The following is a 57,671-nucleotide window of genomic DNA, read 5'->3' on the forward strand; positions in this document are numbered from 1 at the left end:
AACCCCTTTTTTAAAAACGCTTACATCTTTTGCTTACGCCATAATTATACATCTAAAACTCTATATTATCAATATTTCAAAGAGAATCTTAAGAAGTAAGAACAATATTTTTTTTGTGTTATCAAGACTCAAACAGTTTGTGAAATTCAAACTGAATCCAGTTACCTTATCTGCTATAATGTGGGTAGATATATAAGAATTCTACAAAAAAAGGCCACATTTACCGGACAATCTGGTAAATGTGGCCTTTATATTTTGTGATTTATTTGTGAGAATTTCATATGAACCAACCATGGTCAAGTCAGCATAAGAACCACATGCTCACCAGTTAGTTCGATGTAGTGCCATCGGTTTCCACAGTTGCACTTGTCCCAGTATCATCGGTGTTCGCATCAGTAGCTGTAGAATTTGATGTATCCGGTAAAGTATCATCTATAATTGGTGCCACGTAAGGCGCGACATATGTCGGCTCTACATAAACTGGCTCCTCGTACACTGTCTCTTCGCTGACAGACTCTTCGATTACAGGCACAAGCACTTCCGGCACGACTAAAGTGGGTGCAATCGGTGTGTAGGCTGGCTTATCGCCTTCCACGTACAACCCAGCAGTCGTATTGATCATTTTGGTCCGCAGACTATTCGCGAACATTTCACCGTACAGCTGTTGTCCAGATTCATTCAATTCCAAACCGGCTGCATCCATAAAGTTGGCCAGCGTTTCATTTCGGTTCGCCACCTCAGCAAAAAAATCAGCATGCAGGTCGTATAACGGAACAGCGAAAGCAGCGTTTTCTTCAATCAGATTATTGGTATAGTTCCGATAATCCAAGGCGCGTGAATTCCAATCAGCCACTTTAGCTGCTGCCGGAGGCGGCGTCACCAATACAATCAGTGCATCAGGCAAGGCTGCTCTGATTTCATCATAAATCGCGTAGATATTTTGCGTCGAATCGGCCAAACTGATATCCACCACTTGGTCGATTTTGGTCGGAATGGTGTAAAAAATCACATCTGGACTGCTTGCGACCATTTCCTGAACATACTGGCTGCTCAGATAAACCGAGCTGCCGTCTGAAGGATGGCTGAAGAACGAAGTAGTCAGATTCTCGAGTGGAAAATCGGCTTGGATGCCAGTGATGGCAGCCTTGGCCCAGACCGCGTCGGCTGCGACGTCCCCGAAGAAGGTGACGTTGACTTCCTTCGTGTGGTGATGAACATATTGCAGATAATCGACAACCGATGCATTGCTTCTGTTCTCAGAAAAAGCGGCCAAAAACTGCGCATAGGCCTCGGATGTGTCACTTTCAGCGATTACCGACTCTTGTGAGGAGACCACTTCAGAAACAGTTTCCGTCTGTTTCCCCCCTTCATTCAATAAGTCTTCTTTTTTACCTGACGCGTATTTATATCCAAAAATAACAATTGCAATAGTAAGGATACCCATGATGGAAACAAGTAATATTTCCTTTTTTTTCATTCTGACTCCTCCAATATTTAATAATTTTCCAAATATTGACTCTTTACTACAGATATATTTATCATAATATAACAGTTGTGTTATTGCACGGTATTTTTTTGTAAGAGGGGATATTTTCGATAAAAAACCAGCCGATCTATAAGCTCGACTGGTTTTTTATAATTTGGATTCATCACGAGTTTTGCTGATTATGCGACAGCTGACAATACCGCTCATACCATAAGTCGACGTATTCTTTGGAAAATGGACCCTTTTCTTCGTTGATCCAGCTCACCAATATCTTTACGTTTTCTTTCAGGATATGATCGATCTCTTTTGGGTAATTCATGCGATTGCGATGCAATTCATACTCATCTACATCAAGCAAACGTTTTTCACCATCAGGAAAAACTTTAATATCCAGGTCATAATCGATGTACTTCAATGCTTCCTGGTCAATCGCATACGGCGATGCCAGATTGCAATAGTAGGAGACACCCTTTTGGCGGATCATGGTGACGATGTTGAACCAATAATGTTTATGGTAATACAACAATGCAGGCTCTCTGGTGACCCAGCGACGCCCATCTGCTTCCGTTACTAAGGTGTGATCATTACAGCCGATTATGGATTGGTCACTAGTTTTTAATACCATGGTGTCACGCCACGTTCGATGCAGGCTGCCGTCATGCTTATAACTCTTTATGGTGATGAATTCTCCCTCCCGAGGATTATGCATCACGGTGCCCAACTTTCTACAACTATTTGAGTCCTCGCCGGAAATCATTTCGACGGAACTCTCAACTTTCAGTTCATTGAATAGTATATCATAGAATGGAAATAGATTGCGAAATTTTAGCCATTACAGACCAAATTCTTTTCGGGTCTGTTGCTGGAATTGTTGCCACATTTTTTGCTGCGGCACCGGGAAGGCGTAATCGGCAAAATCTCCTTCACTGACCCATCTGCATTGAGCTGGTAATTCGCTGTCGGCGTTCGTCAGCACGCGCCCGTAATAACCAGTGATATGCCATTTGATGTGACTGAATACATGGTTGACCGATCCAGTTTCCGCCTTCAGCCAGATAGGCTTCAAGCCGTACTTTTCGTATACATTCGCTGAAAGCTGGGCCTCGATCTGGTTAAAGGAAGGCAGCTTTTTGTCGGCCTTCTTTGCTTCTTCGGTCAGCTTCGGGAAATCCTCTGCGACCAGCAATTCAGTCTGGATGCTGGCAGGTTCAATCGTTGCTTCCACCGATCCGGGAATCATATTGAGATCCAGCTGGATTAACGGAAACGTCCAAAAATCAGCTAGAAGGCCGCTGTTCGGGCGCTTCTCCAAAAGGAACTGCTTCTCCTTGTTCTGCAGGATGACACCCTGCAGATTCATGGGCACCGGCCTTTTCGCTTTGCTCTTTACTGGATAAAGGTGCATCGTTCCGTTTTTGTAGGCGGCATTGAATGCCTTGATTGGGCTGATTTCAGGCTGCGGATTAAGCGGCGAACAGATGCTCGAGCCCAAATCCATCAATGCTTGGTTAAAATCGCCCGGCCTCTCTGGATCGATCAGTTCACGCACGACCGCTTCAAAAATTTTCCGGCTGGCCGGTTTGGCGATATCGGCATCGATTTCGAACAACCGGCTCATGACGCGCATGACGTTTCCGTCAACTGCCGGCTCCGGTATCTGGAAAGCAATGCTGGAAACGGCGCCGGCTGTATAGGGACCGATTCCCTTCAACTTCGCGATTTCTTGGGGATCTTCCGGGAAAATACCACCGTACTCAGCGACGATCTGTTGCGCTGCCTTCTGCATATTCTTGACACGGGAATAATAACCGAGCCCCTCCCAAGCTTTCAGAATCGCATCTTCAGGTGCAGCCGCCAACGTTGCGATATCGGGAAATTTATCCAGGAAATTGTGATAATATGGGATTACCGTGTCCACCCGTGTCTGCTGCAGCATGATTTCCGATACCCAGATGCTATAGGGATTGCTCGTCCGACGCCAGGGTAGGTCACGTTTCTCTTTGTCATACCAATCCAACAGAGCCTCGCGGAAAGCTTGGATTTTCTCAGCCGGCCACATTTCAATGCCTGCTGCATTAAATATTTTTTCGTGTTCCAAATTTGTCATTATTCAGCTTCCTGTTCCTTTTCTTCGATATAGGCGGAGATCAGTTCTCCAGGGTAACCTTTTTGGTAAAGTCCGGATCTCACTTTTTGATGCAGCTCACGGCCTTTTGCTTTTCGCTCATACCGGCGCCAAAGTTTGTCGCCTTGCATCCGCAGTGCGGACATTTCATCCTCTTCCTCTTTTTCCGTTTCAATCGCTCCCATTACTTCCAGGACGATATCGGAAGGATAGCCCTTTTGATGTAGATAGAGGCGGATTTTTGAAGCTGCTTCATGCGAAGAGACCCGGCTTTGTTTGCGGAGTTGCTTCTCAGCGATCGTTTGGGCATTTTCAAGCTGCAGTTCACGCGGATATTGTTTCAGAGAAAAGGCAACATCTTCTTCCGACAAGCCTTTTCCTTTCAGTTCGTTGGCGATGAGCTGCGGTCCCTTCAGGTTCAGGTTCGCCGCCGTACGCGTATAACTTTCGCCATAGCTGCGGTCATTGACGTAATTCTGATCCACCAACCGCGTTAGCGCACGTTCGATTGCGTCCGGGCTGATTTCTTCTTCATTCAGCTTTTTGCGGACTTCTTTCTCGCTGCGCAGACTGTAGGACAGATAATTGACGGCTGTCGTGTAAGCCATATAATCGTAATTTTCCTTCTCAATCTCGGCACTGCGCTCTTTCGTGAGCGTCATGCCTTTATGCAAGCCCACCTTTATGAGTACGGCTTCCGATATCGGAAAGGAGTACTCTCCGTCGATAAAGACATTGAAGCGGTCCTTGCGTTTTTTCTGGACAGTTATTTTTGTTACGACAGGCAATTTTTCAGCCTGTTCTTCGGTATGATCCATTATTTACTTCCTTTCGGCGAATCTCTCTTGTTATTATACATGCAAAACACAAAAGGAACAAAACGTATGTTCGAATTATTTCTCGGATCGCCAGCGGGCCGAACAGATTTTGCCGCTATGGCAAGTAAAGACGAATAACTCTCAACTATCCCATCTAATGAGACTCTGCCCGCCAAAAAAACCAACGGCTACCCCATAATGAGGCAGCCGTTGGTGTCCTTATCAGTTATAGAGCTGGTTTCGTTTTATCCGTCTCTTCATAATCAGGTTCGATATCTTCCGCATCTTCGCCGGTTTCAGCAACAACCGTGTCGCCTCCGAACGGGTCTTTGGAAAATTGTTCCTTCTCCTTAACCACTTCAGGCAAGGAATCGTCTTTGTCGAACTGCATTTCAGGCAATTGGTGACTCTCTTCCGCCATTGCAGGATCCGCTACCTTTTCCGCTTCGACTGGCTGTCCGGTGATATCGTCGATCAAATCAGCGGGCTGAGTCGGTGACTCAGCTGCAACTTCGGTGGCTTCTGCGCTGTCCGCGGGTGTCCAATCCGGTTTGGTCGCAGTGACAGTAGTGATTTCCGCTTCGATCGGTTGGCCGGTGATGTCGTCGGTCACATCAGCGGGCTGAGTCGGCTGTGCAGTTGCAACTTCGGTCTCTTCCAGTTTTTTGGTGGCTTCAATGGAATGGGCCGGCACATCGCCGACTTCTTCGCTGTCTGCAGGTGTCCAATCCGGTTTCGAGGCAGTGACTGGTGCCACAGGGACAATTTTTTCGTCAGGCAAAATGCCATCACGCACAAGAAATTCGGCATGCTCATCATTGACCGGAGCCGCATCGTCAATCAAAAGCAGCAATTCCCCATCATCCAATGCATCCTCAAAGCGCTCATACGTATCCTCATCAATGCCGTAGCGTTCAAAAATTGTTTCTTCCTCTTCTTCATCCAAATCCACGGTAAAGAATTTTACGATTTTATCCCATAATGAATCTTCCTCGCGATCCTCACCGGTTATAATGACCTGCACCGCAGTCTCTTGCGTAATGTAATTGCTCTTGCCGTTGCGGGTGATGACCAACAATTGCTCCGGCGCATAACCTTCATGCTTGATCAGATGCGTGATTTCATCGATAACCATTTCCTGATTGGCAAAGGTGCCTTCGATTCTCTTGTCCATTTCGATTCCTCCCATGACTGATGATTTGTTCTTTGCATTCATTGTAAAATACTTCCACCGGAATCACAAATAATAGCCATTTTTCTCAACCGGTAAATCAGCATTCAAAACAATTGGCTAGCGGACTGCGTTCCTGAGATGGGGCAAATCGGAGTAAAGATTTGCCCTAAGCAGGTGCAACGCTTCATACGTCACCGGATTATCACGCAATGAGGGATGTTTCAAAGCTGTCTCGGCAAAGGAAAACTGAAAAATCCGGATATAATCTTCCATCGAAATCATTGAAATGCGATCTGTGTGGCCATGAAAAGCATTTCCCAGCAGATTGTTCTCGTGTTCCTCTTTCCTCCCATCGACATAATCGAAATTTCTTAAAACGTTGCGCAAAAGGTACTCTTGGCGATGGACGGTTTGGCAGGATTGTTTGACCTTATCTGCGAAAAATTGTGGGCGCACCGGGAGCTGGAAAATATGCTGATTGACGCAATGGACCTCCACCCCTTTTTCCCCTTTCAGCGCTCGATAATGCTGCACTTTCGAAAGATTGATCCAGGAACTTTGCTTGCGGGTCGGACCGCTCAACGGCAAAAAAGAATACTTCCCAAAAATATATGGGACGCAATGGGTATCTTTACCGTTGACGCGTGTGGAGATACCCCGAATGAAGTCATAGCTGAAACCGATCAAATCAAAAAGCGAGCGCATCACATTATTGCTGCTTTCGCGCGTTTTGATGAGGCGACCGTCGTTGAAAAAAATGAGCGTCCTGAAATCGGTACGGTGCAATTGCGGGTCCAGGCTTAGCAAGAATAGGAAGCTGTTGTCCAGTACAAACCGGTCCAAATCCCATGCCTGCTCCAAATATATCTGGATACTTTCTGGATCGAGCAGGACAAAGAATGGTCCCGGCGCATCTTTTGTCTGGCTGCTATGCGTAAACGACTCCTCCAACGAGTTGCGCAGATGCGAAATGATGGTATCTAATGTTGCCGGATCAAGTATTTTGCCCACATCTTTGAATGCCACCGAATCGTTCCTGGAATGCCCAGCAAGTATTTCTGCCGTGCCCATCCCGGCAACGGGCCTGCTGGATTTTCCGATTGATTGTTGGACCACTTTTTGATGCGACCCTTTCCCAGATTTGCAAACTGTTTTCTTTTCCATAAAATCCCCCCAAATAGGAATGTCTAATAAAAATATATACTACTTTTCGCCAGAATGATATACAAACGCTTACATTATTATTTCTTTTCGCTACAAAAAAAGCCTCAATTGTGATTTGAATCACTTTCGTCACGTTTATTGCCGCATTTGCCGTTTTGACCCCGATGGCCCCTGACCGCTAATATAGGCATCAGCAAGCTTGCCGGGCTGTGATGAGCATGCACAGGGACATCCCCTGCATCACGCCACCCACTACATTACGGAGGCAACGCCATGAATATGAAAAAAAGAATCTGCACCAATGAAGCCGCTACCCTATTGAGTGACCAGTACGCGGGTGTCATCCATCATTGTCTGAAAAAAATCAATCGATATCCGGATCACAATGATTACGATGACTTCTACCAATTAGGCCTGATCACCCTTTTTGACACGTACGAAACCTGCCTGAAAGATGCTCTCGCAAGCGAGAACATCTTTCTGTTCGTCAGCTATGCCAAACAAAAAATACACTGGACTTTCCTGGACCAAATCCGCAAGGACCGGAAAAAAGAAAGCCGCGAAGCCTACCTTTGTGAAGAAGAGCTGGAAGAAATCCCCAATGCAGTTTCATTTGAAGACCAGTTGGAGCAAGAAGATCTGCTACAACGCCTTTGCGCCTGTCTGACGGCAGAGGAAAACGCCTATCTGCGGGACGCGCTGGAAGGACTGAACATTACCGAAATCGCCAAGAAACAACAGCTTTCGCGCAAAACGATCTACAAAAGAAGACGCCAGATTCAAAGCAAAGCCAGCCCTTTTCTGAAGGTCTGACAGACGGGGGTTACACATTGCCTATACCCTTTCGTCGTTATAGGTGTAAGCAGTCATGACACTTACCAGAAAAGAAAACGGAGGAATGCCAAATGGTGAAACAATACGAAGAAGGAAACATCGAGCTTTATTTCAATGATTTTGCAAACGAGAAGGAAGTCAAACAGTCATTCGCGAACCTGAAACCAGGCGTCACTGCTGAACAGGTCCAATCCTTCCAATCAGCTGTATCCGGTCTCGTAGACTTGCCCGCAGCTTATGCAGTCGTCGTCGAAAAGAACCGCTACTCCATCGCCTAAGCCAACCGAAAGCAACTTGATAGTCACTACCCATTAGACATCTAGGAGGAAATGAACATGACGACAACAGTAACCTTGGAATTGAAATTTTTGACAGCCGACGGAAAAACCCGCAACTTGAGTGTCAAGAATCCAAAAAGCGGCTTGAAATCGGCTGAACTGCAACCGGCAATGGACGCCATCATCGGCCTGAACGCATTCGAAGTGAAAGGCATCAACCCCTTCACAGCAGTGAACAGCGCCCGCTACGTGGAACGCACCATCACCGACCTGATCGCCGAAGCCGAATAAAAATTAGAAAAGCAGCACAAGCCGCTTGGACTGCTGAACAGCTTAAGTATTCATCAACAATAAACAGCCGCCCGGATGCGATTCCGGGCGGCTGTTTTAGAAATTAGAGGAGAAATGTTATGAACTACACAATCGAAAAACGGATCTTTTCCATCTATCAGAATCCGCTCACCGCTAGCAACCTGATCATCGCCCACGAGTCCGGCAACCCGAACAACGTTGGCAAAAACAGCCTCGAGAACGAAGTCAGCTACATGCAACGCAACTGGCAAAATGCCTTTGTATCCCACTGGGTCGGCGGAGGCGGGAAAATAATTCAAATCGCCAACACAGGCAAAGTACAATGGGGTGTCGGCCCGAAAGCCAACGGTTATGCCTATGCCCAAGTCGAGCTGGCACGGACGAACAGCCGCTCCATTTTTGAACAAGACTACAAAGCCTATGTTTGGCTACTGCAAAAATTGGCGTTGGAAGTAGGCATCCCCTGCACACTGAACAACGGAGCGAGCGTGCATGACAGAGGCATCAAAACCCATTCCTGGGTTTCGAAAAATATCGGCGGAACCAACCATACCGATCCGGATGGTTATCTAGCTAGCTGGGGTGTATCGCAGTCCCGGTTCCGTCAGGACATCGAGGCTGGCCTTTCCGCGTTGCCCCCCCTTGCGAGCGCGCCCGGCACGTTCCTGCTGCACCGCGTCGTGAAAGGCGACACGCTATGGGGGCTGTCGCGCAAGTATGGCACGACGCCAGCGACACTGAAACAGTTGAATCAGTTGTGGGGTGATCTGATTCTGATTGGCCAGCAGCTGAAGGTGCGCCAATACTGAATGATACCGGAATATACGTAAGTGACGCGGATCCCCACTGCCGCTGTTGCCGGTGACTGCGAACCACGCTCCCTGCTCCGGTGAGGGAGGCTTCGCCGGAGGTGAGCCTACATTTTGACTCCCTGCTCCGATGAGGCTGGCTTCGTCGAAGCTGAGCCCGATTATTACCGGTGTCCTCCCGCGAACAGGACCCTCGCCGGAGCTGCGCATACCGATTCCGACGCTAAAAAAAAGGCCCGCCCCGAATCATATACCGGGGCGGGCCATTTTTGTGTTCCCATCAATAATTAGCGCGTTCGTAGTTGAATTTACCGATATCCAGATCCAAAAACTCTCTGATGATGGCATATTGGACCTTAAGCGGCTCCTCTTTGACCTCATCGCACAAGTTTTGGCAGCTCCTGAAAAATGTGGCCGCCTCATCCGTTGTTTCGAACAGATATTCCTCCGCCACTGCATCGTCTTCAACAAAATGAATGACGACCCCTTTCTTGTCCTCCGTGAAATCCATCCCTAGTACCGGTGTCATGAACATATACAATCGATCCCTTCTCGTCTTGTTAAGTGGCCTTTGCTGCTTGATAAGACCTACACTGGTACTATCCGCAAAAATTCGCGCCAGCTTTTTTTATTTTAAAAAAATTTTTTAAATTATTTTCGCAGATGTTTGTTCAGTTCCTCCACCAGCAAAAATACGGTCGTGGACGGGTTATCCCGGGCTGGAGAAGGCGAGCGCTGACTGTAGAGTTTTTTGGCGTTCTGGATGGCGGCTGGCTGCCTTGATAATAGTACGTTGTACATGTGCGGATGGTTTTTTTTGTAGAAAAAACCGAGCCGTTTCGACAGCATATCAGGATAATGGAAACGCGAAATCGATTTTTTGATCAGCTCGAAATGCAGCAGATACCAAATTTCGAAAGCTTCATTGCTGTAGGCAGCGCGGAACCCTTCCCGGTAATGCGTTTCGCAGAAAAAGACGGCTTCATTGAAGATGTCCCGGTCAAAGGAATCCTTGTCGAATACCAGCCAAATTTCATCGTATTCGTCAGGCCGGGTATCGACAACTTCGCGCGCATGGTTGACCAAGGACATCGTGTTCATCGCCGTCCCGACGATTTCGACTTGCGCCGAGATGACGTGAAAACTGCGGAAATAGTTTGGTTCGGTCTTGGTGCCTTCGCAAATGATCAGGAAAGTTTTCTCCGGCCGTTTCGTTCCGACCGGGCGTTCGAATTTTTTCTTATGGCCCCTTCTTCTATTTTCCATTGTCGACCCACCAATCCACCGGCCGCGGGAACGGGATCGCCCCGTATTTGCCGTTCAGATAATTGCGGTAAAATTCAAAACTGTTCTTCCTTTCTTCGTCATCAAAACGATATTCCACCAAGGAAGTCAGGTGGCTGGCGCTGTAGCTGTCTTTCTCCACGAACCAAACCTGGTCCCTGCGGAAAAGACTGCTGGACAGATTTGTGATGTCGTGCGTCGAATAGATCATCTGAGCGCCTTTGTCGTTGACCGCACCGGAAAAAAGTTCCAGCACGTAGCGCGTCATCAAAGTATGGAATTGCGTGTCCATCTCATCGACCATCAACAGGCCACCCTTTTCGAGCGCCTCGATGATTGGGCCGGCCAATGCCAACAGTTTGACTGTCCCGGCTGATTCGGTATCCTGGAATCGAAAATTTTCGCAATGCGGCTCTGCTTCCCCTGCTTCATTGCGCCGGGTCTTAACGACGAAAAATGCCAGTTCTGATCGGCCATTGCGCGGATTGCTCAGTTCGTGGACAACGATGTCCTGGATGGACGGATCGGCCACCCGGATCAAGGCCACGAGGTTATGTTTGTATTTGGAAAGGTGCATCTTCGCCATCGAAATGGACAATCCGATTTTCGACGTATCCAGGATGATCCGCATCTCCGTGAACCACTCGAGAAACAGTTTCAACTCCAGATGTTCGGTTGATTCAGGTGCGGAAAGCAGGGAGGATAAGGCTAACCGCGTATCTTCCAAAATGATGTGGCGGAACAGTTCGGCCCATTCCCCGCCGACGATTTTTCCTGTCGCATTCCGGAAAAACAGATCTTTCTGCTCGTCGCCCTCCAGATAAAGGAATTCTTCGGTCACCCGTTTGCGATTGACGAAAAAACCATAGCGATAAAGTTTCCCGTTCAAAAGGAAACTGGCTTCCAACATCGTGTCTTTTTTCTCGGTGCGCGCATCCAGATGGAACGGTTCGATGTGGTCCAGCCATTCCGTGGACGTGTAATTCTGCAACAATACGCCTTCCTGGATCATCTTCATTGCCTTCAGCAGATTGCTTTTCCCACTGGCGTTCGCCCCATAGATCGTCGCCAATTTCGTTACGGCGATATTGTCCTTGCCATAGACGGACTCCGGGTGTTCACCGATCGGGCTGGCGACCATCGAAAAAGTAGCCTCATCCTTAAAGGAAAAAAAGTTCTCCATCACAATTTCTACGAGCATTTCCGCACCTCCTATACCAAAAAGTATAGCACCCCAACGGCGTTTCTTCTAAGAATAACCGTCAAGAATGCAAAAGCGGAGAATGTTAATGCAAACGGATACTACGTTGCGGTTTTGTATGGGATGCGGGAATATTTGTATATTAAAAAAACCACCAAAAAATCAAAAAAAGGCCCACTCCCATTCAAGAGCCGCCTTCTCCTATATCGATGAAATTATACAACCCTAACCAGTAACCGACCGTCTTGAAAATCTCGTATTGCGCCAATCGCCTGCCGAGTTGCGTCTCGATCCAAGGAAAACCGTACGGACCGCCGGCAGAAACATATGTGAACTTCAAATGCTTCCCTTTCGCAGCTTTCTCGAAGCTGTATTTGACCCGGTTCATGTGGTAATCGCTCGAAACAACGATGGCTGTGTCGAAACCATTTTCCTCCATCAATGCGATGCTGTAGACGGCATTGGTCCAAGTGCTGGTCGCCTGGTAATCTGCCAATATGGCATCATCCATCATCCCTAGCTCGCCGTAAGGCTGCAGATGCAGCAGTTCGGCATCCACAATCAGAGGCGACACGATGATCTTGCCGGAATCTGAATAGCCTTGCTCCATCAGTTCGGAAGCCTTTATCCCCCGCTCCGGCGCGCCTTCCGGGACGATGATGATATCAGAAACGACCGGTTCCTCATTGATTTCCAGATTGGCGAGGATGTAGAAGCTGATTGCCAAGGAGACAGCAGTCACAATCAAAAATACATTCAGCAGCAGCATCGTTAGTCTGGTCGATTCGTCCGTCTTCAGGAGACTGCGCTCCTTGTCGAATGGATACTTTTCCATTTTCCGCTATCCACATCCTTTCCCCACGCTTTTATCACTCTATTTTATCCGAAATGTGAAAATAAGCCATTGCTTTTTGTTTTTTTTATTCTGAGGTGATCGTCATCCGATACTTGCAAGCGCTATCGTGCTATGATTAAACCAGCAAGGCATAAGGAGGAGAACGACATGAAACTAATGAACAAAGTCGCTGTTGTAACCGGAGGCGCTTCGGGTATGGGCGAAGCCATCTGTCGCCTTTTCGCAAAAGAAGGCGCAAAAGTGGTCGTTGCCGATTATAACTTCGAAGGTGCTCAAAAAGTCGCAAATGAAATCAACACTGAAACCCCTGATGCTGCCACTGCCGTCAAAACCGACGTCTCCATCGAAACCGACAGCAATGCTATGATTGACACTGCCATCACCCTCTTCGGAAAATTGAATATCCTCGTCAACAATGCCGGGATCATGGACGGATTCGAACCGGTCGGCGAAGTCACGAATGATCGTTGGGACAAGGTATTCGCCGTCAACGTCAATGGACCGATGTATGCCAGCCGCAAAGCCATCTCCTATTTCCTGGAACAGGGGAGCGGCAATATCATCAACATCGCTTCGATTGGCGGTCTGCAAGGCGGACGGGCCGGTGTAGCCTATGTCGCTTCCAAACATGCTATCATCGGTCTGACGAAAAACACTGCCTTCATGTACGCGAAGAAAGGCATCCGCTGCAACGCAATCGCACCGGGTGCTGTCGCTACCAATATCGCTCAATCGATGGGCGATGTCAGTAAATTCGGCCAGGAAACGACGGGGGCCGGCATGGCCATCAATCCGGCTTTCGGAATACCCGACCAGATCGCTTCCGTCGCGCTCTTTCTGGCTTCTGACGACTCCAGCTTTGTCAACGGTTCCGTCGTGACCGCGGACGGCGGCTGGACAAGCTACTAAAGTATACTTACGGTTACGGAAAAAACGAATGCTGCTGCCTCCTTTTTCGGAACAGCCGCATTCGTTTTTCTTATGTACTTGATGCCTGCTGGATAAACGGAGTGGCTCCTCCGGTGAAGGAGTCCTTTGACGGAGGAGCCGGCGCGATTCAATCGCCTGCTCCGGCGAAAACCAGCTCACCGGAGTAGGCGTTCTGATTTAGCCCCATCTCCGGCTAACCAAGCTGTCACAGGAGGACCGACTATGTAGCATTCCTTCGCCGTTATCCGTTTTTGTCCTCCAGCCAGATTTTCCGGGAAATGAAATTCCAAGCCATCACGAACACGGTGGCGGCGATTTTGGCCACCAGATAGTATAATTCCACTTTATCCACGAACAGCCACATCAGAACTTGGTTCAAGCCTAAGCCAATGACGCTGAGCGTGACAAAGAGCAGTAATTCCTGGCGCTTCTCGGCTTCAACGAAGCGGCTCGTGAATACGTAACGCATACTCGCAGCATAATTGAACAATGTCGCAGCCACGAACGCCAGAGCGGCAGCCGTCAAATAATGCAGGCCGATGAAATCAGCCAAAATATACAGGATCAGAAAATCCAGCACCGTCGCCACGACACCGACGAGTCCGAATTTTACCACTTGAGCCATCAGTTTAGTCATCGTCCTGCCCCTCTCTGCTATCAGTCGGCAAGGCAACATCCGTTTCCTTTAGGATGTAGAGCGGACGGCGTTTCGTCTCCATGAAGGTTTTTCCCAAGTACTTCCCGAGGATCCCCAAACAGAACAGCTGTAAGCCGCCCATCCCCAAGATGATGACGATGAGCGAAGTCCAGCCGGAGGTTGCGTTACCGAAAACTAACGTCCGCACGGTCAGGATCAAAGCTGCCAAAATTGCAACGGCGAACGACAGGAAACCCGTGAAGGCCGCGATTGCCAACGGTGCCTCGGAAAAGGCAACGATCCCATCCAACGAATATTTGAACAGACTCCAGAATGACCAAGTCGTCTTACCAGCGACTCGTTCTTGATTTTCGTAGGAAAGATACTTCGTCTCGAAGCCGACCCAACTGAAGATCCCTTTCGAAAAACGGTTGTATTCAGTCATTTCCAAGACCGCGTCGACCATCTGCCGCGTCATCAAGCGGTAATCCCGGGAGCCATCCACGATTTCGGTAGCGGAGATGCGGTTGATAAGATGATAGAACTGACGCGCGAAAAAGGACCGGATTGGCGGTTCGCCTTTGCGGTCAAGGCGTTTCGTGCCGATGCAATCATATTCGCCTGTGCGGATCAAGGCAACCATTTCCACCAGCATAGCCGGCGGATCCTGAAGATCCGCATCCATCACGACAATGTAATCCCCGGTCGCGTGGCGCAGCCCCGCAACCATCGCCGCCTCTTTACCGAAGTTCCGCGAAAAAGAAAGGTAATGCACGCGCTCATCCAGCGCGGCCAACCGCTTCAGTTCCACCAGCGTAGCATCCTTCGATCCGTCATTAACAAAAATCAGTTCGAATGCGGCATCCGGCAGTTGGTCGCTGACCGCGTCAATCTCTTTATAAAAAATCGGCACCATCTCTTCCTCATTATGGCAAGGAACGATGATGGAAATGATATCTTTTGACATGTGTCCACCCCTGCATGTTCTTTCAGAATTCTGATCTTTCCTTTATCCTATCATACTTGACGAAGGTTGGCCGTCTATTTCTTGAAATGTTTCAGCAAACCGAGGCACCTGGTTTCGACGTGCTTCTGCCATAAGTACGCCACAGGCAAAGCGAACAGCGGCGACAGCAACAAGGCCGTTTCCGGCTGAATGACCTGGCCCAGGAACGTCACGAACAGGACGATTGACGTCGTGTGCGTCAGGTACAGGCTGAAGGACAGCTTTCCCAAGAGCAGCAGCGGTTTCGATTTGAAGAACGCCGTCAAACGTGGCGACTCCAAGCACAACAAAAGGAACAAAATGATGCCCAGCCCCGTCAGCAACAGGGTATGCCGCACCCGGAACGACAAACCAAGCGCCGCCAGAATCCACTGGCTCGGGATCAAAAATGGAATCGCCCAGGCCGAAACGATTCGGAAACGGCGGTGCTCCTGCACAAAGGCCCTGATGACCGGAAGATGCTTCGCCAGCACCGCTCCCATCACAAAAAAGATTGCATAATAATTGGTCCGGTTGAGCGACTCCGACAGTTGTGCCAACAAGACCGTGTCGCTCCGCATGCCCCAGTTCGTCAATGCCTCAATCCCCAACTGCATGACAGCATAATATCCGAGGACTTTCCTTGTCCGATTACGGTGAAGTGCCACTGCAAAAAAAGGCAGGATGAAGGACAAGCGCCATTCCTGGACCATGCTCCAGAAGGCGCCGCTAAGGATGTTCAGATTGTAGTCATACCCGAGAAAATACAGCAGCATCTCCAACGCGTTCGGCAGCCTTTTCCATTTCACATTGAACGAACCGCTCAAGTCAATCGTATCATGTTTCCATGCTCCGAACAGCGCAATCAAGATGCTTGTCACCGCGATAACAAGCACATAAGGCAGCATCAGGCGGATCCAACGTTTGATGATGAACGGCTTGAAGTCCAGCTTCCGGCCACTCAGATAGGGCCGCGCCAGGACGAAACCACCAATGATGTAGAAAACCAAAACCGCTTCATTACCGCCCCAGATTATTTTTAAGGGCGTCTGCGCCGCCATCCGCCAAAAGGAATTGGCAAAGATCTTGTATTCATTGGCACTGTAACCATAAACTGTCCAGACCGCCATGTGGAAAATCATGACAATGACGGAGGCCAATCCCCGCATGCCATCAAAGATTTCAATCCGTTGGCTTTGGCCGGATTTTTGCATAAACATTCACTCCCATTGTTTCGAGACTATCGCAATATTCCTTCCTATGGTAGTTCAAATGTGACGAAATTTCAAATTGTATAATTTTATAAGCATTACGACTATTTATTTCGAAGCCGAGATGTTATACTGTACTTACATGCGGTAAGTGAACTGAAAACCGCATCAAATATACAATTAGTGGAGGAACACACATGAACGTTTTAGTAGTAAAAGGAAATAATAGACCAGCAGAAGAAGCAATTTCTTCAAAAATGTACGAAACTTTTTTGGCAGCAGCCAAAGAAAATAAAGATTTGAATGTAACAACTTACAACGTCTTTTCAGAAGACATGCCTTACTTGGGCCAAGACCTTTTCGGCGCATACGGCAAAATGGCAGTCGGCGAAGAATTGACTGACATTGAAACACGCCTTTTGGCAGCAAAACAAAAAGTCATGGATGCCGTGACTGCAGCTGACGTGATCGTTTTCGCATTCCCATTATGGAACCTGACGATCCCTGCTAAATTACAAACATTCATCGACTACATCTTTGCAGCCGGCTTCACTTTCAAATATGACGAAACTGGTACGATGGTTGCTTTGATGCCTGAGAAGAAAGTCATCCTTCTGAACGCACGCGGCGGCATCTACTCCACTCCTGAAATGGCTCCATTGGACATGGGCGTCAACTACATGCGCAACGCATTCGGCGGCGTATTCGGAATGGAAATCATCGGCGAAGTCATCATCGAAGGACACGCAGCAGCTCCTGATCAAGCAGCAGCAATCATCGAAGAAGGCTTGGCGAAAGTTGAAGCTTTGGCTAAATCTTTATAATAAAATTAAAGCAGACGTGCCCAGTAATCGGACTGGTGCGCGTCTTTTTGTTGCTTCTCAATCACAATCCTGACTATAAAGATGCAAAATCATTTCATTTATTGTTGACAGTCCTCGCACAACTATGCAATAATACAAACCGTAATCATTTCGATTTACTATCATTTATTTTTCAGGAGGACAAAATGAAGAAAAAACATAGAACGTTCCGATGGATGATCGGCAGCCTGCTCGTTTTGAGCTTGGCGGCTTGCCAGTCCGATCCGGAAATCGAAGAAACTACAGAATCGAGTACTACTGCCGAAATCACGTTAGAGCCCGTCAACCTGCAGGACCAAGCGACAGTTGACGCCGCCAACGGCGTCTTTGAGGACAGCCAAGTCGCCGACCGCGCTCTGAGCGACTGGGAAGGCGAATGGCAATCGGTCTACCCTTACCTGCTGAACGGCACTTTGGACAGCGTCTTCGCGGAAAAAGCCGAAGAAACCGGCGAAAAGACCGCAGAAGAATACAAGCAATACTACACGGTCGGCTACGAATCAACCTTTACCAGCCTTACGATTTCCGGCGATTCCATCACGTTCTACGAAGGCAATACCGCACGCACCGGTACTTACTCTTATAGCGGTTATCAGATTCTGACCTACGAATCCGGCAAAAAAGGCGTCCGCTACTTGTTTGAACGGACGGATGATACCCAAAATACACCGAAGTATGTCCAGTTCAGTGACCATATCATCGAACCCACCGCTTCCGCGCACTTCCACATTTATCTAGGAGATGATAGCCACGCAGCGCTCCTTGAGGAGATGGATAACTGGCCGACTTTTTACCCAGCCGGGATGGACGGGGATGAAATCGTTGAAGAGATGCTGCATCACTGATCTGATAGTGGTTCACCGGTAGCTGTACTCCGGTGAACGACGGCTTCACCGGAATTGAGTGCTGATTTTTATTATATCCTCCGGTTAGCTTTCGCTCTCCGGAGGAGAAACTAGATTTAGCTGCTCTTTTCCGGTTAACGGTCCCTTAACCGAAGCTGGCTCCGAATTCCTGCATTTCCAAAAGAAAACTCCGGCACACGCTCGCCGGAGTTTTTTTCATTGAAGAATTAGAGGCAACGTTTATCCACCCAGCCAAGTGTTTGTCCGTTGGCGGTCACCAAGGCGTAGCAGCCGTCTGCTGTTTCCTGGATGACCTGTACCGGCGTGTTCAGATAGTAGTTCGTCAAAGATAGCAACGTGAAACCCGCAGTCCCCCATGGCAGGCTGTCGATCGAATAGCCGCTGGAACGGATAGTTGCGCTATAATTGGACGCCTTCGTGCTGAGCGCCGTCAACGCGCGATGATCGACCCAACCGATTGTCTGTCCGCTTTTTTGAATCAATTTGTAAGTCCCATCTGTCGTTTCCGCTATGACTTTCACCAAATTACCCAGATAGCTGTTCGTATTGCCGACCTGTTTGTATCCAACTGTGCCCCATGGCAAACTGTCGATCGAGTAGCCCAAGCCAGATACGCCCACATAATAGTCGACCTGTTTCGCGTTGCTGAAAGCCCGCTTGTCGATCCAGCCAAGGAACTTCCCGTCCACACCGATTTCCGCGTAGGTGCCATCCGCCGATTCCCGGTAGACGGTCGCCATTTTGCCGAAATAAGCTGAGGCATCCGCGACTTTCACGAATCCCGCCACCCCCCATGGAAGGCTGTCGATTGAATAGATGCCATTCATGATGGGCATGCTGTAGCTGGCTGTTTTGGTCGCGAACGTTTGCAGTCCCTTGCTGTCGATCCAGCCCAGTTCTTTCCCGTTGAAGGAAATAAAGGCATAGTTGCCGTCTGCGGTAATCCGCGATACATGCACTTCTTTGCCTAGGTAGTTGGATGAGGAAGCAACATAGGCAAAGCCGGCTTCCCCCCACGGCAGGCTATCGATCGAATAATTACTTTTCGAGACGACCACATTGTAATTGGCCGTAGCCGAATTGAAATACTCGAATGCTTTGTAGTCCACCCAACCGATTGATGCGCCGTTGTTGTAGGATATGCAGAAATAGGCCCCACTTGCGGACTTTCCAATCACTTTGACGGATTTTCCGATAAGGTCATTGCTCCAAGCAAGCGTACGGTAGCCGGTCGTTCCCCAAGGCAGGCTATCAATCGAATAGCCACTTTTCCGGATGGTGGCGTCATAGCTCTGAAAAGATGCGTTAAAAGCTTTCTTGCTGATCCAGCCCATATACGCGCCATTTATTTTGATTTCCGCGTAGGAGCCATCAGCCGTTTCCCGCACGACGGTCGCCACATTACCGACATAGGAAGCAGCATCCGCAATCTTTCTGGAACCGGGCTCACCGTAAGGCAAGCTGTCGATCGAATAGGAGCCGTTCATGATTGGCAGGCTGTAACTGACCGAAACGGTGCTGAAAGTCCTCAGCGCGGCGCTGTCCATCCAGCCCACTTCCTTGCCGCCGATTGAAATATAGGCATATTTCCCGTCCGCCGTCTTCTTCGTTACATGGACTTCTTTTCCATAATAGTCGGTGGAAGACGCGATATATTTGTAGCCTGTCGTCCCCCAAGGCAGGCTGTCGATCGAATAGCCGTAGCCGGAAACAAGCGCATTGTAGTCAACGGAAACGGTCTTGAGCGCAGAGGCTGCAGCCTGATCGAACTTCGTCAATCCGTATGCGCTGATGATGGCATTCAATTTCGTGTTGTAGGAAGAATCTGTCGCATAGCGCCCCGTCAAATAAAGGGTGGCATCTTTGTAGCTGGTCGTATTTTCGATCCAGGTGCCCTTGTAGAAATTCGCATCCCAACTGACTCCGTTGCGCAATTTCAGCGCATAATCGACCATCGATTCATAATAGGACGGATAGAGCCTGAAGAAAGCATCGATCCAGATCACCGATCCGTCGCTCTCTTCCTCCCATGTGCGCATCACAATGGAATTCCCTTGATAAGAGCCTTTGATCCCGAAGAGATTGTTCCCTACCGTGCCCAGTTTGCTGGTACCGTATGCCGTTTCCAGCGAAGCTTGCGCAACCATAACGGATGAATACAGATTATACTCCTTGCCGATTCCGGTCGCATAACTGCCCAAATATTCGACGAACTCGGCTGAATTCGCGAAAGTCCGTGTCTCTTTATCGACGCTGGAATAGACATTCGTTCCGTTGACGCTTAATAATTGCCCAACATAGATCAGGTTGGCGTTTGTAAGATAATTCCAGCGGATCAGACTGTTTATGTCCGTAGAATAGTGGACTGCGATCGATTTCAGAGTATCTCCGGATTGGACGTAGTAATACCAAGAGCCTTTCGCTTCCTGAACGCTAGCCGGCCCAGTAGTCAAAGCTGCACTGGAGACGCTCATCGGTGACAATGTCGCTGAGGCTGCCACTTCCTCAGTCGGAGCAGCGGTCTCTGTCGTTGCACCTGTCTCTGTAGATGAAGCAGCGTCTGCTGGTGGTGCTTCCTCAATGATTACTCCATCAACCGTCGTAGGCTCAGTTGCCGCGGTTGGAGTTTCCTCAGAGGTTTCTGTGAGGGCGGGGAGAATGGTCCACTCGGTTTCTTCCAGTATTTTTGTCTTGCTCTGATCGCTGTATACAATCACTTTAATGACTTGCTCTGCTGCGATGTCGGTTACCGGCAGACGGAATGCCCCGGCCCCATCGACGGAAGTTTCCATCAAACTGATACCCTCACTCAGAAAAACGATGTAACTGTTAGGCGTGGCCGTACCGCTGATTTCTTCAGCATCTGCGTATATTGGATCCAGAACCATTTTTTTGATAGTAGCTACACTCTCCTGCAAAGCAGGCATGGCTGTTGTTGCGCTACTGACGGTTGCTTCAGTTTTTGCAGCCGGGATCACCTCCGGAGTAACCGCTTGCATTTCTTCTTCTTGTGGCGCCTCTTCAGTGGAGATTGCTGTCCCTGTTCCACCATCAGGTTGTTGCGCCGGTATGGCTAAGCTTGCCGAATCCACCGGCACTGATTCTATAATGATATTCTGTTCATCGGCAGAAGCATATTTGTTACCGAAAAAAAGACTGGATGCTGCCACACTCGATAAAGCAAGACAAGTGCGTAAGTATTTATTTTGAACAATCATAGTACCCCTCCATCACATCGTAATATTTCTTAAGATTCCATTAAATATTGCCTCTTCATTATACCATCATTGAAATGGAACGAGCCAATATTTTTTGATTATTTCCATTCTCAAGAAGCGTTTCGATTGAAAGATTTCTTGAATGACTCAATAACCCAACTGAATCGCCAAATCTGTAAGGAGGGTGTCATCACGGACTTCCAAGGGTTCACGCAACGTATCTTCGAGTACCAAGCCTAATCAATACTGAATTGATATAATAAAATACGCGCAATCGACTCGGCCGTTTTCTGCTTTGTTGATTGCGCGTTTCTTTTGGGTAGGTATGCTGTTAATGAAAAAAGAAGCCTGAAGAAACATCTCTCCACAGAGGATTCTTCAGACCTTTACTTTTATACTGTGTTTTGGCTATTCTTCAGAATTCGGCTATTCGAAATAAGCTACGATACCAACAGTGATAGCTTTCGCCAAAGTTGTCTGGTAGCTGCTCGTGGTCAGCTTCGCCAACTCGGTCGGCGAACTCATGTAACCCAGTTCCAGCAATACCGCAGGAATAGCCGTTTCTCGAAGAACTGCGAATGTATTCCGACGCACGCCGCGATCGATCGCCCATGTATTGTCTATCAAGGAATCCTGGATCGCTGAAGCCAATTGCGCACTCTCCAGAATGCGCGTTGGATCATTGTGCATTTCTTCGTTGATGATCGGCGGGTAATCTGAGTCGTATTGATAGTAGTACGTTTCGATTCCGGTGACAGTGGCATTTCCTGGCATCGCATTGTGATGGATGCTGACAAAAATATCCGCTCCCGATGCATTCGCCTCTTCTGAGCGCTCCAGCAAACCAACATAGGTATCTGTTGTGCGCGACATGATGACCGTGAATCCCAACGCTTCCAGATTTGTTTTCACCTTATTCGAGACAGCCAGGTTGATGGTCTTTTCCATCACGCTACTGTAAGTCGCTCCTGCCTCCCAGCCACCATGTCCGGGATCAAGGAACACTGTGTGGTTCAACACAGCAACCGTCAAGGCGTCCTTAGCAATCCAACCCAGCACCTTTCCATTAAGAGAAGCCAATGCCCAAAGGACGCCATCCGCAGTCAACTTTTCTTGGCTGACTGTCACGCCACTACCAAGGTAACTGGAAGTATAGCCGACCGTTTGGTAGCCTTCCATCCCCCATGGCAATGTGTTGATGCCGTCCGTCCCGCGTGTGATCGTCGCTTTATAGAACGTGTCAGTCGTAGTGATGACTTTATTGAAGAGAGCTTCTTTTGCAATCCAACCGAGTTCCTTTCCATTGATGGAAATCAGAGCCCAGGTCACGCCGTTATCCGTCACTTGCTCTTTTGAGACAGTGACTTTTTGTCCCAAATAAGTATATCCGTAGCCAATTGTTTTGTAGCCTTTCATTCCCCATGGCAATGTGTTGATGCCATCGGTTCCTCGAAAAATAGTTGCTTGATAGGAAACGGTCTTCGAAGATACGACTTGGACATAAGTCGGTTCGGTCAAGGCAGCTTTCGAAATCCAGCCAATCTGGTTTCCATCAATGGAAATTAAGGCCCATGTCACTCCATTGTCAGCCACTTTTTCTTGGATGACGGTCACTTGTTTGCCCAGATAGTTCGAGCTGGTGCCGATGGTTTGATACCCTCTTGTTCCCCAAGGCTGCGTGTTGATGCCGTCCCCAACGCGCGTTACCGTAGCCGGATAATTCACGTCTGTCGTCATAAGAATCTGCACATATATGACCGGTTTCAAAGCATCCTTGGCGATCCAGCCCAATTGGATACCATCCAATGCGATCAGAGCCCAAGTAACGCCGTTGTCGGCTACTTTTTCTTGGCTGACGGTCACTTGCTTGTTCGCATAAGTGCTGCTATTGCCGACTGTCTGGTAGCCTTTCGTGCCCCATGGCTGCGAATTGATCGCATCAGAGTTGCGGATGATTGTCGCTTCATAATCCACATTGGTCGTAGACAAAATCTGTACATAGGTCGGCTCTGTCAATGAATCCTTGGCGATCCAGCCTAATTGGGTGCCGTTGAACGAAATCAGCGCCCATGTCACACCATTCTCCACAACTTTCTCCTGGCTGACGATCACGCTTTTGCCCAGGTAATCCGCACTCTGTCCCAAAGTTTTGAACCCGCGGGTCCCCCATGGTGCTGTGTTGATTGCATCCGTTCCGCGCGTAATCGTTGCCGGATAATCCACAGTTGTGGTTGATAAAACCGACAAATAGGTCGGCTCTGTCAATGCATCCTTGGTGATCCAGCCCAATCGTGTGCCATTTAACGAAATCAAGGCCCACGTCACGCCATTCTCCACAATTTTCTCTTGGCTGACGGTCACGCTTTTTCCTAAGTAATCCGCACTCTGTCCCAAAGTCTTAAAGCCGTATGTCCCCCACGGCTCTGCATTGATTGCATCCGTTCCACGTGTGATCGTTGCCGGATAATCCACAGTAGTTGTCGAAAGAACAGCCAGATAGGTCGCTTCCGTCAAAGCATCTTTAGCAATCCAACCGATTGCCTTTCCATCCAAAGAAATCAGCGCCCAGGTCACACCGTTATCGGCCAACTTTTCCTGGCTGACCGTGATGGTTTTCCCGAGATAACTCGAACTGGATCCAATCGTCTTGTACCCTTGCGTTCCCCAAGGAAGCGTGTTGATCCCGTCGGTGCCGTGCGTTACCGTAGCTTCGTAATCCACAGTCGTCGTCGATAGAATCTGGACGTATGCCGTTTCTGAAACCACAGTTACGCCATCTATATCAGTGGCCTTAGCTACCGGAATGTTGGACGTGCCTAAAGCCAAAAGCACAACCCCTACCATAGAAGCCATGCGCCAATCCAAAGCATTATTATGAAACATTCTCTTCATTTTACCCCTCCAATCAGATAATGAATCCATTCAATTATTTTGAATAATACAAGGCTATCTTACCATTTTTCATTCTGGATGACACCTTGTTTTTCGAACAGATATTTCAATCGTCAAAAAGCAAAACAGCCTCTCCGATTTCCCTAGCCAAACAGGGAAAGAAGAGAGACTGTTTTTAATTCAAAAGCGTATCGTACGGAATGAAGTAGGCATAATCCCCTGACAAGATGAAGATCAACAAAAAGATGATGACCGTGAATCCTAAACAGAAAATAAGATTGACCATTTTATTCTTCGTAAAATTAAGGATGAAATACGGTGCCACGAACATTTCATAGGTCGCAAATGGTGAACTCAGACGTCCACCTACTGTCGCCAGATTTCCGAAAGCGATCAGAATCAATGAAGCTAAGAAGTAGAGATTATGATACGTCCGGTATTTTTCATCCTTGCGGATATTCGTGAACAGCAATGTCGCGAAGAAAATCAGCAGCTGCATCATCAGGACCGGATTTAGCAACCACTGCCCACCCGTATAGGCCGGGTTCGTGAAATACGGTGCGTAGCGGTCTGGGACCGCCCACATGTAAAGCTGCGGAATCTGCACAACAATTCCTGCGGCAACCGCCAAAGCGAACAGCACCATCACCTGCAGCCGGCTGCCGTCATAGAGATAGTTCTCGTAGACGTAGCCGACGATGAAGATGAGCGCGGTGATATGGAACAGCGATGCAATCCCCACCACGAGCAGAAAACGGAATAGCTGTTTCTGCTTCAGGTACTTCACCGAATAGAGCAGGATGATGCTCGCAATCGAACCGCGGATCTGCCCCATATCCCTCGCCAAAAAGAAGCGGGAAAAATAGTAGAACAGGATCAAGGACGGATATGGGACATTTTTATAAAGATAATTGACCAACAACCCCATGCTCAGGAACGCGAAGAAGAGAATGAATGCGTAATAGTTCAAACCCAACTTAAGGAATAGATAGTTCAATAACAGGTAACCTGGTTCGGCATCGATGCTGCCGTTGAAGACATCCGATAAGCCTGTCAAATCATAGAAAAAGTAATAATAAGAAACGAAATCGTATCCTGAGTAATAGCGCAACCCGGCCAGGATAGCCAAGAGGCCGCCACCGATCAGGACGATTTTTTTGTTGTCATAGAACACTTCAGCAATGCTGAGCAGCAGCAAGATGATGAACGTAAAGACGTAGAGCGCCATCCTTTATTCCTCCTCCAATGCTAGACTAAGATGATTTTGATTGGAGTCGCATAATTTTCCAATAGCGTGCGTTGATTCTTGTACCAATCCTTCGTCGTGCCGTTCTTACGGGAAACGATGATGACTTCATCGAAACTCAACAGTGGGTCTGCCGAAAGGATGGATTGCGCGAATACGTATGGTTTCCCTTCTATCTGCTCCAAGCGTTTGTGCACAGTCGGCGCCACCGGTTCCTCGGAAAGGATCAGTTTGCGGGTCGCAGCCGGATGTTGGATACCGTGCGCTAAAGCCGCTTCCTGTTCTGCAGCAGCCGTATGGGACAGGTCTAACACCGTATCATCATCGCTCATGCGATAGTTGAACACATCCGTGATCTCCTTCTTGAAGAACAGACGTAAAAATCCCAACAGCATGCCCAACAACAGGCCGCCAATGAACAAACCAACACCCATTACAAGATACAGCAACAAGCTAGTACTTCCTGTTTCATTTGTCTTCTCCGGACCTTTTTCCAATTGGACAACATGCGGTTCGGACAATAGGTAGATGCTCTTGTTTTCGAAGAAGGGGATCGTTCCCTCTTGCATTGCTTTATAGAGGACTGTTGCGATGGCTTCATTCTTTGCCTCATTTCCGGTCCCTACAGTGATGTGTAACTCACTCGTATCATAATCCGTGTCTACATCAATCATGTAATTTGCCGGAATGTCGCCTTCTTCCATCGCTTCGATTTCATCAGTTGCAACGATTGGCTCCACCGAATCAATCGCCTCATAGACATTTGGCGATAACAGCACTGCTTCCAACAGATTAAAATTCGTGAAAGCATAGCCTTCCGTATTTTCTACATAGAAATCGAAACGTACGGCATCTTCCAAGAGCGCTTTGTATTCAGTGTCCGTGATCAGCTGCAGTTCTAATCCAGTGGCCGGATCAATTTTCTTGATTTCTTCGACTTTATCATCACTGAACAGCGTGTAGGCGATTGCCAGTATGTACAGTAGGACAAGTGCTAAAGCAGTCCCGAAGATCGTCTTTTTATTATCCTGCAAAAATTCTTTTGTTTCTTTTAGGGTGGGTAAATGCATCATGCAGAGGCCTCCTTCGCGTCGTAGATTTTTTCCAGCGCTTTTGCGGTCTTCCGCATGTCAAAAGCTTCCATTTCCGGTTTTGGACTGTTGCCTTTCGGCTCGCCCATGACTTCGGCTTCCCAACGGTCCAAGTCCGCATCCAGCGGCACAAACCGGACATTTTCGGATAATACCGTGTCCTCCGACACTTCCGTCGACATCACCATCTTGACGTTGGCGGCCTGCGCTTCCACCGCCACGATCGGCAAACCTTCATACAACGAAGGCAACAGGAAGACATCCATCGCTTTCAGCAGTTCGGCGATATTTTCGCGCTCCCCCATGAAGAGCACATGGTCGGATACACCCAGATCCTTGGCTAAGCCATGGATCTCTGCTTCGAGGCTTCCGGCCCCAACCGACAACAGATACGTGTTCGGGTGTTTCTTCAGGATGTGCTGGAAAATCTTCAGCAACAGCCGGTGATTTTTTTGTTCTTCGAAACGGCCGATATGACCGATCACGAAGGTGTCTTCCGGAATGCCCAACTGCACATGCATCTCTTCCTTCGTCACCGGCACGTTGCGGTAACGGTCGAGGTCGATACCGTTCGGAAGCATAACGAATGGCTGCTCGTTGCCGAAGAGGCCGATACCGGCTTCATCTGAACAGCCGATGAAATCAGTCGCATATTTCATCATCAGATTGTTGAAAATCGGGCGCACGACGCTGTACGGGAATCGGTTACCTTTACCGTCGGAAGTCGCATGGCTGTGGGCGATGCGTTTTTTGACGCCGGCTTTGGCAGCCAGCCATAGGTTCAGGCCGCCGCCGAAGAAGATTTCGTTGTGGACGATATCGACTTGGTTCTCCTGCAGCAGTTTGCTGACGGTTTTGATGTAGCGGAGCGGGTGCTTATTGGGGTTTGGCACCACGAAAATTTTGCCTCCCAATGCGGCGATTTCATCATGATAAGGACGCACGTCAGCAAATTCCTCATAGATGACGAAATCAAATTGGAACTTGGAGCGGTCGATATTGCGGTAGGCGTTCATCATGAAGGTTTCCGCCCCGCCCTTGCCCATTCTGCCCTGGAAATGCAGGACACGTTTAGGTTGAGTCATTAGTGTAGTTCTCCCATCTGTCTAGAAATTTCCTTTGAGTTTTTCAATCAATTTCGGCGAAGCATTGCTCAGCAAATGCATCATGCCGGAAGCGATATAGTTCAGGTGGACCGATTTGCTCCGGAACAGGAACTGCATGATTTTCCGGATCGGCGTATCGGTCAGGCTGTGCACCGTTGCATACTGTACGCGCGGATGCTGCAGGATTTTTTGGATATAGGCCCTTTTGCCTGCCCAATCCAACGGGCAGCTTGCGCCGTGCAACGGGATGATGCAGGACATCGTGCCTTTCAGGAATAGTGCGCTGAAACCGCCCAGATCCTTGTCGGTCAGGTCCAGCAATTCATTGTAGAATTCCAGGAACGTCTCGAATTTATTGTCGAAATACTTGTTCGTCAAGCTGCTCTTGCCTTCGAAAGCGTATTGGTAAAGCACTTCGCTGGTCGTCACAACTTTTTTTGCATGGCGGTAGTAGGCGATGTTGAACAGACGGTCCTCACAGCTACTGTAGCTCGGAAAGGCGATCTGATGCTTGCGGATGATGTCCAGACGGTAAAGCTTGTTCCAAATGACATACATCAGTTGCTTGTTCATCAAAGGATACAGATTCTCTAGGAACACCGCATTCGAGGCGTAGACCTTATCTTCGGCGATGACCTGCTTTTCCGAAACGATCTCCTGATTGTCCAGCACCCGCAGATTGTAGGAAGCCACGATTAGGTCCGGTGCCTCGCTTTTGATGATCGCTTGGTAGCGTTCCAACGTATGGCGCTCGATTTCGTCGTCCGCATCCATCAAAAAAAGATAGGTCCCCTTTGTGCGCGCAATCCCTTGATTGCGCGCATTTCCCGGCCCGTTGTTCGGGATGGTTATGAAAGAGAAGCGGCTGTCTTCGGCAGCAACTGCCTGCAAAACGTCCGCTGTCGCGTCCTTCGAACCGTCGTTCACGATGATGACCTCAAAATCGCTGACCGTCTGTGCAGCGATGCTTTTCAAAGTGGCACGGATGGTGTCGGCGCAGTTGTAGGCCGGGATCACAATGCTGAAAAAAGGTTTGTTTTCCATTAGTTTTCCTTCCTGACGTTGGGCATGACGGAGCACCCGGAGCGGCTTAATTTGGGTCTGGGCATATATATGGCTCCTCCTATCACTGCAACGCGTTATGCTTTGTTCTTTAATTCCTTAGCCAGTTCTTTCAGATAAGGGCGCATCTTGTCGGCCGTGTCCTTGTTCTCCAGACCGAATTCGATGTTCGCAATCAATAGGCCGTATTTGTCGCCTACATCGTAGCGCTTGCCGGTATATTCATAAGCGACCAGCGGATGGATCGCGTTCAATGATTCGATGGCATCGGTCAGTTGGATTTCATTGCCGGCATCGGGTTCTTGGTCGCGCAGAATGTCGAATATTTCCGGTGTCAGCAAATACCTGCCGATGATGGCAAGGTTGCTCGGCGCTTCTTCCGGAGCAGGTTTCTCGATGAAGTGGTTGACGCTGTAGATATGTTCGCCGACTTTCTCCTTGATGTCGATGATTCCGTATCGATTCGTCATGTCTTCAGGGATGCGCATCGTCGCCACGACTCCGCCCTTCGTTTCGTCGTAGGTGTCCATTAACGCTTTTGCCAACGGGACTTCGCTCGGCATGATGTCATCGCCCAAAAGTACGACAAAAGGTTCGTTGCCGATGAAAGCTTCCGCCTGCAGAATCGCATCGCCCAGTCCATTCGGGTAGGCCTGGCGCACATAGTGAATGTGCGGAATGTTCGTCTGCTGAACCAATTCCAGCATAGCGGTCTTGCCTTTTGCCTTCAAGTTTTCTTCCAAGGCGATGTTTACGTCAAAATGATCCTCGATCGGACTCTTGCCCTTCCCAGAGATGATGATGATTTCTTCGATGCCGGCAGCCATGGCTTCTTCCACCACATATTGGATGCTTGGTGTATCCACGATCGGCATCATTTCCTTTGCCATCGCTTTCGTTGCCGGCAAGAATCGCGTTCCTAAACCTGCTGCAGGTATTACAGCTTTGCGTACTTTTGTCATGGGGACTCCCTCTTTCCTGTTTAGTCTGTTCCATTATAACAAAGATGCCGCCAAAAAAGAATCAACATAAGACAGAAAAAGGGCCACGGCACGCATCCAATCGGATGAGCGATGCCGCGGCCCAAGTTCATTCAGCGCAAAAACTACGCTTCGTAGCCATTCGGATTACTCTTTTGCCAATTCCAGGAATCACGGCACATGTCAGCCAATGTCTTCTGGGCTGTCCAGCCTAGTTCTTCTTTTGCCTTTGTCGCATCCGCGTAGCAAGTCCCGACGTCGCCAGGGCGTCTGTCGATGATTGTGTAAGGAATCTCGACTCCAGTGGCCTTCTGGAAATTATAGGTCAAGTCCAGCACACTGTAGCCGATGCCGGTACCGAGGTTGTAAATGCCGACGCCGTTCGACTCCTTGATTTTATCCAAAGCCTTGATGTGGCCCAACGCCAAGTCGACGACATGGATGTAGTCGCGTACGCCTGTGCCATCAGGAGTGTCGTAATCGTCCCCGAAGATGCTCAAGCGCGGCAATTTTCCGACCGCCACTTGCGTGATGTACGGCATCAGGTTGTTCGGGATGCCGGTCGGATCTTCACCAATCAAGCCCGACTCATGCGCGCCAATCGGATTGAAGTAACGCAAGAGTGCGATGCTCCACTCGGAATCGGCGAACGCCACATCCTGGAGGATCTGTTCGATCATCACTTTCGTATAGCCGTAAGGATTCGTTGCACTCGTAGGCAGGTCCTCTGTCAACGGCGACACGTTGTTCATACCGTATACCGTAGCCGAAGAGCTGAAGACAATCTTCTTCACGCCGTGGCTGCGCATTACGTCGCACAATACCAACGAGCTTGTGATGTTGTTGTGGTAGTATTCGATCGGTTTCGCTACAGATTCGCCTACCGCTTTATAGCCTGCAAAATGGATGACCGAGTCGATGTTTTCTTTTGCGAATACGTCATCTAGCGCTTCACGATCCAATACGTCCACTTCATAGAAGGTCGGTGCTTTGCCGGTGATCGTTTTGATTCGGTTCAACACTTCCGGTTTGCTGTTCGAATAGTTGTCGACGATGACCACTTCTTGGCCGGCTTTTAACAATTCCACTACGGTATGGCTGCCGATATATCCGGCTCCACCTGTTACTAATACTGACATATAATCCCTCTTTCCAATTGGCTATTATTGTTTATTTTCTTTTTCATTATTGCCGTGGATGATTTGTTTTCTTATTCTTCCGATGCTTGGGAACTGTCGAAATCGGGCGTTTCTGTAATCAATCCGGCGCTGGTCATCTGGCCAAAACCAAAGGATGAATCAGCATCCGAAAGGTTCATGTCGCTGAACTGTACCTGATCGATTTCCAACTCATCCCGCAGCGTATTCGCGATGCGCAAACGCTCTTCCGGATCGACATAATAATAGTAGATTTCATCATAATACAGTTCTTCCCCAGCGATTGAAAGTTGTGTGAACGTGTCGAGCGCATCTACATAGCCTGACTTGATATCAAGCAGATCCTCAAATGAAAGGTTGGTTTGGATATTCACTTCAACTGCACTGAGAATTTTTTTGTAATTCGTGACGCTGTCGATGCTGATCAACTTATCCAAAATCGCTTTGATGACCATCCGTTGTCGATTCTGACGGCCTAAGTCGCCTTCAGGATCCTCTTTGCGCATCCGCGCGAAAGCCAAAGCATCCCATCCATTCGCGGTGACGGTTTCACCCTCGATAAAGGAAGAACCCTCAAACTCGAATGTCAACGGACTCGTCAATTCGATGCCGCCGATTGCCTCCACAATGTCATGCAGCCCTTGCATATTGATTTCGACGTAATAATCGATCGGCACATTCAAGAATTCCTGGATGGAGTTGATGGCCATCTGGGTACTGCCGAATGCATAGGCATGGGTAATCTTGTCATTATACTCCGGATAGATACTCGTTTCATAGCCCACCATCTCCGCATAACTGTCGCGCGGCACACTGACGATTGTAGTCTTTTTGGTCTTCGGATTGACCGTCGCAACGATGATCGTGTCCGAACGACCGCTACCTTCCGCGATTCCGTCCCCATACATGTCGATTCCCAACAGTGCGAACGAAATTGGATGGGTCGCATCGACCGAAACTTCCTCTTCCCGCATATTTTCCGTTTTGACATCTTCGAAAACAGTTTTCAACGTGCTTTCCACATCGTCATAGACAGTCCAGAACAACGCGAAAGCGATGAGGACAAGGCTCAACAATGATAGAATAATGATTCGGTTTCGTTTTTTCTTCTTAAAATAATTGCTTCTTGTGTCATTCATCGGTTCGAGCCTCTTTCTGCGCAATGTGGCTGCATGACAGCCCATCACCCTAGTTAGTACCGCTTCATCCAGTATAGAACAATTCCGGCGAATGAAAAAGGGATATTCAAAAACTTAACAAAAAAGCAAACCTATAACAAAGTAATACACACCAATTTTAGCATATCTCCAGAAACGCTTTTGGACGGGCGTTTCTGGGTTCCAACCAGATAGCCTAATCCTTTTAAAACGCTTTCATTTGGGTTATAATAACATAAAGTGGTTAAGTTAAGCAGGCGAATAAACCTATCAGTACTTGACCTCTTACACTATTTCCGGCTCATTCCACGTTTATTTACAATAATAAGGAGATGGTCCTGATGGTTACGTAGTATACCACCCACTGCAGCGAAAGAATCACTTAACCGAATAGGCTTGTTTTCAGATTTAGCGATTGAAGGAGGGCTGAATTATGAAAAAAAGATTTATGATACTGCCTCCTTTCTTAGTCATATTTACAATCTACGGCGCGCTGACAGATGTATCTGCAGCAACGGAAGGGACAACAGAAACCACACTCCAAGAGCCCATTCTCTATGAACTGCCGCCAGGTATTCCGCTGCCGGAAACAGTGATGGAAGCCAATGACGCCAACACACCCGCAACTACAACAACGGAATCTCCGCCCGCAGAAGTGACTGCGGTAGATGAGCAGATGACGGAAACACCTGCACCACCTACAGAACAGCCTCTGCCGGAAACGGCCGATCCGCAACCCACCACAGAAACAACTCCACCGGCAACCCTGCCTATTGAGGAAGCTATCAACCCAACAACACCTACCACGGAAGCACCCGCACCCGAAACAACCTTACCAATTGAAACCCCAACAGAACTACCGGCACCAGAAACGGAAAGTCCGATCGTAATGGAAGTTCCAGTTGATAGTCCGACAGTTCCGACACAACCCTCAGAAGTTCCAGAAGAACCCATAGCAATTGCACCGATCGAAGAACCGGAAGAACAAGAAGCCACTGTCACTTATGAAGAACCGATGCAGATGATGGCTGCAGCAGCAGTCAGCGACTTCTCGGGAACTTCCCAAATCGTCAACTCAGTGAATATCACAGAAAACGTGATCGCTCTGACTTTCGATGACGGCCATTCTTACGGGAATCTTTCCGACATTCTGTATAATTTGAACTATTTGGGCGTTAAGGCTACCTTCTTCATGAACGGTGATGCTGATGCTTCCTTGCTGCAACAAATCGTTGCGGACGGACATCAATTGGCGAACCACAGTTACTCTCATGGTGACTCCGCGACATTATCTTCATCCGTGTTAGCGAACGACATCAATCTGATGGAAGATTACATCCAAGAAACGACCGGAACCTCTTCTCTGCCTTTCTTCCGTCTCCCTTATGGATCCTACAACAGTTCCGTTTTGGACACGGTCGGGAGCCTTGGTTACCAATACACGATTGGTTGGGATGTCGATACACTCGATTGGACCGGCATTTCTGCTACTGAAGTCAGCAATGCGGTCGTCAATAATGTCAGACCTGGTTCGATTGTCCTGATGCATGCCAGCGTAGGTGCAGCCAACACACCCGAATCCTTGTGGTATTCGATCGCAGCGCTGAAACAAGCTGGCTACGGCTTCTCCACTGTCAGCGATTTGTTGGCATTGGGTGGTTATTTTGCAGTCGAAGAAGAAGCACCGATCGAAGAGGATTATTCGGATGATATCCTATCACATGTTATCAACCAAGTTTCTACCGGCGAAAAAACTATTTCCTTGACCATCAGCGATGCGTCAGATGCCGAAAACGTCCGAGAAATTCTTGCCAACTTGGCAACGATGGATGTGAAAGCCACTTTCTTCCTGAACGGTTTGACTGATCCCACAGTGATCAATGAAATCATTCAACAGGGGCATGAAATCGGCAACCATACCTACACGCACGATGATGCCACCGCAATGACAGTCGGCGAAGTCGTCTGGGAACTCAATGCTATGGAAACCTTGGTGCAGGACAGCACAGGTGGAGCTACTACCCGCCCATACTTCAGGGCACCGATGGGAGCCACAAATGACGCAGTCCTTGCAACCGCAGCCAGTATGGGTTACATGTATACAATCGGCTGGACAGTCGATACTCGTGATTGGAGTGGCACTTTGACCGCAGCACAAGTCAGTTCAGCGGTCGTGAACAATCTAGCACCAGGCGCCATCTTCCTGATGCACGGAAATGCTTCAGCCAACACAACACCTGCAGCCTTGTTGCAGATGATCACCGCCATCCGTCAACTCGGCTACAACTTCGCCACAATCAGCGGTTTGCTCGCTTTGGAGGGTTCCTATCCGACAACACCTGGGGAGGAACCTGGTGAAACAATCCCTGATCCGGACCCAGATCCGCCAAGCACCACTTCACCCGCTGAAATCGTGAATCAAGTCAACACCGATGTGCCGGTAATCTCATTGACCATCAGTGATGCATCCGGAACCGAAAATGTACGGCAGATCCTCAATAACCTCGCGCTACTGGGAATCAAAGCCACCTTCTTCCTCAACGGCATGACCGATCCGAGCTTGATCGATGACATCATCGCACAAGGCCACGAAATCGGCAACCATACCTACAGCCACGAAGATGCCACCCAACTGACCCAATCACAATTGACGACGGACCTCAACAACCTTGAGCAACTCGTTCAAGATGCAGCAGGCACGAGCACGACACCTTACTTCCGTGCACCAATGGGCGAAACCAATGCGACTGTTTTGGCAACCGCCGGCAGTCTCGGTTATCAATACGCCATCGGTTGGACTATCGAAACACGCGACTGGAGCGGCACACAAACAGCAGCACAAATCAGTTCTGCTGTCGTGAACAGCTTAGCACCCGGAGCAATCCTTCTTTTGCACGGCAGCGCCGACGCAGTTGCAACACCTGCCGCAATTCTGCAGATGGTGGCAGCAGTCCAGGCACTTGGTTACCGCTTCGAGACAATCACTGGCCTATTGGCTTATCAAGGCATCTATGTTGGTGAAGAACCTGTAGTTACCGATCCAGATGTAGAAGAACCGGACTACGGAGCGGGACCATCCCGATTCGTGAGCCACGTCGATACGGATCGCAATGTCATTGCCCTTACTTTTGATGATGGTGACGACTATACCAACCTAGCCGACATCATCTACAACCTCAATTACCTTGGCGTCAAAGCCACCTTCTTCCTAAACGGTACAACTGATCCCGGACTGATGGCCGAACTGGTCGCAACCGGACACCAACTATCTAACCATACCTATTCCCACAATGACGATTCGACATCCCTTTCAGCCGATGAATTGGCTTATGACTTGGAACTGATGGAAGATTACATTCTTCAAACAACAGGCGTATCCTCCAAACCTTATTTTCGTGCTCCAGCAGGGGTCTATAACGATGCCGTGCTCGAAACACTAGGCAGCCTCGGCTATGCCTACACAATCGGTTGGACGCAGGACACACGCGATTGGGAAGGTTTATCCGAAACGCAGATTGCAGCCAGCGTAACCGATTATCTGGATGCGGGCTCAATCTACTTGATGCATGCGAACCCGACTGCTGTCGGCACGCCGCAATCCCTTTGGTACCTTGTCGCGGAAGCCCGCAATCAAGGCTATGAATTCGTCACAATCGACGAGTTGATGGCACTGGAAGGCGTCACTGATGATGGCAGTAATAATGGTCCCGGAGAAATTTCTGATGGCGTCTCCCAATTCATTGAACAGATAGACACGGACCAAAAAGTGATTTCCTTGACCTTTGATGATCTTGGAGACAGCGAAGTCTTGCAGGGTATCCTTGATGCTTTGGCTGAATTGGACGTCAAAGCGACCTTCTTCGCGGACGGCACAGCCGATCCGGACATGTTGTATCAAGTCGTTTCCCAAGGACATGAACTAGGGAATCACAGTTACTCGCATGAATTTTCTACCTACTTGACCATCGCAGAATTTACGGCTGAGCTGAACGCTTTGGAAAACAAAGTCGTTAATGCGACAGGAACAACATCCAGACCGCTCTTCCGTCCGCCATACGGGGATTACGATCAGTCTGTTTTGGAAACTCTCGGCAGCCTTGGCTATACCTACACTGTAGGTTGGTCAGTCGATACCTTGGATTACCTTGGCACATTATCTTCGGAAGATATTGCTTCCAACGTATTGGACCAATTATTCCCAGGCGCAATCTACTTGATGCATGCTGTGCCCGAATCCGCCAGCACACCAGGTTCCTTGTACGAAATCATCACCTCGGCCCGCGAAGCTGGTTACTCCTTCGCCACCATCAGTGACCTGATCCAATTGGATGGAATCTACTTGCAAGAACCTGTAGATCCAGAAATACCGGTTGATCCGGAAAATCCAGTCGAAACCGTCCTTTCACAACTGATCAATCAGGTAACGACAGGCGAAAAAGTCGTTTCTCTCACTATCAGTGATGCTTCAGACGCGGATAATGTCCGCGAAATATTGGCAAACTTGGCTTCCCTCAACGTTAAGGCCACCTTCTTCCTGAATGGCTTGACCGATCCGACCTTGATCGATGATATCATTGCCCAAGGCCACGAAATCGGCAACCACACTTTCAGCCATGACGATGCCACCCAAATGACTGAAGCCCAATTGACCAACGACCTCAACAACCTTGAGCAACTGGTCCAAAATGCTTCTGGAACAAGTTCAAAACCTTACTTCCGCGCTCCGATGGGGGCAACGAGCACTTCCGTCCTCACAACAGCCGGCACGCTCGGGTATGACTATACGATCGGTTGGACGGTGGACACGCGTGACTGGTCAGGCACCATGACGGCCACCCAAGTCAGTTCAGCCGTCGTGAACAACTTGACACCCGGTTCCATCTTCTTGTTGCATGGGAACAGCACAGCCGCCACTACTCCGGCAGCTTTGTTGGAAATGATCGCAGCTGCACGCGCACTCGGTTATGAATTCACTACAATCACAGGATTGTTGGCTCTGCAAGGCATCTATCCCGATCCGGTCGATCCGGTTGACCCAGTTGATCCTGAGCCTCCGGTCATCACGATACCCTCGCAGTTGATCAATCAAGTCAACACCAATCAACAAGTCATTTCCTTAACTATCAGTGATGTTTCCAGTGCTGCTAATCTCCGTCAGATATTGGCAAATTTGGCGCTGCTGGATGTGAAAGCGACCTTCTTCCTGAATGGGCTGACTGATCCGACTCTGATCGATGACATCCTTGCTCAAGGTCATGAGATAGGCAATCACACCTTTACCCAAGACGATGCCACTCAGATGACGGCAGCCGAGTTGACGGCCGACCTGAATCAATTGGAGCAACTAGTGAAAACTGCTACCGGCGAAAGCACAACACCTTACTTCCGCGCTCCGATGGGAGAAACAAACGCAACCGTATTGGCTACAGCCGGCAGCCTGGGCTACAGCTACACAATCGGTTGGACGGTCGACACCCGCGATTGGTCCGGAACACTTTCAGCCAGCCAAGTAAGTGCGGCGGTCCTGAACAACCTTTCTGCAGGTGCCATCTATCTGCTGCACGGTAACAGCTCAGCCAGCACAACCCCTACCGCGCTGTTGGAAATGATCACAGCAGCCCGCGCTCTTGGTTATCAATTCACGACCATAAGCGAGTTGCTTGCTTATGAAGGCGACTACAGCTATGTAGAACCTGAACCGGAATTCGTTATCCCTGTGCTGGATGACTTCGGAAACATCACTAATCCAGTCATCACCCGGAACGATGTGACCGACGTCTCCAACCCACTTGGAACAGCCGATCCGTTCATCATCCTTGTCGATGGTGTCTACCACATGTTCTTTGAAGTACTTCAGGAATACAACATAGCAACCCAAAGCTTCACAGACAGTGTCGCCCACGCCTACAGTAGTGACCTCGTCAACTGGACCTACACCCAAGTTGTACTCGGTCCGGAAACCGATGGCATTCGGGCAGCCTATCCTAGTGTTTTCGAATACAATGAAAACTACTACATGGTTCCCGACCAAGCCGGCAATGTTGAAGCCTACTTTGCAACTTCTTTCCCACTCGGTTGGGATTATCACTCCACTTTATTGGAAGGAAACTTCGTCGACACGAACGTCTTCGAAGTCGGTGGCACTTGGTATTTAACGACATCTGAACAACCGTACAACAGCATATCTTTGTACTACAACACTTCTGGCGATTGGCGCAATGACCAATGGCAACTACATCCAGCCGGTCTCATCATAGAAGAGGACTGGACGGAAAAAGGTTACCGCGGCGCTGGCAACCCATTCGTGTTCGAAGATTATATCGTAATGCCAGTACAGGTGACACCTGTCGCAACTAATGTCTACGGAGAATACACCAGCTGGTATAAACTTTCCGACCTTTCACCGACAACCGTAACTGTCGAATACCTTGGTGAAGCCGTTGGTGCACAGGATAATGGACAATGGAACGACCTCGCAATGCACCATATCGCGCATGCTCCTTATGGTGACGGCTACGTATACGTTGTTGATGGGCTTGCCTATTATGCATCAAGTACCGGCCAAGCCGAATACACGATCGGCCTCTTTACAGAAATTGCTTGATGATAGCTTAAATTCCTGAATAGCTGGCCGAAAACGCAAAACACCACCCTTACTGCGATTCATATCGCTGCAAGGGTGGTGTTATTGTTTATATCAGCTGTTTGGCGGGTTATTTCCGGAAAAGGCTGCCGATCTTCTTCAGCACTTTCCCGCTCAAATCACCGATATCATTTCTTTTAAGGATATCCGGCAGCGACAGGACGTAATGCAGAGACGTTCCAGCCGTTTTGCCATAGCGTTCGATCAAGTGAAGTTTACGTTCGTAGTTAAGCTTTTCCTTGTCGGATAGCCAGGACGCATTGTAATGATGAATTGTATAAGAATTTTCGGTCAGGCTCATGGCCCCTGTGTAATAATCACGCGGGCAGAAATACGCTTTCGGATAGATGCTAATGCCTTCGATTTTCTGGAAAGCATCGTTTTGCTGCAAACCTTTTCCCAACAAATAATCAGTCGTATAATGCGGACTCGGCAAGGTATTGAAACTCCCGTCCGGATTTAGGAAGGAAACCCCTTCGTAGACATCGCGCATCGCCTTGATGTGTCGATTGCCTTTTGCGGCGCCGAATCCCAATCCCAGCGCGACAAATTTGCCGTCCTCAAAGCCCATAAATGCTTCATCTTCCAACAGCGGATCCATGTTGCGGATGATCTCCACATCCGTATCCAAATAGATGCCGCCTTGCGTATAGACGATGTCCAAGCGAGCATAGTCCGGCACGAAGCCCCACTTCTTAACGTCGTAGGCTTCCTTCATGTAGCGGTTTTTTGTTATGTCATAATTGCTTTCGTTCCATTCGATGATTTCGTAATCCGGACAGAACTTCCTCCAGCTTTCGATGCAAGCTTTGTCTTTTTCTGGAATCGGCGCACCGCCGAACCAGCAGTAATGGATGATTTTTGGTATCTTCGTCATGAGTTTCCCCTTTCGTTCCCTTTTATTTGCGCAACACTTTTTTTACGACAGCCGTACGTTCATCCCTATTCAACAGCACAATGAAGTTGAAGGCAATCGCAAAGATGCTCGTCAGGATGCCGGCAAAAATCAGCATCGCCCAACCGTCGATCGGAAGGAAGTTACGGACCAACAGCGAGAAAACCGAGGCCACAACGACCGACAGCGTGTTCTTAAGGATGGACGGATAGAAAGACGTCCATTTGATGTTCAGGCAATGCGCCCCGTAAATCGGCAGGAAGAACAGGGAACGGATCACCGCAAAGGCTGTGCTCGTCCCAGCAATGATGTACAATTTCAACGTGTCATCATTCGTAAACTGCAAAGCCACCAAGACGATGATGATCGTAACAATCGAGTTGGCGAACATGTAGATTGAAGTCTGCTTGACCTTGTTTGTCGCCGTAAAGAGGTTCCATAGCCCTTCCAACGGCAAGACGAACATAAACTCGATGCAGGACAAAATCGTCAGCATGTACAGGAGATGGGCATCCTGAGTCGGTACCCACAGCTTATAGAAGATCTCTCCATAAGCGAAAAGTGCCGCTACCGGGATGCAGGCGAACAGTCCCAGGAACTTGATCGAAGACATCAACTGTTTCTTCATTTCCGCGTAGTTGTTCTCCGCATAGCTGATCGTCAGTTGCGGCGCATAAACGCTCGCCAAAGTCCCGAACAAAGTCAGAATCGCGCTCGGCACCGTTTTCGCGACCGATAGTACACCCATCGCTGCCGAACTGACGTACAAGTTCGTCACCAGCAGGTCCAAACCGGTGGACAGGATCGAACTCAACCGCGTGAAACTGTTCCAGATACCGGATGACAGTAGCACCTTGATGACTTTCACATCAAAATAGCGCCGTTTGACTTTTATATCAGGAATCAGCTTGCGCGTATAATGGACATTCCAAACGAAGATATAGAGCGAGGCCACGAATGCTGCCAAACCAACATACCAGACTGAGGGAACGAAAAAACTGAACGCTGCGATCAGCACCGCTACCCGCAGGATGTTGGAGATAATACCTTGCAGCGAAGATAAGTACAACTTATTGCGGACGAACGTCGCAACACTGTACGTGGACGAAATGATGCTGACCAGAAAATTCAGGAAGATGAATGCCCATAGCCATTGAACATCGATCAGAATCGCATCGGACACGTTGACGATCTTGTTCAGATTCAGGATGATGATGGCCGAAGGTACGCTCAATACTAAGGCTGTCACGATGTTGGCGATGACGACCGAAGTGAAATAACGGTTCGATCCTTCCACATCATTTTCGGTGATTTTTATTGTGATGAAACGGCTGGCCATCGAGTTCAAAGCCACAGTGATGACCTGCGCGTAGCCGACAAAGTTATTAGCCAAGCCGACAAACCCATAGGCCTCGCTGCCGACATGCTCTACGACGAACGGGGTCAACAGGAAGCTGATACCCATCATCACGACGAAGCCGACAACCTGCGCTATCATATTGATGGCGAATTGTTTATTTTTATCCACTGTAACCCTCTTTTCGTTCAGGAAAAAAGGCTGCCTCAGAGCCAGAATAATCGGAAAATGAAGCAGCATCTCCTGATTACTTCAATTTTTTATAAGTGCGGTAAGCCCAAGCAATCGGTCGTTCATAAGAAAGGTAGGTATTGTACATAAAGGCCAATTTCGAACGACCTGTGCGTTTCAAGGCGTTGCGTGCTTGTTTGAGGATGCCCCTGACCGTTGTTTTAGCCTCTGTCTCTTTGCGCTCATCCAATTGCAGATTGACCGATAAAGCTTCAGAGAACAACGATTTATAAGTGCGGTCGCTCAATTCCAGCCTGCCCACATCATGGAAAAAAGCTGCCCGTTCAACCAATGCGTCCATATAATCGAGTTTGTTCTGCAGACGGAAGCCTGCTTCTCCCATGATGCTATCCTCGCGCTGCCAATAATAGTAGAGCGGTTTTTTTGAGATCACCGTCTGCGGCGCAAAATGGAACAGCTTGTAAGTCGTGAACTCGTCTTCATGCAGTCTGCCGACCGGGAAACGGATCGATTTGAACAAGCTCGCTTCAAACAGTTTCCCGCAAGCCATGACCAATTGCGGATGGAAATCATCGCCCAAGTCGATGTATTTCGTCAAAATAGCGTCATTCTTCATGACCGTCACCATTTCCGGTTCGGTCGTCACAGGCAGTTTTTCCGTAGTGGTCTTCAGAAAATTACAGAGCGAAATGGCGCTGTCTGTTTCCTTCAATAGGTTGTACAGGTAGGCGATGTATTCTGCCGGAATCCAATCGTCGCTGTCCAGGAATGTCAGATACGCACCCTTAGCAATAGCGATGCCTGCGTTGCGGGCGTCCGATAAGCCACCGTTGGATTGATGGATGACCGTTATGCGTTTATCCTTTTCGGCATAGGCATCGCAGATTTTCCCACTGTTGTCAGGAGATCCGTCGTCCACCAGGATAATGTCCAGATTTTTATGTGTTTGTGCCAGTATTGAATCTACGCAACGGGGCAAATAAGCCTCCACCTTGTAAATCGGCACAATTATGCTGATCAATTCGCTCATCTCAAAACCCTTCCTTGTTGCCTGGGGTGGCTTGATCAGCCTTTGCCCAATGCGGCCTTTATTTTGTTGAATACGCTGAAATAGAGGTAAAGTGCCACGCTCGCTCTTCTCTTCATCAGGCTTAGTTCCAATTTTTTGCGGGACTCCACTTCATTCAGATCGATTTTCTCGAGGTTCGCGGCCAACTCATTATCTGCCAATATCATACCGATGTTACGGATTTTCTCACGGAACGGCATCGGATTGTCCTTATGCGCCTCGTTTGCCAACGACAGCAAGGCGATGATGATGTAGCGGTTTGCCAAGCGCATCGCCAATGCATTCGTTACACCCTCACGTACTAGCAATGCCTGCAGCTTCGCGAAAGCTTGTTTCTGGCGTTGGTAGAATTGCGGCTTATAGGCCATGACCGTCGAACTTTCATGAACACGGTAGTGGTAATAGGCACCGCCATCGATGGTGATGCGCTCGCATTTCAGGAAAGATTCCACGCAGACAAGCAAGTCTTCCATGAAAGCTACGTCCTTGTCGAACCGGATATTCTCCTTTTCGAGCAGCTCGCGGCTGACCAATAGGCGACAAACGCTGCCCATGATGTCCGTTTCACCGCTTCGAAAGCTCGGTTTGGCAATGACGTTCGCAACAAGATCACCAAGGATGGCTGTCTTTTCGATGGTCCCGGATTGTTTCATCAGAACGGGAACGGTGCCTTCCTTCGTTTCCTTGACATAATTGCACATGCAGATGTCCGACTGCGCTGTCGTCAGCGTCGCAAGCATCCGTTCGTACATGTCCACATCCACCCAGTCATCGGGATCGACGAAACCCAAATACGCACCGGTAGCTACGCGCAGACCATCGTTGCGCGCTTCCGACACGCCGCCGTTCAGTTTGTCGATCAAGCGGATCCGATCGTCCTTGGAAGCTAACTCGACACAGACGGCCAAGCTGCCATCTGTAGAACCGTCATTTATCAGTATGATTTCGATTTGTTTTAGCGTCTGATTTGTCAGGCTGTCGACGCATTGCTTTAAATAAGGTGCCGCATTATAGACCGGCACAATGATGCTGACCATTGGTTTCACCCTAGGTCCTCCTCCCGATTCTGCTGTGCAGAATGTCTTGACTGGCGCTGCACTTTCTCTTGTGGTTAGCGCACCTAGCCCATTACCTTCTAGTATAAGGTAATTACTAAGAATGAAAAAGGAAAAACAACAATCTTAACAAAATTGTAACTGCGGATCATGGATTTCTGAACTGGATTGGTTTTGGAAATACTATCCCCCCTAAGACTCTTGGCAAAGAGATACTCTGATTGCAACAAAAAAGACGAGGCAGTTGATCTCGTCTTTTTGGCTCTTATTGTAATTCCAGTTCCATTTTCAACACTTCTTGAACCCGATTCATTTCAGCACCATCTACGAAGCTGTAATAAATGTCATCACGTAAGCCACCTACGCCACCTAAATGGTCTTGCTTCATGTTCGATACCGCAGATACGTATCCATTCTGTTGTAATGCCAGATAGTCGCTCACCTGCAGGTTGGTTTCGACGTTTGCGGACAAAGATAACAAAATATCTTGGTAATTCAATAAAATATCTGATGATGCAGCTTTCTTGATGATTGATTCAATTACAAGTCGTTGCCGATCCTGACGACCGGTATCTTGGTTGGGATCATCTTTCCTCATGCGGGAATAAGCCAATGCAGCTGCTCCATCCATTTCGTTTAAGCCTTCCACGAACGTATAATTTCCGGATGTGAACGCCATTGGACTCGAAACACTGATACCCCCCACCGCATCAACAAGCTGTTGTAGCCCTTCCATATTTACGGAAACATAGTAATCAATCGGAATGCCCAATAATTTCTGAACCGTATTGATGGCCATTTCTGCTCCTCCGAACCAATAGGCATGATTGATTTTGTCGTAAGAGTTATTGCCGACTATTTCCGAGAATGTATCGCGTGGGATACTAACAAGCGTCGTAGTTTGAGTCTTCGGATTTACAGTCGCCACAATCATGGTATCTGATCTGCCAGCTTCGGTCCGATCCTCGGTGCCGTTATCGATTCCCATCAATAAAATCGAAATCGGCGTCTGTTGCGTCAAATCAACTCCAGCAGCCCTAACCGCTTGGGTTTCTACAGGGTTATAGATAGTGTCTGTCGTTTTGTTCAGATTCCGATAAACGGAATAAATATAGCTTCCACCGGTCAATATCAGTACAGCCAAAACACCTAAGAAGATTCTCAGCGCCAAATTTTTTTTGTGTTTTCGTTTTCTTTTTCCAGACATTTCGATTTTCCTCTTCTTTCCTCACAAGAAAACACAGCCTCCAATGAAACTGTGTTCAATGTTTTTTAGTGATCAATAACTTGAATCATATGTTGATGTGTTGGGATCTTCTTCGTAATTAGTATCCGTTTCATCATAATTATAATCTTCAGTATAGGTTTCCTCTGTTACCGTTTCATCATAATACGGATCGGAATAGTTCGGCGTGTAAACATCGCTTTGACCGTATGTTGATGATTCATATGGTGAATCCGTGCTGGAAGAATCTGTCCCATACTGTTGTGTTTCGAAATAAGGTTCGTTGCCGGAAGTTGAAATATCCTCAAGTGCCACTTCTGGTAATTCCAATTCAGTCCGCAAAATATTTGACAGACGCAAACGTTCTTCTGGACTCGCGTAATAATAGTATATCTCATCGATGTAGACTTCCTGTCCTTCAACATAGAACTGCTGGAAAGTCTCCATGGACTTGCGGTACCCACTGGCGATTGAAAGAATTTCGTCCAATGACATGTTCAACTGAACATTGTCTTCCAAAGTGGCCAAAATATTTTTGTAGTTCACGACCGTTCCCATCGTCAGAACCTTATCCAAAATGGCTTTGATGACCATCTGTTGTCTCTTTTGTCTGCCAAGATCACCATCCGGATCTTGTTTGCGCATGCGTGCGAATTGAAGTGCCTCAAATCCTGTCAAAGTACGAGTTTCGCCTTCAATAAACTGCGGGCCATAGAAGTCAAACGTCAATGGACTCGTGATTTCGATTCCCCCTACTGCATCAACGATATCAACCAATCCGTCAAAATTCACTTCAACATAATAATCGATTGGGACATTCAAAAATTCCTGAACCGTATTGATGGACATCTCCGTGCCTCCGAATGCATAGGCATGGTTCATCTTGTCATAATAGTCGCCGTAGTAATCATATAAATCACCATATCCTATAATTTCCGAATAAGTATCGCGAGGGATACTCAAGAGAGTAGTTGTTTTCGTGTTCGGATTCACCGTACAGACAATGATCGTGTCGCTTCGACCTGTTTCCGTCCGTTCCTCCTCAGCCGTACCGGTGTCAACCCCCAATAACACGAAGGAAATCGGTTGAGTGGCTGTTTCGACTTCGATCGACTCTTCCCGCATTTCTACAACATTGACCTCATTATAAATCGATTCAGCGGTGCTACCGATATCAGAATATGCCTTGAACAAGTAGGCTACGACGCCTACCATCCCAATCATCAGGATTGAAAAGATAGCCTTCCATATTCTTTTTCTCCCTTGTTTGCTTTTTCTGGTTTCATTCATTAATCGTTCCTCTTTCTCTTGAATGAATATTAGTGCATAAAACAATTGTCCTTCAGGAATACTCCTGTTCTGCCCTGTCCTTGCCAGCAATACTCTTTCATCAAGTATTTTATTAAACATAACTATATAAGATATCGCAGTCCATGCAAAAAGAAGCCCGCCTGTTTCTTCGAGGGCACTTGTCATAGAATCTTAATAATATTATCAATAAACTGATGAACAATCAAGACGCTTTGGGAATTAGTAACACAACCGAAATAAACGAGCCATCTAATTGCCCTAGCAACCTCTGCAACAAAAGAAATCAGCCCAAAGAACAGGAATACTGTTCCTCAGACTGATTTCATTCCGGGAGGATGAATCCGCCAGGCATTAGTTTGCAAAAAAAACAATCTTTTGTTAGCAACCTGAAACTGATCATTCAACTCGTGTATGTATTGTTTCCAATGACTCCATGCTATCTTGCGTTAAATAAACTAAATTTAAGTCTCGCCACAGGGCCACATTTACCTTTTGTACTTACTTCAACAGGAGCGTCCGTGTGCATTGCATCCCCATTTAGCAGATTTTTGGCATTTTCCTGGAAATACCGGACCTTTTCCGATCCAAACTGCTTTTCCAGTTGGGCAAAAGCTCTTTTATTATAAAAACCTCTTCCACGCGTATTATGCGCATCCGATGCAATGACATGCACGAGATTGGCTTCGATCAAGCGGCAACTTACTCGTGCAACTTCTTTTCCGAATACCCCTATATAGCTAGCGGCTGTTACTTGTGCTAATGCACCTCTCTCGATGAAAGGTAATAATGTATTTGGATCATCAATGATCGCCTGATTCCGCTCTGGATGAACGATTACTGGCGTGATGCCTTTTTGTCTAAGTTGAAAGAATAGTATTTCAGTATATTCAGGAATCGATAAAGTCGGAAATTCAATCAATAAATATCGCTTTTCTTCATCGATGAATAAAATGTCCTCATTCTCAATATCTTTCAGTAAATCACCATTGATACGGACTTCTTGACTTGGATATAGAGTTAGCTTAATTCCACGATTGTCCAATTCGGTTTGAAGAGCTTCTGTAGCCTCCACTACAGTCGCTTTCGGATTCAAATACTTGCCATTATTATGATGCGGTGTTACTAAAATATGGGTGATTCCTTCTGCAACAGCCTTTTCTGCCATTGCAAGGGAATCCTCGAGTGTTCGAGCGCCATCATCGACACCAGGCAAGAGATGACAATGTAGGTCAATCAATTCGTAGCCTCCTCACTTGTGTAACCATATCCGTAATAGGCTTGGTCATTTCTTTTCTCAACACCATTGAATACAATACCTAATATATTCGCATTTACCATTTCCAACAATTCCTTTGCGTTCAATACGGAGGCTTTGTGAGAAACACCGTACCGGACCACAAAAACAACCCCGTCGGCTTTAGAAGCCATAATTTGCGCATCGGTCACTGAAGTCACTGGAGGCATATCATAGATGATGATATCGTACATTTCCTCAAGTTGTTCCATCAAAGTATTCATGCGGTTAGAATTCAACAATTCCGACGGGTTGGGTGGAATGGGTCCGCTTGTCAATGTATGTAAATCTGTTCCAACAATCTGTTGAATAATTTCAGTTACGGGCCTCTCAGGACTACTCAATAAAGTAGTCAAACCTTCCACATTACTTAAACCGAATGTCCGTTGTACAGTTGGCTTACGCAAATCCGCATCCACTAACAGCACACGCTTCCCTTGATCGGAAAAGACAGAAGCCAGATTAGCAGACGTAGTTGATTTCCCTTCCCAGGGCCCCGATGAAGTCATTACGATTGATTTTACATCTCGATCAACCATTGAGAATTGAATATTCGTACGGATAGTTCGATATTGCTCAGCAATAACGGATTTAGGGCGCAATCTTGAAATCATACTTAGGCCTTTTCGTTGTTGACTATCCAATCTCTTTATCTTTTTTTTACTGTCTCCAAACATATTCTATCGTCTCCTATACGCGTCGTTTCGCTTTACGCGATTTTACTTCGGATGTTACTTGAACAAATCTTGTGGAGGATAATTCTTCTTCCGTCATTTGTAAAACGGATCCCAGATTAGACCAACCTAATTGCTCAAGGAATTTTTCATCCTTGACTGTCTTATCCATGAATTCGGCTAGGAATGCAAGTCCCACACCAATCATCATCCCGACCAAAAGTCCCAAAACAAGGTTCATTGGTGTATTCGGGGAAACCGGATTCGGATTTGCGACAGCCTGAGATAAAATCGTCACACTGCTGACATCCAGAATCTCACCGATTTTTTGTTCAAAAGATGATGCCGTTGCATTTGCAAGTTCTGCAGCAGTAAATGGATTCTCATCGGCAACTGTGATACCAAATACCAAAGAACTATCTTCAGTTTGAACTGTCAATTTATTGCGTAACTCTTCTAAAGTGAGTTTAGATCCCGTGTTAGTGATGACATCTTGTAATACGATCGGTTCTTTGATGATACCCTGATAGGTATTGATCAAACTCAGGTTCGTCTGGATATCCGTGTTGGTAATCGCCTGCTCAGCATTTTGCGTCTGATTCACAACGATTTTGGATGTTGATTGATACGACGGTGTCACAAAAAAGAATGTATACAATGAAGCCAATAGTAGGCCAGTCAAGCTCCAAGTAATGATGGCCCCGATACGTTGTTTTAATATTGCAAAAATTTCGCCTAACGATATTTCTTCTTCCATGATTTCCCTCCTGCTAAAAATCTCTTGAATAGCTATAAAAAACACATTAATTGAGAAAGTTTGGCTCATGATGCCAGATTTCCTCACTTTAAGATAGTTTACTATACTATGTTTGAAATAACTATAATTATTTTTTTTTAATTCCGAGTAAAAAAGCCCTGAATTATTATTCAGAGCCTCCACCACTAATGCCCCTGCCTTATTTTTGCTGTGTCAACACTTTTGCGCCTTCTTTAGTGATCGCAATCGTGTGCTCGAACTGGCAGCTAAGACCGCCGTCTTTCGTGCGGGCTGTCCAACCGTTTTCATCCATTTTGGACTTCCAAACGCCTGTATTTACCATCGGCTCGATCGTAATCGTCATGCCTTCCTTCAGGCGCAGGCCTTTGCCGGCGACCCCGTAATGCGGAATGGACGGACTTTCGTGCATCGTTGGCCCGATGCCGTGCCCGATGAATTCACGGACGACTGAGAACCCTTCGCCTTCGACGTAGGTCTGGATTGCATGGCCGATATCGCCGACACGGTTGCCTGCTTTCGCTTGCTCAATGCCGAGATACAATGCTTTTTCGGTCACTTCCATCAGACGTTGGACTTCCGGTGCAGCCTCACCGACCACATAGCTCCAGCATGAATCAGACATGGCCCCGTTGTAGTTCACGACCGTATCGACCTTGATCAGATCTCCGTCCTTCAATACATATTTGCCCGGGAAGCCATGGCAGATTTCGTCATTGACACTGGTGCAAGTCGCGTATTCGTATCCTTCGAAACCGATTTGTTCGCAGATGCCACCAGCCGCTTCAATACGCGACTGCACAAAGTTATTGATCTCCATCGTCGTCAAACCCGGCTTGATAAAACCGCGTAATTCTTCATGGACTCCCGCCAAAATGGCACCTGACTCTTCCATCGCTTGAATTTCACGTTCTGATTTTAAAGTTATCATATTTGTTCTATCCTCTTCCTATAAAGTATTCTTTTTCATTATACATGAAATGGGTGAGATGGCTAAATAATTTTCTTCTGATGATGAAATTCCTGACTGCTCGTTAGTTTTTGCGAAGGAGCGGGATATGTGGGGGTACCGGCTCCTCCGGTCAGCGACGGCTTCATTGAAAGGGCATAGTTGTCCCGAGTCCCTTCTCCGGCGAAGGGTGTCTCGCCGGAGGACAGCATTTTTCTGGGGTGTGAACTTCGATGAGCGACGCTTTCCCCGGAGCTGAGGCGGCTGAACGGAAGGTGCCGATTGTTCCGCAAAAAAAGACGACCTCATCCGAGACCGTCCTGTTCTGTCTTTAACACATACATCCGCATCCATATGCACAAATCACTCTTCATCTTGGTAGCCATAATAATAGCTGTGCTCTTTTTGGCCACCAGGAGCACGATTGTAAACGACGCCCAACACATTGGCGTTGACCATTTTCAATGAATCTGATGCCTTCAGGACATCCTCTTTCGTATCCTCACCAAAGTGCACGACGAAGACGGCTCCATCGACCCTACCGGACAGGATTTGTCCATCGGTGAACCCCAACAATGGCGGTGTATCATAGATTACCAGATCAAACCGGTCCGCTACATCCATTTCCAGTTGCTTCATCCGATTGCTGGACAGTAATTCTGCCGGATTCGGCGGCACCGGTCCGCCAGTCAGGATGGACAGTCCCGGAACTTCAGATGTATGCAGATAATCATCAATGCCCTTGCCGACATGATTGGCCAACAAATTCGTCAGACCTTCGTTGTTGTGTATTCCGAATTCACGGTGAACAGATGGCCTACGTAAATCGCAGTCCACCAACAGCACTTGGTTTCCTTGCAAAGCAAAAGTCACTGCTAAGTTCGCAGCCACAGTTGACTTGCCGGCCGCAGGCGTAGCCGAGAGGACAGCCAGTGACTTCAGCTTTTTATCGACCATTGAGAATTGGATGTTGGTCCGCAATGTTCTGAATTGCTCCGACACAGGGGCGTTCGGAATGGCCAAGGTAATCAGCCCATACACGCGGTTAGATTGTTTGGTTTTTTTTGTTTTTTTTGCTTTTTTTTTCACGGCCTCCACCATCATCGCTTCCCCCTTTTGTTGCCTGAATCCACGGCTTGGGTGACATCATAGTTCTGCAGGATGTCGCCGATTTTTTCCCTAGACATGTCCGCAACGGTCACCAGTCGTTCGCGTCTCATGACCGAATGTGAGGACGAATGCTGTTTTGGGTGCTTTTTGCCTGATTTTTCCACTTCCTGATCGACGGCACTTTCAACAGTCGTCCTAGGACTTTTAGGCTGCTCTTCCGCAACGGAAAGCATTTCTCCATCCGGAATCCTTTTTGAGATAGGCGATTCCGCTACTTTTGCAGTTTTCGCGGCTGCAAGCTTTTGTTTCTCGAATGCAACGATGGCGGACTGCTCTTCTTTATTCAATTCTGAAATGGCACCCAAATTTGGCCAGCCGATGTTTTGTGTAATGAACTGATAATCGTCAATCGTCTTCGCCATCGCATACCGCAGCAGAGCTACTCCGAATCCGAACAGCAAGCCGATCCCCAAACCTATCGCCAAGTTATTCACTACGACAGGAGATACAGGTTTTGAATTTACAGCCGCTGCGGAAATGATACTTACATTTTCGACATTCATGATGTCGAAAATGGCACTTTGAAATTTCGCTGCGATTCCGTTGGCAATCTCAGCTGCTCCGTCTGGATTAGGTCCCGTAACAGTCAGTGAAAAAACCTGTGAATTCTGATTTACGTCTATCACTACCATATCCGCTAGTTCCGTGACAGTATAGTCAAGGCCCAAATCCTCTTTGACTCCATCCAATATGACAGGTCCTTTTATGATGTCTTTGTAGGTGTTGATCATTTGTACATTCGAATTGATATCATTGAGCTGAATACTATTGGTCCCATCGTTTGTACGGTTCACCAACAATTGGGTAGTAGAATCGTACATCGGGGTCACAATCAGAAACGTGTAGACTGCTGAGAGTATAAGTCCCAAGGCGCCAAAGCTTATGATGATCATCATTTTTTGCTTTATTATTGCCATCAGGTCTCTTAATGAAACTTCTTCCTTCATCGAATTCCCTCCTAGTATTCAGCTTATGACAATCAGAATGACAAAAGCAAATAGGCATCTAATGAGAAGGCTTTCAAATTGCCGTATCGCCCCTTATGTTTGTCTTCATTATACCATATTTCCCTAGGCACTAGAAAGGAATCCCCTTATGGATCAATGTAAGAATCCAACTCGATCTCCGCGCGGCCTCAGCACCAAAAAACCAGCTGACCCGCGTCACGACCCTTTCCAGATCATCATCCGTCATCTTCGTATCCGACGGCAGGCACAATCCTCTCGCGAAGATATCCTCCGAAACACTTGTCCCTTCCGGATTGCTGCTGAAGAATTCTACGCCTTTGAAAACAGGCTGAAGATGCATCGGTTTCCAGATCTGTCTTCCTTCAATGTTTTTCGATGCCAGATAGTCTAACAGAGCTTTCGGGCGCACATCAAATTCCGGTCTGATCGTTGCGCAGCTGAGCCAATAATTTGGTTCACCGTATGCCGCAATCGGCATCATTTCCAGCTCTTCCAAGTCCTGAAAAGCATCCGCATAATAATCGAAAATGTATTTTTTCTTGGTGATCCGTTCATCCAATACCCGCAGCTGCCCCCGGCCGATTCCAGCGACGACATTGCTCATCCGGTAATTATAGCCGATTTCCTTGTGTTGGTAATAGGGGGCGTTTTCCTTTGCTTGCGTTGCCCAAAATTCCACCTTCTCGATTATTTTTTTCTCGCGCGCCACCAACATACCGCCACCTGACGTAGTGATGATTTTATTTCCGTTGAAGGAGTAGATTCCGATTTCCCCAATCGTGCCCGTCTTCACACCCTTGTAGGTGGCTCCCAAACTTTCTGCGGCATCCTCCACTATCGGTACATGGTGTTCATCCGCAATCGCCTTCAGTTGATCATAATCGGCAGATTGTCCGTAAAGATTTACGATGATAACCGCTTTTGGATGAGGATATTTCACAAAAGCTTTTTTCAAAGCTATCGGCGACATATTCCATGATTCCCTTTCCGAATCGATGAACACCGGTGTTGCCCCTAGATACATAATGGGATTAGCGGATGCAGAAAAAGTCAAGGATGGGCAAAAAACGAGGTCACCCTTTCCCACACGGAGATACATCAGCGCCATATGAATAGCAGCCGTACCTGAAGAAAGAGCCTCTGCATAGTTTGCGCCCGTATAAGCGCAAGTTTCCTTTTCGAATCCAGTGACATTTGGGCCTAGCGGAGCAATCCAGTTCGTATCGAATGCCTCTTGAATGTAGTCCATTTCGTACCCTGACATATGAGGGGAAGCCAACAATATTCTCTTTTCCTTTTTTTCCTTCATTAAAACCGTCTCCCTTCAGTGGGCAGCAAAACGAGGATCAGTTTATTCAAAAAAATACACAAAACTGTTTTTGAGGGATTTTTTGAATGATCTCTTGAGGTTTTGTTTTGAGGTTTATCAGGTGGTTTATTCTGTTTATTGTTCTTTTGTTGAGGATTTCTTTCGAGGTATTTGTTGGAGATTTCTTTAGGTGGTTTATCAATTCTTTTGATTACAGGCAATCATTGATGCTCACAAGCATAATCAATCAGGTTCTGACGGATTTCTCCGACAGGAAGCTGCACGAGTTCGTCCGCAAAAGCGAGGGTTTCTTCCAGTTTATAGGTGGATGCTTTCCCGACAAATATCTTTTCGTAGGCTTGGCTATCCAACAAGCTTTCGTCTGCCAACAGCTCTTCGTAGAGTTTTTCTCCGGGGCGTATCCCTGTTTCGACAATCGGGATATCTCCCTCCGTGTAGCCGGACAGTTTGATCATTTTTTTAGCCAAATCAACTATTTTTACGGGTTCCCCCATATCGAGGATGAAGATTTCGCCTCCATTTGCCAGCACGCCGGCCTGGATGACCAAACGGCTTGCCTCCGGTATGGTCATGAAATAACGGATCATACGGAAATCGGTCACCGTCACAGGCCCACCTTTTTCTATCTGTTCTTTGAATACGGGAATGACGCTGCCTCGGCTGCCCAAGACATTTCCGAAACGGACCGCCGCAAATTTTGTTTTTCCGGGTTCGTTCAGCGCCGTCACAATCATTTCCGCAATGCGCTTCGTCGAACCCATCACATTGGTGGGGCGAACTGCCTTATCACTTGAAATCATAACGAAACTCTTCACTCCGGCGGCTTTAGCTGCTTCCGCCATATTTTTGGTGCCGTAAATATTGTTCTTTACCGCTTCCCGCGGATTCCACTCCATCATCGGAATGTGCTTATGGGCTGCTGCATGGAAAACATATTCCGGTTGATAGAGCGCCATCACTTCAAAAATCAACTTGCGATCCTGCACATCGGCAATCACGGGAACAATATCTATCGTCTTCCCATAAAGAAGGCTCAGCTCCCTATGGATTAAGTAAATTGAATTCTCTCCATGTCCCAATAAAATGATGCTTCTCGGTTCAAACTTCGCTACTTGTCGGCAAATTTCGGATCCGATCGATCCGCCTGCACCACTAATCAGAATATCTTTGTTCTTCAGATTTTCGGAAATCAACTCTTTGTTCAGTTCGACCTCTTCTCGGCTCAACAGATCGACTACATCAATATCGCGTAAGCGGTTGACGGACAATTTCCCTGTCATGACGTCCTCTATCTTCGGCATCTGGTTGACTGTCACACCCACTTGGTTGCAATAATCCAAAATGCGTTCCATTTCCTTAGGCTTCAGCGAAGGTATGGCAATCGTCACTTGATCGATCTCCATCTCGGCTACCAGTCGCGGGATGTCTTCCTCCCTTCCCAGCACGGGGATGCCCATTAACCGATAATTGCGCTTCTTCTCATCCCTGTCGACGATGCCGATGATCTCAATCTCATTTGGCCGGTGTATCAGGCTTGAGATGAAGAGGCGGCCGCCTTCCCCAGCGCCGACCAACAAAGTCCTGACTTTTCCTCTTCCATCAGAAATGTTCTGTCGGGAAAGATCCTCATTGCGTTCGCGAAAAATGCGCCAAGTTACCCGCAGCCCTGGTATAAAAAACAGGCTAAAAAGATAAGTCAATAGAATGTAGCGGCGACTCACCAGGTCAAAAATCCCAGTTGAAACGACTGCTGACAGCAAAAAGGCAATCGACAAAATCTTAATATTGATGACTACATCGTGTATGTCCGTATAATGGGGCATATTCGAGAACAAATGCCGCATTGTTCCCAATAAGATATAGATACCACATGTTATGCCCACCATTACATAGTAATAGCCATTCGGCAGAGCGATATAATTTTCAAGAAGCCAGTACGCCAGCAAAGCCGCCAATGTGATACACCCGATATCAGCAAACATCAAAACAACCATTTTCCCCCGTAAAGATAACGCCTTCATTTCAAACACCACCTTACATTCTATTTTCTTTCTGGTTTAACCAATTTTTTTAATTACTTTTTTAAAAACGATATTTTTTGCCAGTATAAGAAAATACTGAAATTCTTTAGTACGGTAAAATATGACCAAGTAAATGATGTTTGGAACAAACAGGCAGACGATGAATTTTCCGATAACCGCCGCTAAAGTGGTCCCCGTAATGAACGCTACGCTTGCACCTGTCACCAATCCGGTAACTACCGTGATTGCGGTATAGACGGCATATTTGAAGTAATAGGATTTCAGTGGTGCAACGAAGCCCTTTTTGTATAAAAAATACGGTTCTATCCAAAAACAAGTGGTCAACACGCTTATCACTGTACCAATGATGACGCCGGAAACGCCTAGCTTCGGTGCAAGCACAACTGAAATCGCCAAATTGATCACCCCTTGAAACAGAGGTTTATAGCGATCATACCAGTACAACCCCAACGCCTCCCGAAAAGTGAGTACCGCTCTTCTCATGCCCTGAATATAAAATAGGATAACCACTAGCAAAACTGTATCCATACTCAGCCAGTATTCGTTGCCTACCCAGATTGCAATGAAAGGATTAATAAGGTAGAACAAGCAGATCGAACTGAAGCCAAAAATCCAGAAAGTTGCAAACTGGATTTTTTGGAAAACGGCAAGTAGTTTCTCTTTGCTTTCCGTTGCGCCCAAATTCCCGACACTCGCGGTAATCGCAGTAAAAAACTGGCCCATTATCCCATTCAGAGCAGCGGTGATCAATATATAATTTGAATATAGACCAACCCAAATCGTCCCTATCATTGCAGCAATCACGATATTATCGGTGGAATTCGTCACTATTTCCCCAATTTTCTGCGATACCATCGCGCCGGTATTCTTCTTGATTTCTTGAATCGTGGCACCATCCAATCGCTCCGTTGGTTTTTGCCGTAAAAAAGGATACAGCTTATCCGCACTCCTTGCCAGCAAGAGATTTTCCAACAACGTGCAGACGATTCGCACAGCCAAAAATAGGACATAGTTTTTGGTGAGATACAGGAATGCGATCTGCAAAACATTGACGATCGAGAAAAAAGCGTAACGATAGACAGTGACCAGATAGCGACGCTGATCAGCGATGATCAGATTTTGCTTGTAGGCATAAAAATAGGAAATAGCCGAGTTAATCACGAACAACAAGAAAATGAATTGAATATTCTTAATGTCAGGTATATCCTTGATCAGGTACGATAAAAAAGGGGTTATGCTTATGCCCAAAACAGCTATCACTGTTCCGATAATGGTATAGGCCTTTTTATACAGGTGCATGATAGCCTGTACTTTTTTTTTGTCATTTTCCGCTAAAGGTTTGTATAAGCTGAATACGATTGCCGGACCAATCCCAAGTTCCACCAGCGAAAGCATCGTCAGGATGCTAGTGAAAAGCCCATTGACGCCAAGATACTCAGCCCCGAGAGTCCTGATGAAAACCATACGTGCCACGAAACCAATTGGTACAGCCACCAGTTCCCCAACCATCGCTACAGATAAATTAACCAATGAATTTTTGGTCCGTGACATACACTTCCCCCCCAGCGCTCTTTTGCTTAATTTTTCTGACTCGCTCCCAAATTGAAATTAGGGAGCGTACACCTCTCTTGCCGCTTATGTCCTGACCCTAAATTTCCGTTCATGATAGGTCCGCAACAGTTTGGCTGGTATCAAACCGACAACTAGCGGCTTGTAGGCATGAAGTTGGTATTTCAACGGCAAATCAAGCCTTTCCCGCCATTTCTTTTTTAACCTGTATTCGCAAATCCTATACTTATATTTTCGTTTCGTGTATGAATCCCTTGCTTCGTAATAATCAACCAACAAATCACTCAAATTATAACCACGGTAACCTTTTTCGTACAATTTGCACCATAAATCGAAATCTTCTGTCCTTTCGGTTTCTGGGCCAGTGGTATACCCACCCACATCAAGCAGAGCCTCTCTTCTCATGAGGATGGAAGGATGAAGAAATGTCACTCCATGATAGATATTGAGCTTTGTCCTTTCACCTTCATGAACGAGACTTCCCCAAATACCTTGGTTGTCATACATATTACGGCTCGTGCCCAATAGAGCGTACTCTGGATGTGAATCCAAAAAAGCGACTTGTTTCTCGAACCGATCCCGATGCGAGATGTCATCGTCATCCATTCTGGCTATATAGTCTCCGACAGCCACCTTTAGGCAGTTATTAAGTGTGGGCGCCAAACCTAGGTTCTGGGGATTCCTGAGAAGCTTAATCCTGTTGTCCCTAAGCAACAGTCCCTCCAGTATCGCAAAGCTATTATCGGATGATCCATCATCACAGATGATGAATTCAAAATCTGTGAATGTCTGATCTAGTATTGACTCGACCGCAGTGGTCAGTTTTTTTGAGCCATTGTAGACACCCATGATGACCGATATTTTTGTCATAGTGTTTTCCTCCTATTCGTCGGATTCCTTTACCAAGAAGAAAGGTGTCACTTTGCCGAGGTACCACCAGCCATATCAACAGGTTTACATAAGTAATTCTTTGTATATTTCATCCATATCCTTCAACACATTTTCGGTGGAATATTTTTGTATAGCAGCTAAATTTGCATTTTTCATTTCCGATCTTAATGCCCGATCCGAATAAATTTGGAGAATTTTTTCGGCAAACTGCTCAGGCAAGCCATCGTTTATGACAAATCCGTTATCCCCATCCTTGACTAGATCAGTGTTCCCCCTGCAGTTGCTCACCACTAAAGGCAAGCCGGTCGCCATCGCTTCCATAACGTTCACCGGCAAACCCTCCTGGAGAGAGGAAGATACGGCAACATCGGCAATAATCATCAATTTGTCGACATCATCTCTGAATCCCGTCAACTCGATATGATCGTTCAGTTGCAGCTTATTTATCAGACTTTGATAGCGTTCCTGATTGGGGCCTTTACCGATCAAAAGTAGCTTACTATTGGGTATATCCCTCACT

Annotated in this window: 46 protein-coding genes and 1 pseudogene (1 of these 47 running past the window's edge); 8 read left to right on the forward strand and 39 right to left on the reverse strand. The window is 47.5% G+C overall.

All coding sequences use genetic code 11. The features are described from left to right. Window positions 1-328: 328 nt before the first annotated feature. From AC0J5I_RS00005 to AC0J5I_RS00030, 6 genes are all read right to left on the reverse strand, one after another. Window positions 329-1,477 carry an SGNH/GDSL hydrolase family protein gene (locus tag AC0J5I_RS00005; protein ID WP_475301645.1) on the reverse strand — a complete coding sequence of 383 codons (1,149 nt, stop codon included), beginning with the start codon at window positions 1,475-1,477 and terminating at the stop codon, window positions 329-331. Between the two features lie 172 nt (window positions 1,478-1,649). Further along, a complete protein-coding gene (gene ntdP, locus AC0J5I_RS00010; protein WP_086985964.1) occupies window positions 1,650-2,195 on the reverse strand; it encodes a nucleoside tri-diphosphate phosphatase in 546 nt (181 codons plus the stop codon). Window positions 2,196-2,318: 123 nt separating this feature from the next. Further along, complete coding sequence (gene mutY, locus AC0J5I_RS00015) at window positions 2,319-3,593, reverse strand: A/G-specific adenine glycosylase (protein WP_475301651.1); 1,275 nt, start codon at window positions 3,591-3,593, stop codon at window positions 2,319-2,321. Then, window positions 3,593-4,429 carry a recombination regulator RecX gene (gene recX / locus AC0J5I_RS00020; protein ID WP_475301655.1) on the reverse strand — a complete coding sequence of 279 codons (837 nt, stop codon included), beginning with the start codon at window positions 4,427-4,429 and terminating at the stop codon, window positions 3,593-3,595. Before recX ends, mutY begins: the two co-directional genes overlap by 1 nt. A 226-nt stretch (window positions 4,430-4,655) precedes the next feature. Next, window positions 4,656-5,603 (reverse strand): general stress protein, encoded by a 948-nt coding sequence (locus tag AC0J5I_RS00025; RefSeq protein ID WP_475301659.1) that lies wholly within the window; start codon window positions 5,601-5,603, stop codon window positions 4,656-4,658. A gap of 117 nt (window positions 5,604-5,720) precedes the next feature. Beyond that, window positions 5,721-6,767 (reverse strand): competence protein ComK, encoded by a 1,047-nt coding sequence (locus AC0J5I_RS00030; RefSeq protein WP_475301663.1) that lies wholly within the window; start codon window positions 6,765-6,767, stop codon window positions 5,721-5,723. Between the two features lie 273 nt (window positions 6,768-7,040). On the opposite strand from AC0J5I_RS00030, the gene AC0J5I_RS00035 reads away from it, so the two are divergent. The 4 genes from AC0J5I_RS00035 (at window position 7,041) to AC0J5I_RS00050 (ending at window position 9,000) form a co-directional block, all read left to right on the forward strand. Continuing rightward, window positions 7,041-7,580 (forward strand): sigma-70 family RNA polymerase sigma factor, encoded by a 540-nt coding sequence (locus tag AC0J5I_RS00035; protein ID WP_475301668.1) that lies wholly within the window; start codon window positions 7,041-7,043, stop codon window positions 7,578-7,580. A gap of 92 nt (window positions 7,581-7,672) precedes the next feature. Beyond that, window positions 7,673-7,879 carry a DUF1659 domain-containing protein gene (locus AC0J5I_RS00040; protein ID WP_068561036.1) on the forward strand — a complete coding sequence of 69 codons (207 nt, stop codon included), beginning with the start codon at window positions 7,673-7,675 and terminating at the stop codon, window positions 7,877-7,879. 57 nt (window positions 7,880-7,936) lie between these two features. Further along, window positions 7,937-8,170 carry a DUF2922 domain-containing protein gene (locus tag AC0J5I_RS00045; protein ID WP_475301675.1) on the forward strand — a complete coding sequence of 78 codons (234 nt, stop codon included), beginning with the start codon at window positions 7,937-7,939 and terminating at the stop codon, window positions 8,168-8,170. Between the two features lie 119 nt (window positions 8,171-8,289). Beyond that, window positions 8,290-9,000, forward strand: coding sequence for a LysM peptidoglycan-binding domain-containing protein (locus AC0J5I_RS00050; RefSeq protein WP_475301679.1), 711 nt, complete (start codon window positions 8,290-8,292; stop codon window positions 8,998-9,000). Between the two features lie 280 nt (window positions 9,001-9,280). On the opposite strand, the gene AC0J5I_RS00055 is transcribed toward AC0J5I_RS00050, so the two are convergent. From AC0J5I_RS00055 to AC0J5I_RS00070, 4 genes are all read right to left on the reverse strand, one after another. Next, a complete protein-coding gene (locus AC0J5I_RS00055; RefSeq protein ID WP_475301683.1) occupies window positions 9,281-9,535 on the reverse strand; it encodes a hypothetical protein in 255 nt (84 codons plus the stop codon). Window positions 9,536-9,651: 116 nt separating this feature from the next. After that, window positions 9,652-10,266 carry an RloB family protein gene (locus AC0J5I_RS00060; RefSeq protein WP_475301687.1) on the reverse strand — a complete coding sequence of 205 codons (615 nt, stop codon included), beginning with the start codon at window positions 10,264-10,266 and terminating at the stop codon, window positions 9,652-9,654. Next, window positions 10,256-11,485 carry an AAA family ATPase gene (locus tag AC0J5I_RS00065; protein WP_475301692.1) on the reverse strand — a complete coding sequence of 410 codons (1,230 nt, stop codon included), beginning with the start codon at window positions 11,483-11,485 and terminating at the stop codon, window positions 10,256-10,258. Before AC0J5I_RS00065 ends, AC0J5I_RS00060 begins: the two co-directional genes overlap by 11 nt. A 184-nt stretch (window positions 11,486-11,669) precedes the next feature. Next, the gene (locus tag AC0J5I_RS00070; RefSeq protein WP_475301696.1) at window positions 11,670-12,320 is read right to left on the reverse strand and encodes a YdcF family protein; all 651 of its coding nucleotides are present in this window, start codon (window positions 12,318-12,320) and stop codon (window positions 11,670-11,672) included. Between the two features lie 168 nt (window positions 12,321-12,488). On the opposite strand from AC0J5I_RS00070, the gene AC0J5I_RS00075 reads away from it, so the two are divergent. Beyond that, window positions 12,489-13,250 carry an SDR family oxidoreductase gene (locus tag AC0J5I_RS00075; RefSeq protein ID WP_475301701.1) on the forward strand — a complete coding sequence of 254 codons (762 nt, stop codon included), beginning with the start codon at window positions 12,489-12,491 and terminating at the stop codon, window positions 13,248-13,250. Between the two features lie 262 nt (window positions 13,251-13,512). Here AC0J5I_RS00075 and AC0J5I_RS00080 read toward each other — a convergent pair whose 3' ends face one another. The 3 genes from AC0J5I_RS00080 to AC0J5I_RS00090 form a co-directional block, all read right to left on the reverse strand. Next, the gene (locus tag AC0J5I_RS00080; RefSeq protein ID WP_475301705.1) at window positions 13,513-13,908 is read right to left on the reverse strand and encodes a GtrA family protein; all 396 of its coding nucleotides are present in this window, start codon (window positions 13,906-13,908) and stop codon (window positions 13,513-13,515) included. Beyond that, complete coding sequence (locus tag AC0J5I_RS00085) at window positions 13,901-14,875, reverse strand: glycosyltransferase family 2 protein (RefSeq protein WP_475301709.1); 975 nt, start codon at window positions 14,873-14,875, stop codon at window positions 13,901-13,903. Before AC0J5I_RS00085 ends, AC0J5I_RS00080 begins: the two co-directional genes overlap by 8 nt. Before the next feature lie 74 nt (window positions 14,876-14,949). Next, complete coding sequence (locus AC0J5I_RS00090) at window positions 14,950-16,107, reverse strand: acyltransferase family protein (protein WP_475301714.1); 1,158 nt, start codon at window positions 16,105-16,107, stop codon at window positions 14,950-14,952. A gap of 194 nt (window positions 16,108-16,301) precedes the next feature. Between AC0J5I_RS00090 and AC0J5I_RS00095 the strand changes: the two genes are divergently transcribed. Both AC0J5I_RS00095 and AC0J5I_RS00100 read left to right on the forward strand, forming a co-directional pair. After that, complete coding sequence (locus AC0J5I_RS00095; protein WP_475301718.1) at window positions 16,302-16,928, forward strand: FMN-dependent NADH-azoreductase; 627 nt, start codon at window positions 16,302-16,304, stop codon at window positions 16,926-16,928. Window positions 16,929-17,113: 185 nt separating this feature from the next. Continuing rightward, entirely contained in the window at window positions 17,114-17,812 is a 699-nt protein-coding gene (locus AC0J5I_RS00100) for a metal-binding protein ZinT (protein ID WP_475301721.1), read from the forward strand. Window positions 17,813-18,039: 227 nt separating this feature from the next. Here AC0J5I_RS00100 and AC0J5I_RS00105 read toward each other — a convergent pair whose 3' ends face one another. The 9 genes from AC0J5I_RS00105 to AC0J5I_RS00145 form a co-directional block, all read right to left on the reverse strand. Further along, a complete protein-coding gene (locus tag AC0J5I_RS00105; protein WP_475301725.1) occupies window positions 18,040-21,051 on the reverse strand; it encodes a GW dipeptide domain-containing protein in 3,012 nt (1,003 codons plus the stop codon). Between the two features lie 426 nt (window positions 21,052-21,477). Continuing rightward, the gene (locus tag AC0J5I_RS00110; protein WP_475301731.1) at window positions 21,478-23,943 is read right to left on the reverse strand and encodes a GW dipeptide domain-containing protein; all 2,466 of its coding nucleotides are present in this window, start codon (window positions 23,941-23,943) and stop codon (window positions 21,478-21,480) included. A gap of 175 nt (window positions 23,944-24,118) precedes the next feature. Then, a complete protein-coding gene (locus AC0J5I_RS00115; RefSeq protein ID WP_475301735.1) occupies window positions 24,119-25,171 on the reverse strand; it encodes an EpsG family protein in 1,053 nt (350 codons plus the stop codon). A gap of 20 nt (window positions 25,172-25,191) precedes the next feature. Then, window positions 25,192-26,262 (reverse strand): hypothetical protein, encoded by a 1,071-nt coding sequence (locus AC0J5I_RS00120; protein WP_475301740.1) that lies wholly within the window; start codon window positions 26,260-26,262, stop codon window positions 25,192-25,194. Beyond that, window positions 26,259-27,365: a glycosyltransferase family 1 protein gene (locus tag AC0J5I_RS00125; protein ID WP_475301743.1), complete on the reverse strand. Its 1,107-nt coding sequence runs from the start codon at window positions 27,363-27,365 to the stop codon at window positions 26,259-26,261. Before AC0J5I_RS00125 ends, AC0J5I_RS00120 begins: the two co-directional genes overlap by 4 nt. Before the next feature lie 21 nt (window positions 27,366-27,386). Then, window positions 27,387-28,430 (reverse strand): glycosyltransferase family 2 protein, encoded by a 1,044-nt coding sequence (locus AC0J5I_RS00130; RefSeq protein ID WP_475301746.1) that lies wholly within the window; start codon window positions 28,428-28,430, stop codon window positions 27,387-27,389. Between the two features lie 95 nt (window positions 28,431-28,525). Next, the gene (gene galU, locus AC0J5I_RS00135) at window positions 28,526-29,410 is read right to left on the reverse strand and encodes a UTP--glucose-1-phosphate uridylyltransferase GalU (RefSeq protein WP_475301750.1); all 885 of its coding nucleotides are present in this window, start codon (window positions 29,408-29,410) and stop codon (window positions 28,526-28,528) included. A gap of 143 nt (window positions 29,411-29,553) precedes the next feature. Beyond that, entirely contained in the window at window positions 29,554-30,567 is a 1,014-nt protein-coding gene (galE, locus tag AC0J5I_RS00140) for a UDP-glucose 4-epimerase GalE (protein ID WP_475301754.1), read from the reverse strand. Between the two features lie 71 nt (window positions 30,568-30,638). Next, on the reverse strand, window positions 30,639-31,724 hold the full coding sequence (locus tag AC0J5I_RS00145) for an LCP family glycopolymer transferase (protein ID WP_475301758.1): 1,086 nt from the start codon (window positions 31,722-31,724) through the stop codon (window positions 30,639-30,641). Window positions 31,725-32,175: 451 nt separating this feature from the next. Here AC0J5I_RS00145 and AC0J5I_RS00150 point away from each other — a divergent pair, with 451 nt between their 5' ends. Next, complete coding sequence (locus AC0J5I_RS00150) at window positions 32,176-38,346, forward strand: polysaccharide deacetylase family protein (protein WP_475301762.1); 6,171 nt, start codon at window positions 32,176-32,178, stop codon at window positions 38,344-38,346. 109 nt (window positions 38,347-38,455) lie between these two features. On the opposite strand, the pseudogene AC0J5I_RS00155 reads toward AC0J5I_RS00150, so the two are convergent. The 17 genes and pseudogenes from AC0J5I_RS00155 to AC0J5I_RS00235 all read right to left on the reverse strand — a co-directional run. Then, window positions 38,456-39,268: pseudogene (locus AC0J5I_RS00155) on the reverse strand (glycosyltransferase family 32 protein); the annotation flags it as partial. A gap of 16 nt (window positions 39,269-39,284) precedes the next feature. Then, on the reverse strand, window positions 39,285-40,808 hold the full coding sequence (locus AC0J5I_RS00160) for a lipopolysaccharide biosynthesis protein (protein ID WP_475301766.1): 1,524 nt from the start codon (window positions 40,806-40,808) through the stop codon (window positions 39,285-39,287). A gap of 76 nt (window positions 40,809-40,884) precedes the next feature. After that, complete coding sequence (locus AC0J5I_RS00165) at window positions 40,885-41,859, reverse strand: glycosyltransferase family 2 protein (RefSeq protein ID WP_475301770.1); 975 nt, start codon at window positions 41,857-41,859, stop codon at window positions 40,885-40,887. A gap of 35 nt (window positions 41,860-41,894) precedes the next feature. After that, window positions 41,895-42,935, reverse strand: coding sequence for a glycosyltransferase (locus tag AC0J5I_RS00170; protein ID WP_475305758.1), 1,041 nt, complete (start codon window positions 42,933-42,935; stop codon window positions 41,895-41,897). A 283-nt stretch (window positions 42,936-43,218) separates the two neighbouring features. After that, window positions 43,219-44,160 (reverse strand): LCP family glycopolymer transferase, encoded by a 942-nt coding sequence (locus tag AC0J5I_RS00175; protein WP_475301775.1) that lies wholly within the window; start codon window positions 44,158-44,160, stop codon window positions 43,219-43,221. 72 nt (window positions 44,161-44,232) lie between these two features. After that, window positions 44,233-45,468 (reverse strand): LCP family glycopolymer transferase, encoded by a 1,236-nt coding sequence (locus tag AC0J5I_RS00180; RefSeq protein ID WP_475301779.1) that lies wholly within the window; start codon window positions 45,466-45,468, stop codon window positions 44,233-44,235. Between the two features lie 457 nt (window positions 45,469-45,925). Beyond that, entirely contained in the window at window positions 45,926-46,726 is an 801-nt protein-coding gene (locus tag AC0J5I_RS00185; protein WP_475301782.1) for a tyrosine-protein phosphatase, read from the reverse strand. After that, on the reverse strand, window positions 46,723-47,460 hold the full coding sequence (locus AC0J5I_RS00190) for a CpsD/CapB family tyrosine-protein kinase (protein ID WP_475301786.1): 738 nt from the start codon (window positions 47,458-47,460) through the stop codon (window positions 46,723-46,725). The genes AC0J5I_RS00185 and AC0J5I_RS00190 overlap by 4 nt, the downstream gene beginning before the upstream one ends. 13 nt (window positions 47,461-47,473) lie before the next feature. Further along, entirely contained in the window at window positions 47,474-48,214 is a 741-nt protein-coding gene (locus tag AC0J5I_RS00195) for a YveK family protein (RefSeq protein ID WP_475301788.1), read from the reverse strand. Window positions 48,215-48,413: 199 nt separating this feature from the next. Further along, window positions 48,414-49,163: a type I methionyl aminopeptidase gene (map, locus tag AC0J5I_RS00200; protein ID WP_475301793.1), complete on the reverse strand. Its 750-nt coding sequence runs from the start codon at window positions 49,161-49,163 to the stop codon at window positions 48,414-48,416. A 381-nt stretch (window positions 49,164-49,544) separates the two neighbouring features. Beyond that, on the reverse strand, window positions 49,545-50,270 hold the full coding sequence (locus tag AC0J5I_RS00205) for a CpsD/CapB family tyrosine-protein kinase (RefSeq protein ID WP_475301795.1): 726 nt from the start codon (window positions 50,268-50,270) through the stop codon (window positions 49,545-49,547). A gap of 11 nt (window positions 50,271-50,281) precedes the next feature. Beyond that, a complete protein-coding gene (locus tag AC0J5I_RS00210) occupies window positions 50,282-51,298 on the reverse strand; it encodes a YveK family protein (protein WP_475301797.1) in 1,017 nt (338 codons plus the stop codon). 130 nt (window positions 51,299-51,428) lie between these two features. Beyond that, window positions 51,429-52,628: a DegT/DnrJ/EryC1/StrS family aminotransferase gene (locus tag AC0J5I_RS00215; RefSeq protein ID WP_475301799.1), complete on the reverse strand. Its 1,200-nt coding sequence runs from the start codon at window positions 52,626-52,628 to the stop codon at window positions 51,429-51,431. 221 nt (window positions 52,629-52,849) lie between these two features. Further along, window positions 52,850-54,670 carry a polysaccharide biosynthesis protein gene (locus AC0J5I_RS00220; RefSeq protein ID WP_475301801.1) on the reverse strand — a complete coding sequence of 607 codons (1,821 nt, stop codon included), beginning with the start codon at window positions 54,668-54,670 and terminating at the stop codon, window positions 52,850-52,852. Window positions 54,671-54,706: 36 nt separating this feature from the next. Next, window positions 54,707-56,242 carry a lipopolysaccharide biosynthesis protein gene (locus AC0J5I_RS00225; protein ID WP_475301804.1) on the reverse strand — a complete coding sequence of 512 codons (1,536 nt, stop codon included), beginning with the start codon at window positions 56,240-56,242 and terminating at the stop codon, window positions 54,707-54,709. Between the two features lie 84 nt (window positions 56,243-56,326). Beyond that, on the reverse strand, window positions 56,327-57,130 hold the full coding sequence (locus AC0J5I_RS00230) for a glycosyltransferase family 2 protein (protein ID WP_475301806.1): 804 nt from the start codon (window positions 57,128-57,130) through the stop codon (window positions 56,327-56,329). 84 nt (window positions 57,131-57,214) lie between these two features. Further along, window positions 57,215-57,671, reverse strand: partial view of a glycosyltransferase family 4 protein gene (locus AC0J5I_RS00235; protein ID WP_475301810.1) — the 3' portion only. 668 nt of this gene lie beyond the right edge of the window; only the last 457 of its 1,125 coding nucleotides appear in the window; its start codon lies beyond the right edge, outside the window; the stop codon is at window positions 57,215-57,217.

The sequence above is a fragment of the Trichococcus sp. TS_SC_9 genome, from assembly GCF_056156325.1.

What these genes read in the sequence shown, in the direction of transcription:
- AC0J5I_RS00005 (WP_475301645.1), bottom strand. Translation starts at nt 1,477, where the DNA reads ATGAAAAAAAAGGAAATATTACTTGTTTCCATCATGGGTATCCTTACT.
- ntdP (WP_086985964.1), bottom strand. Translation starts at nt 2,195, where the DNA reads ATGCATAATCCTCGGGAGGGAGAATTCATCACCATAAAGAGTTATAAG.
- mutY (WP_475301651.1), bottom strand. Translation starts at nt 3,593, where the DNA reads ATGACAAATTTGGAACACGAAAAAATATTTAATGCAGCAGGCATTGAA.
- recX (WP_475301655.1), bottom strand. Translation starts at nt 4,429, where the DNA reads ATGGATCATACCGAAGAACAGGCTGAAAAATTGCCTGTCGTAACAAAA.
- AC0J5I_RS00025 (WP_475301659.1), bottom strand. Translation starts at nt 5,603, where the DNA reads ATGGACAAGAGAATCGAAGGCACCTTTGCCAATCAGGAAATGGTTATC.
- AC0J5I_RS00030 (WP_475301663.1), bottom strand. Translation starts at nt 6,767, where the DNA reads ATGGAAAAGAAAACAGTTTGCAAATCTGGGAAAGGGTCGCATCAAAAA.
- AC0J5I_RS00035 (WP_475301668.1), top strand. Translation starts at nt 7,041, where the DNA reads ATGAATATGAAAAAAAGAATCTGCACCAATGAAGCCGCTACCCTATTG.
- AC0J5I_RS00040 (WP_068561036.1), top strand. Translation starts at nt 7,673, where the DNA reads ATGGTGAAACAATACGAAGAAGGAAACATCGAGCTTTATTTCAATGAT.
- AC0J5I_RS00045 (WP_475301675.1), top strand. Translation starts at nt 7,937, where the DNA reads ATGACGACAACAGTAACCTTGGAATTGAAATTTTTGACAGCCGACGGA.
- AC0J5I_RS00050 (WP_475301679.1), top strand. Translation starts at nt 8,290, where the DNA reads ATGAACTACACAATCGAAAAACGGATCTTTTCCATCTATCAGAATCCG.
- AC0J5I_RS00055 (WP_475301683.1), bottom strand. Translation starts at nt 9,535, where the DNA reads ATGTTCATGACACCGGTACTAGGGATGGATTTCACGGAGGACAAGAAA.
- AC0J5I_RS00060 (WP_475301687.1), bottom strand. Translation starts at nt 10,266, where the DNA reads ATGGAAAATAGAAGAAGGGGCCATAAGAAAAAATTCGAACGCCCGGTC.
- AC0J5I_RS00065 (WP_475301692.1), bottom strand. Translation starts at nt 11,485, where the DNA reads ATGCTCGTAGAAATTGTGATGGAGAACTTTTTTTCCTTTAAGGATGAG.
- AC0J5I_RS00070 (WP_475301696.1), bottom strand. Translation starts at nt 12,320, where the DNA reads ATGGAAAAGTATCCATTCGACAAGGAGCGCAGTCTCCTGAAGACGGAC.
- AC0J5I_RS00075 (WP_475301701.1), top strand. Translation starts at nt 12,489, where the DNA reads ATGAAACTAATGAACAAAGTCGCTGTTGTAACCGGAGGCGCTTCGGGT.
- AC0J5I_RS00080 (WP_475301705.1), bottom strand. Translation starts at nt 13,908, where the DNA reads ATGACTAAACTGATGGCTCAAGTGGTAAAATTCGGACTCGTCGGTGTC.
- AC0J5I_RS00085 (WP_475301709.1), bottom strand. Translation starts at nt 14,875, where the DNA reads ATGTCAAAAGATATCATTTCCATCATCGTTCCTTGCCATAATGAGGAA.
- AC0J5I_RS00090 (WP_475301714.1), bottom strand. Translation starts at nt 16,107, where the DNA reads ATGCAAAAATCCGGCCAAAGCCAACGGATTGAAATCTTTGATGGCATG.
- AC0J5I_RS00095 (WP_475301718.1), top strand. Translation starts at nt 16,302, where the DNA reads ATGAACGTTTTAGTAGTAAAAGGAAATAATAGACCAGCAGAAGAAGCA.
- AC0J5I_RS00100 (WP_475301721.1), top strand. Translation starts at nt 17,114, where the DNA reads ATGAAGAAAAAACATAGAACGTTCCGATGGATGATCGGCAGCCTGCTC.
- AC0J5I_RS00105 (WP_475301725.1), bottom strand. Translation starts at nt 21,051, where the DNA reads ATGATTGTTCAAAATAAATACTTACGCACTTGTCTTGCTTTATCGAGT.
- AC0J5I_RS00110 (WP_475301731.1), bottom strand. Translation starts at nt 23,943, where the DNA reads ATGAAGAGAATGTTTCATAATAATGCTTTGGATTGGCGCATGGCTTCT.
- AC0J5I_RS00115 (WP_475301735.1), bottom strand. Translation starts at nt 25,171, where the DNA reads ATGGCGCTCTACGTCTTTACGTTCATCATCTTGCTGCTGCTCAGCATT.
- AC0J5I_RS00120 (WP_475301740.1), bottom strand. Translation starts at nt 26,262, where the DNA reads ATGATGCATTTACCCACCCTAAAAGAAACAAAAGAATTTTTGCAGGAT.
- AC0J5I_RS00125 (WP_475301743.1), bottom strand. Translation starts at nt 27,365, where the DNA reads ATGACTCAACCTAAACGTGTCCTGCATTTCCAGGGCAGAATGGGCAAG.
- AC0J5I_RS00130 (WP_475301746.1), bottom strand. Translation starts at nt 28,430, where the DNA reads ATGGAAAACAAACCTTTTTTCAGCATTGTGATCCCGGCCTACAACTGC.
- galU (WP_475301750.1), bottom strand. Translation starts at nt 29,410, where the DNA reads ATGACAAAAGTACGCAAAGCTGTAATACCTGCAGCAGGTTTAGGAACG.
- galE (WP_475301754.1), bottom strand. Translation starts at nt 30,567, where the DNA reads ATGTCAGTATTAGTAACAGGTGGAGCCGGATATATCGGCAGCCATACC.
- AC0J5I_RS00145 (WP_475301758.1), bottom strand. Translation starts at nt 31,724, where the DNA reads ATGAATGACACAAGAAGCAATTATTTTAAGAAGAAAAAACGAAACCGA.
- AC0J5I_RS00150 (WP_475301762.1), top strand. Translation starts at nt 32,176, where the DNA reads ATGAAAAAAAGATTTATGATACTGCCTCCTTTCTTAGTCATATTTACA.
- AC0J5I_RS00165 (WP_475301770.1), bottom strand. Translation starts at nt 41,859, where the DNA reads ATGAGCGAATTGATCAGCATAATTGTGCCGATTTACAAGGTGGAGGCT.
- AC0J5I_RS00170 (WP_475305758.1), bottom strand. Translation starts at nt 42,935, where the DNA reads ATGGTCAGCATCATTGTGCCGGTCTATAATGCGGCACCTTATTTAAAG.
- AC0J5I_RS00175 (WP_475301775.1), bottom strand. Translation starts at nt 44,160, where the DNA reads ATGTCTGGAAAAAGAAAACGAAAACACAAAAAAAATTTGGCGCTGAGA.
- AC0J5I_RS00180 (WP_475301779.1), bottom strand. Translation starts at nt 45,468, where the DNA reads ATGAATGAAACCAGAAAAAGCAAACAAGGGAGAAAAAGAATATGGAAG.
- AC0J5I_RS00190 (WP_475301786.1), bottom strand. Translation starts at nt 47,460, where the DNA reads ATGTTTGGAGACAGTAAAAAAAAGATAAAGAGATTGGATAGTCAACAA.
- AC0J5I_RS00195 (WP_475301788.1), bottom strand. Translation starts at nt 48,214, where the DNA reads ATGGAAGAAGAAATATCGTTAGGCGAAATTTTTGCAATATTAAAACAA.
- map (WP_475301793.1), bottom strand. Translation starts at nt 49,163, where the DNA reads ATGATAACTTTAAAATCAGAACGTGAAATTCAAGCGATGGAAGAGTCA.
- AC0J5I_RS00210 (WP_475301797.1), bottom strand. Translation starts at nt 51,298, where the DNA reads ATGAAGGAAGAAGTTTCATTAAGAGACCTGATGGCAATAATAAAGCAA.
- AC0J5I_RS00215 (WP_475301799.1), bottom strand. Translation starts at nt 52,628, where the DNA reads ATGAAGGAAAAAAAGGAAAAGAGAATATTGTTGGCTTCCCCTCATATG.
- AC0J5I_RS00220 (WP_475301801.1), bottom strand. Translation starts at nt 54,670, where the DNA reads ATGAAGGCGTTATCTTTACGGGGGAAAATGGTTGTTTTGATGTTTGCT.
- AC0J5I_RS00225 (WP_475301804.1), bottom strand. Translation starts at nt 56,242, where the DNA reads ATGTCACGGACCAAAAATTCATTGGTTAATTTATCTGTAGCGATGGTT.
- AC0J5I_RS00230 (WP_475301806.1), bottom strand. Translation starts at nt 57,130, where the DNA reads ATGACAAAAATATCGGTCATCATGGGTGTCTACAATGGCTCAAAAAAA.